General features: G+C 53.2%; 42 protein-coding genes and 1 riboswitch. Of the genes, 18 read left to right on the top strand and 24 right to left on the bottom strand.

Going from position 1 to position 48,470, the window contains the following annotated elements; genetic code table 11:
* The 3 genes from BLW97_RS06355 to BLW97_RS06345 all read left to right on the top strand — a co-directional run.
* On the top strand, positions 1-927 hold a 927-nt coding region (locus BLW97_RS06355; protein ID WP_341465657.1), incomplete at its 5' end, for a putative PEP-binding protein.
* Positions 924-2,447 (top strand): 2,3-bisphosphoglycerate-independent phosphoglycerate mutase, encoded by a 1,524-nt coding sequence (gene gpmI, locus BLW97_RS06350; protein ID WP_075322681.1) that lies wholly within the window; start codon positions 924-926, stop codon positions 2,445-2,447. The genes BLW97_RS06355 and gpmI, both read left to right, overlap by 4 nt.
* Positions 2,444-3,985, top strand: coding sequence for an MFS transporter (locus tag BLW97_RS06345; protein WP_077218269.1), 1,542 nt, complete (start codon positions 2,444-2,446; stop codon positions 3,983-3,985). Before gpmI ends, BLW97_RS06345 begins: the two co-directional genes overlap by 4 nt.
* A 75-nt stretch (positions 3,986-4,060) precedes the next feature.
* Here the strand turns inward: BLW97_RS06345 and BLW97_RS06340 are convergent, their stop codons facing one another.
* Together BLW97_RS06340 and BLW97_RS06335 are read right to left on the bottom strand one after the other, a co-directional pair.
* Positions 4,061-4,450, bottom strand: a complete 390-nt coding sequence (locus tag BLW97_RS06340) for a hypothetical protein (RefSeq protein WP_010639163.1) — start codon at positions 4,448-4,450, stop codon at positions 4,061-4,063.
* A 3-nt stretch (positions 4,451-4,453) separates the two neighbouring features.
* Positions 4,454-4,876 carry a DUF423 domain-containing protein gene (locus BLW97_RS06335; protein ID WP_031569668.1) on the bottom strand — a complete coding sequence of 141 codons (423 nt, stop codon included), beginning with the start codon at positions 4,874-4,876 and terminating at the stop codon, positions 4,454-4,456.
* 182 nt (positions 4,877-5,058) lie between these two features.
* Here BLW97_RS06335 and BLW97_RS06330 point away from each other — a divergent pair, with 182 nt between their 5' ends.
* Positions 5,059-6,102, top strand: a complete 1,044-nt coding sequence (locus BLW97_RS06330; protein WP_075322679.1) for a complex I NDUFA9 subunit family protein — start codon at positions 5,059-5,061, stop codon at positions 6,100-6,102.
* Between the two features lie 126 nt (positions 6,103-6,228).
* Here BLW97_RS06330 and BLW97_RS06325 read toward each other — a convergent pair whose 3' ends face one another.
* From BLW97_RS06325 to BLW97_RS06310, 4 genes are read right to left on the bottom strand one after another with little or no spacing between them, the layout of a single operon-like run.
* The gene (locus BLW97_RS06325; protein WP_075322678.1) at positions 6,229-6,648 is read right to left on the bottom strand and encodes a tetratricopeptide repeat protein; all 420 of its coding nucleotides are present in this window, start codon (positions 6,646-6,648) and stop codon (positions 6,229-6,231) included.
* Positions 6,649-6,652: 4 nt separating this feature from the next.
* The gene (gene mdoH / locus BLW97_RS06320; RefSeq protein WP_075322677.1) at positions 6,653-8,737 is read right to left on the bottom strand and encodes a glucans biosynthesis glucosyltransferase MdoH; all 2,085 of its coding nucleotides are present in this window, start codon (positions 8,735-8,737) and stop codon (positions 6,653-6,655) included.
* 1 nt (position 8,738) lies between these two features.
* On the bottom strand, positions 8,739-9,242 hold the full coding sequence (locus BLW97_RS06315) for a hypothetical protein (protein WP_075322676.1): 504 nt from the start codon (positions 9,240-9,242) through the stop codon (positions 8,739-8,741).
* Between the two features lie 5 nt (positions 9,243-9,247).
* On the bottom strand, positions 9,248-10,675 hold the full coding sequence (locus tag BLW97_RS06310; protein WP_242947717.1) for an OpgD/OpgG family glucan biosynthesis protein: 1,428 nt from the start codon (positions 10,673-10,675) through the stop codon (positions 9,248-9,250).
* A 464-nt stretch (positions 10,676-11,139) separates the two neighbouring features.
* Between BLW97_RS06310 and BLW97_RS06305 the strand changes: the two genes are divergently transcribed.
* On the top strand, positions 11,140-12,567 hold the full coding sequence (locus BLW97_RS06305; RefSeq protein WP_075322674.1) for a dihydrolipoyl dehydrogenase family protein: 1,428 nt from the start codon (positions 11,140-11,142) through the stop codon (positions 12,565-12,567).
* A 20-nt stretch (positions 12,568-12,587) separates the two neighbouring features.
* Here BLW97_RS06305 and BLW97_RS06300 read toward each other — a convergent pair whose 3' ends face one another.
* From BLW97_RS06300 to BLW97_RS06290, 3 genes are read right to left on the bottom strand one after another with little or no spacing between them, the layout of a single operon-like run.
* Positions 12,588-13,064, bottom strand: a complete 477-nt coding sequence (locus BLW97_RS06300) for a CopD family protein (RefSeq protein WP_010639171.1) — start codon at positions 13,062-13,064, stop codon at positions 12,588-12,590.
* A complete protein-coding gene (locus BLW97_RS06295) occupies positions 13,061-13,744 on the bottom strand; it encodes an alpha/beta hydrolase (protein WP_010639173.1) in 684 nt (227 codons plus the stop codon). Before BLW97_RS06295 ends, BLW97_RS06300 begins: the two co-directional genes overlap by 4 nt.
* A complete protein-coding gene (locus BLW97_RS06290) occupies positions 13,731-15,062 on the bottom strand; it encodes a sigma-54 interaction domain-containing protein (RefSeq protein WP_010639175.1) in 1,332 nt (443 codons plus the stop codon). Before BLW97_RS06290 ends, BLW97_RS06295 begins: the two co-directional genes overlap by 14 nt.
* 254 nt (positions 15,063-15,316) lie before the next feature.
* Between BLW97_RS06290 and BLW97_RS19385 the strand changes: the two genes are divergently transcribed.
* Genes BLW97_RS19385 through BLW97_RS06270 form a run of 4 tightly spaced genes read left to right on the top strand, consistent with a single transcriptional unit; the run spans position 15,317 to position 19,052 of the window.
* Complete coding sequence (locus BLW97_RS19385) at positions 15,317-16,042, top strand: MBL fold metallo-hydrolase (RefSeq protein ID WP_031569680.1); 726 nt, start codon at positions 15,317-15,319, stop codon at positions 16,040-16,042.
* Between the two features lie 10 nt (positions 16,043-16,052).
* Positions 16,053-17,687, top strand: a complete 1,635-nt coding sequence (locus tag BLW97_RS06280) for a cytochrome ubiquinol oxidase subunit I (protein WP_010639179.1) — start codon at positions 16,053-16,055, stop codon at positions 17,685-17,687.
* 12 nt (positions 17,688-17,699) lie between these two features.
* Positions 17,700-18,833 carry a cytochrome d ubiquinol oxidase subunit II gene (cydB, locus tag BLW97_RS06275; protein WP_024894271.1) on the top strand — a complete coding sequence of 378 codons (1,134 nt, stop codon included), beginning with the start codon at positions 17,700-17,702 and terminating at the stop codon, positions 18,831-18,833.
* A 15-nt stretch (positions 18,834-18,848) separates the two neighbouring features.
* Positions 18,849-19,052 carry a cytochrome bd oxidase small subunit, CydX/CbdX family gene (locus BLW97_RS06270; protein ID WP_075322673.1) on the top strand — a complete coding sequence of 68 codons (204 nt, stop codon included), beginning with the start codon at positions 18,849-18,851 and terminating at the stop codon, positions 19,050-19,052.
* 386 nt (positions 19,053-19,438) lie between these two features.
* On the opposite strand, the gene thiC is transcribed toward BLW97_RS06270, so the two are convergent.
* Positions 19,439-21,325, bottom strand: coding sequence for a phosphomethylpyrimidine synthase ThiC (gene thiC / locus BLW97_RS06265; RefSeq protein WP_075322672.1), 1,887 nt, complete (start codon positions 21,323-21,325; stop codon positions 19,439-19,441).
* A 67-nt stretch (positions 21,326-21,392) separates the two neighbouring features.
* A riboswitch (TPP riboswitch) is annotated at positions 21,393-21,489 on the bottom strand.
* A gap of 56 nt (positions 21,490-21,545) precedes the next feature.
* Between thiC and BLW97_RS06260 the strand changes: the two genes are divergently transcribed.
* On the top strand, positions 21,546-23,249 hold the full coding sequence (locus BLW97_RS06260; RefSeq protein ID WP_423230361.1) for an ABC-F family ATPase: 1,704 nt from the start codon (positions 21,546-21,548) through the stop codon (positions 23,247-23,249).
* Here the strand turns inward: BLW97_RS06260 and BLW97_RS06255 are convergent.
* Positions 23,212-23,493, bottom strand: a complete 282-nt coding sequence (locus BLW97_RS06255; RefSeq protein WP_235180064.1) for a hypothetical protein — start codon at positions 23,491-23,493, stop codon at positions 23,212-23,214. The two genes, BLW97_RS06260 and BLW97_RS06255, sit on opposite strands and share 38 nt — an antisense overlap.
* A gap of 1 nt (position 23,494) precedes the next feature.
* Positions 23,495-24,946, bottom strand: a complete 1,452-nt coding sequence (locus BLW97_RS06250; protein WP_075322671.1) for a phosphomannomutase — start codon at positions 24,944-24,946, stop codon at positions 23,495-23,497.
* Positions 24,947-25,102: 156 nt separating this feature from the next.
* Here BLW97_RS06250 and BLW97_RS06245 point away from each other — a divergent pair, with 156 nt between their 5' ends.
* The 3 genes from BLW97_RS06245 to BLW97_RS06235 all read left to right on the top strand — a co-directional run bounded on the left by BLW97_RS06245 (position 25,103) and on the right by BLW97_RS06235 (position 30,886).
* Positions 25,103-28,438 (top strand): DEAD/DEAH box helicase, encoded by a 3,336-nt coding sequence (locus tag BLW97_RS06245; RefSeq protein ID WP_075322670.1) that lies wholly within the window; start codon positions 25,103-25,105, stop codon positions 28,436-28,438.
* A 127-nt stretch (positions 28,439-28,565) separates the two neighbouring features.
* Positions 28,566-28,937 (top strand): hypothetical protein, encoded by a 372-nt coding sequence (locus BLW97_RS06240; protein WP_024894265.1) that lies wholly within the window; start codon positions 28,566-28,568, stop codon positions 28,935-28,937.
* Positions 28,934-30,886 carry a lytic transglycosylase domain-containing protein gene (locus BLW97_RS06235; RefSeq protein WP_077218267.1) on the top strand — a complete coding sequence of 651 codons (1,953 nt, stop codon included), beginning with the start codon at positions 28,934-28,936 and terminating at the stop codon, positions 30,884-30,886. The genes BLW97_RS06240 and BLW97_RS06235 overlap by 4 nt, the downstream gene beginning before the upstream one ends.
* 9 nt (positions 30,887-30,895) lie before the next feature.
* Here BLW97_RS06235 and BLW97_RS06230 read toward each other — a convergent pair whose 3' ends face one another.
* The 4 genes from BLW97_RS06230 to BLW97_RS06215 all read right to left on the bottom strand — a co-directional run bounded on the left by BLW97_RS06230 (position 30,896) and on the right by BLW97_RS06215 (position 35,662).
* Complete coding sequence (locus BLW97_RS06230; protein WP_242947715.1) at positions 30,896-33,310, bottom strand: putative bifunctional diguanylate cyclase/phosphodiesterase; 2,415 nt, start codon at positions 33,308-33,310, stop codon at positions 30,896-30,898.
* Positions 33,311-33,713: 403 nt separating this feature from the next.
* On the bottom strand, positions 33,714-34,328 hold the full coding sequence (locus tag BLW97_RS06225) for a ferritin-like domain-containing protein (protein ID WP_143214856.1): 615 nt from the start codon (positions 34,326-34,328) through the stop codon (positions 33,714-33,716).
* Positions 34,329-34,422: 94 nt separating this feature from the next.
* The gene (locus tag BLW97_RS06220; RefSeq protein WP_075322668.1) at positions 34,423-35,124 is read right to left on the bottom strand and encodes an anti-sigma factor; all 702 of its coding nucleotides are present in this window, start codon (positions 35,122-35,124) and stop codon (positions 34,423-34,425) included.
* Positions 35,111-35,662: a sigma-70 family RNA polymerase sigma factor gene (locus BLW97_RS06215; protein WP_024894450.1), complete on the bottom strand. Its 552-nt coding sequence runs from the start codon at positions 35,660-35,662 to the stop codon at positions 35,111-35,113. The genes BLW97_RS06220 and BLW97_RS06215 overlap by 14 nt, the downstream gene beginning before the upstream one ends.
* A 161-nt stretch (positions 35,663-35,823) precedes the next feature.
* On the opposite strand from BLW97_RS06215, the gene BLW97_RS06210 reads away from it, so the two are divergent.
* Positions 35,824-36,480, top strand: a complete 657-nt coding sequence (locus tag BLW97_RS06210; RefSeq protein ID WP_031569702.1) for a hypothetical protein — start codon at positions 35,824-35,826, stop codon at positions 36,478-36,480.
* Here BLW97_RS06210 and alaS read toward each other — a convergent pair.
* From alaS to BLW97_RS06170, 8 genes are all read right to left on the bottom strand, one after another.
* Positions 36,477-39,110, bottom strand: a complete 2,634-nt coding sequence (gene alaS, locus BLW97_RS06205; RefSeq protein WP_075322667.1) for an alanine--tRNA ligase — start codon at positions 39,108-39,110, stop codon at positions 36,477-36,479. The two genes, BLW97_RS06210 and alaS, sit on opposite strands and share 4 nt — an antisense overlap.
* Positions 39,111-39,136: 26 nt before the next feature.
* Positions 39,137-39,583: a regulatory protein RecX gene (locus tag BLW97_RS06200; RefSeq protein WP_075323588.1), complete on the bottom strand. Its 447-nt coding sequence runs from the start codon at positions 39,581-39,583 to the stop codon at positions 39,137-39,139.
* A 27-nt stretch (positions 39,584-39,610) separates the two neighbouring features.
* On the bottom strand, positions 39,611-40,648 hold the full coding sequence (gene recA / locus BLW97_RS06195) for a recombinase RecA (protein ID WP_075323587.1): 1,038 nt from the start codon (positions 40,646-40,648) through the stop codon (positions 39,611-39,613).
* A 168-nt stretch (positions 40,649-40,816) separates the two neighbouring features.
* The gene (locus BLW97_RS06190; protein WP_075322666.1) at positions 40,817-41,662 is read right to left on the bottom strand and encodes a CinA family protein; all 846 of its coding nucleotides are present in this window, start codon (positions 41,660-41,662) and stop codon (positions 40,817-40,819) included.
* Positions 41,659-42,147, bottom strand: coding sequence for a phosphatidylglycerophosphatase A family protein (locus BLW97_RS06185; protein ID WP_075322665.1), 489 nt, complete (start codon positions 42,145-42,147; stop codon positions 41,659-41,661). The genes BLW97_RS06190 and BLW97_RS06185 overlap by 4 nt, the downstream gene beginning before the upstream one ends.
* Positions 42,137-43,159: a thiamine-phosphate kinase gene (gene thiL / locus BLW97_RS06180; protein WP_075322664.1), complete on the bottom strand. Its 1,023-nt coding sequence runs from the start codon at positions 43,157-43,159 to the stop codon at positions 42,137-42,139. The genes BLW97_RS06185 and thiL overlap by 11 nt, the downstream gene beginning before the upstream one ends.
* Before the next feature lie 29 nt (positions 43,160-43,188).
* Positions 43,189-43,443, bottom strand: coding sequence for a DUF2442 domain-containing protein (locus BLW97_RS06175; protein WP_010639885.1), 255 nt, complete (start codon positions 43,441-43,443; stop codon positions 43,189-43,191).
* A complete protein-coding gene (locus BLW97_RS06170) occupies positions 43,427-43,669 on the bottom strand; it encodes a DUF4160 domain-containing protein (RefSeq protein ID WP_010639886.1) in 243 nt (80 codons plus the stop codon). Before BLW97_RS06170 ends, BLW97_RS06175 begins: the two co-directional genes overlap by 17 nt.
* 87 nt (positions 43,670-43,756) lie before the next feature.
* Between BLW97_RS06170 and gluQRS the strand changes: the two genes are divergently transcribed.
* The 4 genes from gluQRS to glnD all read left to right on the top strand — a co-directional run bounded on the left by gluQRS (position 43,757) and on the right by glnD (position 48,347).
* Complete coding sequence (gene gluQRS, locus BLW97_RS06165) at positions 43,757-44,707, top strand: tRNA glutamyl-Q(34) synthetase GluQRS (protein ID WP_242947714.1); 951 nt, start codon at positions 43,757-43,759, stop codon at positions 44,705-44,707.
* Between the two features lie 76 nt (positions 44,708-44,783).
* Positions 44,784-45,482, top strand: a complete 699-nt coding sequence (gene sfsA, locus BLW97_RS06160; RefSeq protein ID WP_010639890.1) for a DNA/RNA nuclease SfsA — start codon at positions 44,784-44,786, stop codon at positions 45,480-45,482.
* A gap of 28 nt (positions 45,483-45,510) precedes the next feature.
* A complete protein-coding gene (map, locus tag BLW97_RS06155; RefSeq protein WP_010639892.1) occupies positions 45,511-46,320 on the top strand; it encodes a type I methionyl aminopeptidase in 810 nt (269 codons plus the stop codon).
* 2 nt (positions 46,321-46,322) lie between these two features.
* Positions 46,323-48,347: a [protein-PII] uridylyltransferase gene (gene glnD, locus BLW97_RS06150; protein WP_242947711.1), complete on the top strand. Its 2,025-nt coding sequence runs from the start codon at positions 46,323-46,325 to the stop codon at positions 48,345-48,347.
* Positions 48,348-48,470 lie beyond the last annotated feature (123 nt).

The raw sequence follows: 48,470 nt of genomic DNA, 5'->3' as shown, positions 1-48,470 counted from the left end.
CTGGGCAACCCGGAAATTGCTTTCCAGACGGCTAATCTCCCCAGCGATGGTATTGGTCTGGCGCGGATGGAATTCATCATCAGCAATACCATCAAGGCGCACCCCATGGCTTTGCTCTACCCGGAAAAGGTCAAAGACCCGCAGGAGCGTGTAGCCTTGGCTAAGCTAACCCAAGGCTACACGCAGCCCCAGGATTTTTTTGTGGAGCGGCTATCAGAGGGCGTCGGCACCCTGGCTGCCGCTTTTTATCCCAAACCGGTAGTGGTACGTATGTCTGATTTCAAAAGCAACGAGTATGCCTCATTGCTTGGGGGTCGCGGCTTCGAACCCGAGGAAGACAACCCCATGCTGGGCTTTCGCGGCGCTTCCCGCTATGCACATCCAGCGTACAAAGAAGGTTTTCATCTGGAATGCCTGGCCATGAAAAGAGTGCGCGAAACCATGGGCCTGGATAATGTCATTTTGATGCTGCCTTTTGTACGCCGCGTGCAGGAAGCCGACGACGTTCTTGCGCAAATGGCAGAATTTGGCCTGAAGCGCGGCGAAAATGGCCTGAAAATTTACGCCATGTGCGAAGTCCCCAACAACGTGCTTTTAATTGATGCGTTTGCCCAGCGCTTTGACGGATTCTCCATTGGTAGTAATGATCTCACCCAACTCACTCTCGGAGTGGATCGGGATTCGGAAATTGTCGCCTTTGACTACGACGAGCGCGACGAAGGCGTGAAAACCATGATCTGCCTCGCCGTGGATGGCTGTAAACGGCATGGCATCCACTCTGGAATTTGTGGTCAGGCGCCTTCAGACTATCCGGAAATGGCTGAGTTTCTGGTCGATATTGGCATTGAATCCATGAGCCTCAACCCGGATTCCGTACTGAAAACCACCTTGCATGTTCTGGAACTGGAAAAGCGAGAAGCCTCTTGAATATTCAACCCGTGCTGTTAGTCATTTTTGATGGTTTCGGCCTGAACCCCAATCGGGCCTACAACGGCTGGGCGCAAGCCCATACGCCACATCTGGATCATTATTTTGCCAGTTATCCCCATACCGCCCTGCAGGCATCCGGGCGGGCTGTGGGTCTGCCCGACGGACAATTTGGAAATTCAGAGGTCGGTCATTTGACTTTGGGTTCAGGGCGCATTCTGCTTCAGGACATGGTCCGCATATCGGACAGTCTGGCTGATGGCAGTTTTTCCAGCATTCAGAATTGGCAAAATATTTTGCAAAATACCCGGCGCCTGCATCTGGTCGGGATGGTCTCCGATGGCGGTGTGCATTCTCATATTGACCATTTGCTGGAGATTCTCCCTCTGGTGGTACAGGCAGGTGTAGAACCGATTATCCACATGATTACGGATGGGCGGGACACCGCCCCGCAATGTGCAGATGTTTTCGTCCAGATTCTGGAAAAGCGCCTGCAAGAACTGGGCAGCGGCAAAATTGCCAGCATCTGTGGCCGCTATACCGCCATGGATCGTGCCAGTCATTGGGATCGCACCCAAAAAGCCTGGGCCGCCTTGCTGAAAGGTGAGGGACTTCAGTCAGCAAACGCCCTATCGGCTGTTCAGGAAGCCTGGCGACGCGGGGAAGGAGATGAATTTATTCAACCCACCGTCATCGGCAAGCCCCAGGAAAACCGGATTGCCGCCGATGAACCCGTATTCTTTTTCAACTTTCGCTCTGACCGCATGCGGCAACTGAGCGCCGCCGTGGCCATGCCCGAATTTGAACATTTTGATCGCGGATCAGAACAGGCCAGAACCGTCCTTTGCATGACTTCCTACAATGACGCCTATCCCTTTCCGGTCCTGTTCCCGCCGGAAATCCCGACAAAAGTTTTGGCGGAAGTCATCAGTGACGCCGGCCTGCAACAATTTCACTGCGCAGAAACGGAAAAATATGCGCATGTCACCTATTTTTTTAACGGTGGCCGCGAAGAACCCTTTGCGGGGGAGGATCGCGAGATCATCCCATCGCCACAGGTAGCCACCTATGATCTCCAGCCCGAAATGAGTGCGGCAAAAGTCGCAGATCGTATCATTGCAGCACTGGAAAGCGACCAATACCACTTTGTTATTGTCAATTTTGCCAATGGTGACATGGTCGGTCATACCGCCAAAATCCCGGCCATTCTCCGTGCGGTAGAAACGCTTGATCTCCAATTTCATCGGATTACCCAGGTAGCTCTTCAGCACGGTTTCAAAATCATCCTCACGGCTGATCACGGCAATTGCGATGAAATGGTGGATCCAGTGACCGGTGAGCCTCATACCCAGCACACGGTCTATCCCGTCCCCATGCTCCTGATTGGCCACGAAGGTGTAAAATTGGGAATTGGCCGGGGCACCGCCGATATTGCGCCAACGATTCTTGATCTCATGGGACTTTCCCAGCCGTCCGAAATGACGGGGAAAAGCCTGATTCTCCGGGACAAGCTGCGTTGAATCCAGATCCAAGCGCCGACATTCACGCAAGTACTGCCAATGCCACTGGATTAAAAAACCCTACTGCGTCACCTGTGGATTCTTCGCACCTTATTCATCCCGATCATGCCGCAATGACCGCCATACTCGACAACAGCCCGATGTTGCTGATCCACTATCGGATTTGGGCCTTGTCCACAGGGGGCACTTTATTGAGTGGGGTTTCCATGTTTTTGCTGGGTGTCACCCTGCCACTGGTAATTCCCCGCCTGCACATGCCTGCCAGCAGTGTCGGCATGGTGGCTGCCATGCTCATGGGGGGAACCGTCATCGGTGCCCTGTTGGGCGGACATATTGCCGATCGTTGGGGGCGCAAACCGGTCATGATCAGCGATATGATTTTGTTGATCATTGCCGCCACATTAGCGGCACTTGCACCCAATGCCACCATTCTGACCCAGGCGGAACTGTTGCTGGGTATCGGTGTCGGCATGGACTTTCCAGTCGCCAGCAGCTATCTGGCAGAATTCATGCCTCAGGGACGCCGGGGCAGAATGATGGCTGCTTCCATCGCTATTCAGTCCGTCGGCATGTTGGCGGGCGTCGCCTTGGCCATTCTCCTGCTGCAAAATGCCCGGACTGGCGATGATACCTGGCGTTGGTTACTGGCCGCAGAAATTCTGGTGGTGCTTCCCTATCTGATCGGCCGCCTGAGCCTGCCGGAAAGCGTACGCTGGTGCATGGGACATGGCCGCAATGCCCAGGCCGCCAAAATTCTCACCCGCTTTGCACCCGACCAGAAAAAACAACTGCTGCAGATTGCCCAACGCCTGGGTAGAAAACATCATCATGTTGCCAAAATTCTGCCAGGTCATCGCCTGGGTATCGCGACGTTATTTGCCCCGGAATATCGTCGGCGGACCCTGCTGGTGACCCTTCCCTGGTTTTTTATGGACATCGCTACTTATGGTATTGGCCTGTTTACCACGATTCTGCTCGGCAGTATGCGTAGCGATCTGCCCACATTAAGCTCTACCTTGGGACGGGATCTCAGCAACGCATTGGATAGTGGCAAGGTGGACCTGTTCCTGCTACTGGGTTCGCTGCTGTCGCTCTGGGCAGTTCCCAAACTGGGACGCATTCATATGCAACTCATTGGGTTTTTCGGCATGATCCTGGGAATGACTCTTCTGCTGATTGCTGCACATCAGCATGCAGAAAATGTCATTCAAAAATATTACATGATCCTCGGCGGCTTTATGCTTTTCAATTTATTCATGACGATGGGTCCCAATGCCACCACCTTCATTTTACCAACCGAAATGTATCCTACCCAGGTACGCGCCTTTGGTGCCGGATTTGCCGCTGCAATTGCCAAAATAGGCGCCACCATCAGTGTGTTTTTATTGCCACTCATTCAGGCAAACTGGGGCCTTTCAGCCGTGTTGCTGCTCATGATTCTGGTGAGCCTGCTTGGCCTGGGAATGACCTGGATCTTCCGGGTCCAGGGCCATGGCAAAACCCTCGAAGAACATCATGGCCCGGAGGTACCACAATAGCCTCTGCACCCAAACCTGAATACGGCAGTTGGTCTGGAAGCTTTGCAGCAACTTTGGTCCGCGCCCTGCTAATGCCTATTCCCGTCGCATTTCCACGCGGCGCTGCCATGCCAGAACGGCGTCAACCACTTCCTGATCAAAGTCACGGCTTTCATGCTCCTTGATCAATCTGCGAACCCATTCTACCTGACTACTGATTTCAAAGGTTTTCTGTATATCTGCAAAATACGGATCATTTTCGAGGTAACAGTTTTCCTGCAAAGTACTCCGCTTTATTTTCATCGGCTTAGCCAATTCTGATTGACAAATAACCAGTTTGGAGCGAATTTCAGTGACTGTATATTTTTGAACCCCTTTAATCGTGCCACTATAAGGTACATGTTCGACGACCCAGAATACGTCACCGATTTCAGCGTCCGCAAAATCCAGTTGTTTATGATAAGCGTCATTTTTGGCAATAAGCATACATTATTCCTTCACTTGCATGGATGCCCGCCAGAGGCCGACAGCGAGGAGCAACCATGCGACAATCCACGCTGTGCCACCCAAAGGGGCAAAAATTGCCCAGAATGACTGGCCGGTAATGACCAGCAAATAAAGTCCCCCGCTGAAAAAAAGCACACCAAGAGCCATCAACAATGCCGAAGCACAAAGTAGCCTTCCTTTACCCCATAATCGAATCAAAATACCCAGCAGAACCAGGCCTAATGCATTATAAATCTGAAAACGCACGGCAATATCGTACACATGCAAACTTTGCCTGCTCACCTGCCCAGCAACCAGATGGTCACCAGCCGCACCGGCAATAATAGCCAGCCCCACCAGCAAAGCACCTAACGCAGAAATTTGTCCTCCCCTGCGGGCACCGTTTTGAATACCACATTCCGCCATTCCTTTCTCCTGGTTCTGTACCTCGCAGTTTCCGGGCATATCCCGCCCATCAGCCATGTGCAGCCAAATCTATTCTCTTATAGCCTACCTTCATGCCCTGATTCAAACTTTCTGCAGCATCGGGGCAGGCTAGCTGTGCTATGCTATGCTCTGGCTGATAATTTGCGGAAGAGTATAAGCTCATGGCAACACATAAAATCTGTATTCTTGGTGGCACGGGTTTTGTCGGCCGACATCTGGCGGAGCACCTCAGTCAGGATGGGCACCAGATTCGCATTCTGACCCGCAATCGGGAGCGTAACCGCGAAAACCTGCTGGTTCTGCCACAGGTCGAGGTTGTTGAATGTAATGTGCATAACCCTATTGCGCTGGAGCAACAACTGAAAGGACGGGATGTAGTCATCAATCTGGTGGGCATCCTTAACGAAAACCGTCCGGGGCGCACCGATTATCCGCCCGAACGCCATGGTGATTTTGAAAAAAACCATATTGAGCTTCCCCGTCTGGTCGCTAATCTTTGTGGACATCTGGGCATTCCCCGGCTCCTGCATATGAGCGCCCTCGGTGCCAACCCCATTGCCCCCAGTGCCTACCTGCGCTCCAAAGGTATCGGTGAAGAAATCATCCGTCAGTCTGGCGAAAACAGCGCCAAAAACGGCTATTTCAATTATCTGAATGGTCCGAAATTACTCTGGGGACGCGGTCTTAAAGTGACTTCATTTCGTCCTTCGATCATATTTGGTGAAGGGGACAGCTTCTTCAATCGCTTTGCTCAACTGCTGCGCAATATTCCTTTCTTTTTACCCATGGCCGGCACTGAGGCCAAAATGCAGCCGGTGTGGATTGAAGATGTAGTGAGTGCATTTGTGCAGTCCATAGACGACGAAAAAACGTATGGCAAGGCTTTTGATCTCTGCGGTCCCAAGGTCTATACCCTGGGTGAGTTGATTGCTTATACCCAAAGCCTGATTGGCACGCATCGCAAGGTGATTGCGCTCTGTCCTTTATTGGGCAACCTGCAAGCGGGACTGATGGAAAAACTGCCGGGCAAGGTGCTGACGCGTGACAATTTGAAGTCATTGTCCGTAGATAACATTTCCAGCAAAAAGGATTTGCAGGAAGTGTTTGGTATTCAGGCTACAGCCATTGAAAGTATCGTACCGACTTATCTGGGCGGCAAAGGTCAGCATACCGAACGCTTATCAGCAATCCGTAACCGCCGCTAAAACTGCAGCAAACAACCCTTGCCTGGCGGGCTCGGATACTTCCTGATGGGTAATAGGCCTTGTCAGGGGCAATCAGGCTGCCCGCTTAAGCCACTAAAAGCTCTTGGTAGATTTGCCATTTTCAGCTTAGTGGGTAGCGGCACCCTGGTCGCCCTGCCCAAAGTTTTTAATGAGCTCCTCAGCGAGTTCAGTGGGGACCTCGCCGAGAATCGCCGTCATCCCGGCCTGGGCACGCGTATCACCCTGCGCTGCGGCGAGACTGAATAACTCGTAAGCGCAGAATAAATCCTTGCGCAGCCCCTGGCCTTGATAAAACAGCAAGCCCAGATTGAATTGCGCGGGTGCATCATTCTGGTCTGCCGCTGCACTATACCAGCGCGCAGCTTCCTGATAATCCTGAGGGACCTCAGACCCTTCGGCGTATTTCACGCCCATATTGAACTGGGCTACGGGATCTCCTGCCTGGGCACGGGCGCGGAGATCATCCAGATCATTGCGGATGCCAGCCAAAGCCATGAGATCAAGGGTTTCACCATTTTTTGCCATAGGGTTATTGTCCTGCCTGATTGATCAGATCCTGATCGTCACTCTCCACGCCCCAGGCCGTCAAGCGTTCCCGGTCATTCATGGACCAGACAGCCCGGTGTAGAGACAGCATGGAGTTGCGATCACTCAAGAGGATATTACGCTCGCGATTACTGAGTTGCTGGGGGCCTTCTTCCAGAGCCTTGTGGCAAAGACTGGCAGCACGCGGCCATAATCCGGTGCGATTGCGCTGCAAGGCGCTGTGAATGGCATTAAAGCGAGGATCAACTACGACCTGCACAAAAGCATCTCCCTCAATGTGCGGAAGATAGGCCACACTGTCACTATCCAATGACTGCAATTCTTCGGGGACGATGACCTCCTCGGGAATCACAAACAGGCGATGCTGGCGTGCCCAGCGTCCCAGCCCAGGGCGACTGGTCCATGCGCCCAAAGGCACGGCGGCGACCAGACCACCCAAAATTGGAACCAACCAGACAAAATGCCAGAAACCCAAAAAGGGGTACAGAGCAACTGCCAGCACCAGCCCCAGTGCCGAACACCAACCAAAAAAACGCAGGGCTACTGACCAGCTGGTTTCCTGGTCACCACGCACCTGAGCCCCCCAACGTACGCCCTTCCCCATGAGGGTTTGAATGACAAACTGACTATGAAAAGCCATCCGGATAGGGGCCATCAAAACCGAAAACAAACTCTCGACCAGCATGCTCAGAATAAGATGAGACAATCCCCCAAACTGCTGGCGGCGACCAGGCTGACGGGCCACCCAAAGAACGGCCATCCACTTGGGTGAAAGCAGTAAAACAGCCGTCACCCCAAACAACCAGAACGGTAAGGGATCAATGCCACTTCCCCAATGAAAAGGGGTGACCGTATCATCATTCCCTCCACCAGCCCAATGCAGGGAACCCAACGCGCCAAGAATCAAAAACAGTCCCCAGAGCGGTGCCGCCAGAAAAGACATGGCCCCGTTGATGAAAAGGAAGCGGTGGGCAGAACGCAAGCCCTCCCCGGCCAATAAACGCAGATGTTGCAGATTGCCCTGCGCCCAGCGTCTATCCCGTTTCAAATCATCAATCAGGGTGGGAGGAACTTCCTCATAACTACCTGACAGACTGGGTACAAACCACACTTCCCAGCCATTTCTGGCCATCAGTGCCGCTTCGACAAAATCATGACTGAGCAAGGGTCCACCCAGAGGAGGCCGACCGGGTAATACGGGCAAGGCGCAAAATTCGGTGAACGGGGCAGTTCGCAAAATGGCATTATGACCAATGTAATGCCCGTCACCCAACTGCCAGAAACGCAATCCGGCGCTGAAAATCGGGCCATACAGATGCTGCGCAAATTGTTGCAGACGGGCATATAAGGTTTCCCGATTGACGGCCACCGGCTGGGTCTGAATGATACCGACCTGCGGATTTCCTTCCATCATTTCCAGCATGCGATAGAGGGTTTCACCGTTCATGACACTATCAGCGTCCAGCACTACCATATATTCGTAAGCGCGGCCCCAGCGTCTGCAAAAATCAGCGACATTGCCACTTTTGGCTTTATTATTAACTGGTCGCCTTCGATAATGAATTTTGCCAAAAGCATCCAGCGACTCACAAAGCGCCGACCAGACCAGTTCTTCACGTAACCAAATATCAGGATTGCGGGTATCACTGAGCAGAAAAAATTCAAAATGGGCCAAGGCCCCAGCCCGCTGCAAAGATTTGAAAGTGGCCTGTAGCCCGGCAGCCACCCGCTCCACTTCTTCATTATAAATGGGCATGAGAATCGCCACTTTATTCTGTGGGAGGGGCTCAGCCAGGCGGAGTTCGGGGCTACCGGGGGCGGTATCAGTGCGCCCGCTCATCAGCAGAATAAAGCCAACCAGTGCTGTCCAGAAGCCTGCAGAAATCCAGGCAAACAGCATGGAAAATATGATGAGAGTAGGTATTTCCAACCAGAGCGGCAAGCGATCGGCAAGAACCTGATCCAGCATCAGGCCTGCACTACAGGCCGGCAAAATAATAAAAGCACTTAACCAATAACGTCGGTACCGGCTGATGGTTTCCCACTGCCGGGCCATAGCCCGTGCCAATTCAGACTTCTCCGGTCAGAATACGGCGGCTCGTCAATACCTTGCTGCGGCTAAACAATGTCTGCCACAGGCGCGATGCGGCAGCCAGCCAGGAACGATTCATGGGAAGAGAGGCCATATTGCTGCGCTGAATGGCAGGCGCTACCTGCTGCTGTAGCCAACGGCATGATCGGGCATCCTGGGCCGCATTTGCAGTCATGCGCAGGGAAAGATCGAGGCGGGCATCCAGCTCATCCCCATTTCCCAGAGTCGCCAGTGCCTGATGCAGACTGGCAAAAGCCCGGGCATAAAGCGCATCCTGATGGGTTTCCACGCCTTGCAATTGGCTGATCACCTGACCACGTATCCATAAACGCTGGGCATCGGTTAACGCCAGATACGCCATATACCGCTCCATACGAGCAAGAACGGGTGCGCTATTTGCGACGACCAGGGCCTCTGCTGTACAACCTGCCAGCCACTCACCCGCAGGATTGACGCTGTAGCTTGATTCATCTTTAAACATTACACCTACTCCTTTGCCGCATGAAGAAGATAAGTCCAGGTATTGGTCATAACCTGCTTATCGAGGGTTAAATAACAACGCACATTACTGGGTGAAGCCGTTTGCGGCTGTATGACTGCAATCACCCGCCAAAAATGATCCTTAGCATCCCATTCCAGCTTTTGGCTCAAAATCTGAGCCCCGTTTTCAGCCGTGAGATGGGCTTTAACAGGCATATTCCCGGGTAATTTCGTCAGAGCACCACCGCCAAAATCAATAACGACCGTACGCGCTCCGGCGGTTTTCGGGTCATCGCCAAGATAGGTTCCGACGGGATGGGCCAAAGGAATCAGGCCATGGTTATCCAGAAAGAAACGCAAGTTGTAGGCAAAATGCAGGGGCGTTTTCGGAGCGGGTTCCTGATCCGGAACCCAGAAAACATCAATGTTGTCCATGTCCCGGTTATTGGTAGGCAGCTCAACGAGACGTACCTGACCCTTTCCCCAGTCTCCTACCGGTTGTACCCAAACACTGGGACGGCGCTGGTATTGGGTTTCAATACCCTGATAGGCGGAAAAATCACGATCTTCCTGAATCAGACCGAAGCCTACCGGGTGATCCATGCTGTAGGTCGTAGTCTGAATTTGCAGGGGATTATCAATAGGACGGGTCAACCACTCGCCATTACCATTGGCCATGACCAGATCGCTGGAATCATGCTGTGCAGGATGCCAGTCGCCGGCGGTAATCCCACGACCATGACCGTGCCAGTACATGCTGGTCAAAGGCGCCAGTTCAAGCACCTGTACGGGTTTACGCAAATATATGGTGGCCTGCACCTGTACCTTCGTACTGTCACCGGTCTGGATGGTGAAGCGGTAAGCACCTGTGGCTACTGGACTATCCATAAGCGCATAAACCACCATATCCTGCGCACCGGCTTGCGGCTTTTCCAGCCAGATCTCTTTGAAGTAAGGGAATATTTCTCCAGACGGTTGGGCCGTATCAATACCCAGACCGCGTGCTGAAGTGCCATAAACGGCATGTTTACCCACCGCACGAAAGTAGGTTGCGCCCAAAAAGGAAATAAATTCGTTATAGTTCGGCGGCGTATTCAGAGGCGCTAACAAGCGGAATCCGGCGTAACCCAGGTCACTCGGCAGATCAGCGGGAACCTTTAAATTACCAAAACTGAAGTCTCCGAGATTAAAAGGGATGGGTCGCACCTTGCCATTGACCACTTCGCGGATGACTTCAGGCTGATGAAACCAGGAACCGGGCAGGTAAAATTGTGCCTGAAAAGGCGTATTCTCGTTCTGCCACAAAGGTCTCGTGTCCTGAATCTGACTGTACTGTTCAGGGCTTAGATTTTTGAGAAAAGCAGGAATCGGCAAAGGCTTGGGATTATAATGCGTGTCTACCAGTGCCTGGGCCTTGGACTCTACGTTCTGCATGTTAAAATCATTCGCCGACGCCGCAATGCTGAAGGCCCAGCCTGACAGGCTGAGCGCAATAGCAGAAGCAAGCTTCAAGGAGGAATAATTATGAGATAAATAGTTCATGGTGATGGTTAAGCAATTCTTGTACCAAAATATTAACTATATGTTTATAATTTACTTTTTTTGAATGCCCTGATATTTTTGTCGCCTCTGCCCGACGCAGAATGCCGAAATCAGCCATAAAAAATGCTATGGATAATGCCGTCATTCATCAATAATTTTGCGGACAAGATCTAACCCGCTGAAAGTATTAATTTATCTAAATTTCCTGTTAAACTGATGCAACTTTGCGCGACACCAAACCGTAACCGTAACAAAAACCTTCTCGTCGCCGAAAAACAACAGGAAATTTAATTACCGCAAAATACTTCATAAACTACTTTTGAAATATTTTTCAACCGAATGATAAGGATGGACTTATGAGCAATTATCAAGTAGATATCACCATTATTGGTAGTGGACCAGGTGGATATCGTGCTGCAGTTTTGGCGGCTTTACGTGGCCAAAAAGTGGCCATTATTGAAAGTGCTACCTGGGGCGGAACCTGCCTCAACCGTGGTTGTGTTCCCAAAAAAGATTGGCACGAAACGGCCAAATGGATTGAACAAAGCCGGCATTTTGCCAAACGCGGTGTCATCGGCACTGATCTGAAAGGGGACATGGCTCAAGCCTGGGAACATCAGCACCAGGTAGTCGAGTCCGTTCGCAACAGTTATGTGGATTACCTCAAACGTCTGGGGGTGCAACTGTTGGAAGGAACCGGCAGCTTTGTAGATGCCCGGCATATTAGCGTTGACGGCCCAACTGGCAGCAGCCAGATACAAACGCGGTACACAATTATTGCAACGGGATCCACCCCTGCCCTTCCCGAGGGCATCCAGACCATTCCTGGAAAAGTGCTCACCAGCGACATGCTTTATGACGACGGAGCTCCGGCGGGCAAGCGCGTTATACTGATTGGCGGCGGCGTAATCGGCACAGAGTTTGCATATATTTTTGATCAGCTGGATAAAGACGTGCAATGGCTGGTGAACTCCGCCTCACTGGCCCATACCCAATTTTCACCACAAGCCAAGGATACCCTGAAAGCCGCCCTCAACGCCTTGGATATTAAGGCCGTAGAGCATTTTCGCGTAGCACGCATTGCCGAGGATGATCAGGGCGTGACGGTTTTTGCAGAAGACGGGCAATCCGTACAGGGCGACTGGGTACTATTGGCAACCGGGCGTAAGGCTTTCACCCAGGGCCTGGGTCTGGAAAATACGGCTGTGGAACTTGATGAAAAAGGCTTTGTACAAGCAGATGAACACCTGGAAACCGCAGAACCGGGTATTTTTGCCCTTGGGGATGTAGTGGGCCCGATCATGAATGCCAATCAGGCTCTGAGCGACGCCCAAATCATCATTCACAACCTGCTCAGTGAAGAAAAACTGGAGCGGAATCCAGCCTGGGTACCGGAACTGGTTTATTCAGCGTTAGAGCTGGCGCGCATTGGCCTGGATGATGACACAGCAGAAGACCAAGGTTATGAACCAGCCGTAGGCTTCGCGGCGTTTGAAACCTCGCCAAGGGCATTGGGTCAGGATGACACAGCAGGTTTCGTGCGACTGCTCGCTGATATGGATAGTGGTGAGTTATTGGGCGGCGAAATTATTGGCCGGGATGCCGGAGAACTGATTCATCTGCTCGCCAACAGTGGCGATCGCCAAGAAGCGCTGCGCCGTATTGCCGAAATACGTGTCAACCATCCATCCCGCGCCGAAGAACTGGTCAATGCCACCGAAACACTGGCAGCCCGCTGGGGACTGGAAGAACAGATTTTTGGATCTGCGGAATCATCTGATTAGGCATCGAAACTCAGCCACTATCACCAGGGCGTGCCAAACACGCCCCATATCCCCACCAGAATGACAATAAAAGACAGCACAAGATTGGTGCTGGCCAGCATTCGCACCTGACCCAGGGCTTTGGAACCCGCCTGCCAGTCCTCATCACGTACCGCCCGGCGCAGCCGTTTGAGTGGTGCAAAATAAGTGTGCAGAACAATCATCACCATGATCGTGCCTAATACCACCATGATCCATTCGGGGATGGTCAGAGCGGCAAATCCCCCGTAGAAAACGAACACCATGCTATAACCCGTGAGCAATAACAGGAAAGCCGCGAGCAACATCCAGAAAAAGAAACGGCGCAGCAACACATGCATCAAGGCAATACGCGTACTGTTCTGCGTGATTTCTTTTTTCAGGGTCGGGGCCAGCACCATCGTCACAAAAAACAGGCCGCCAATCCAGACAATCACCGCGAGTATATGTACAAACTGCTCAATCCAGAGGGTATTCATGATTTTTTCAAATTTCCTTGCATGACTATGCTGTCCAAAAATTTCCGTGCGTCCACAAGCTCTACCGCACAAATACTATGATCCATGGGATAAATATGGGTACTGAGAGCGTACCCCAGGGATTCCATGATGTCGCGGGCAATTTCCATATATTCCAAAGGCAGAACGGTATCGGAACGACCATGCCCCCAGAAAATCGGAGTCACCTGAGCGGACTGAGGAAGCGTCTGGCGAAGCGGTAAATAGGCGCTGAAAGCCAGCACAGCTGCCGCCGGACAAGCATGATGAAAAGCCAAATAAAGCGCCATCGCCCCGCCCTGGGAAAACCCGCCCAGTATCAAGGGTTGAGTACCTGCCTGCTGCTGTTCATGCTCCATCAGCGCAGCGAGGCGAGTCGCCATGTGTTCCATTCCCGCTGCATCTTCGCCAGAATCCCGACCCAGCCCATAAATATCATACCAGGCCCGCATTGGCCGCCCGCCATTGAGAGTGACCGGACGTACTGGAGCATCGGGGAGAACCCATCGAAACTGTTTTTCCGGATCGACAAAGTCTGCGAGGGGAGCAAGGTCTTCTTTGGATGCGCCCAGGCCATGCATCAACATAATGCAGGGGGCCTCTTGCTGCGCTGCGGCTCGGATCCACAAGCCTTCGGGCCAGATATTTTCATTCAAGACCATGTGCTTCCTTCAAGGCATCCAGCTTACGATAAAGGGTGCGCTCACTGACACCCAGCCGGGCGGCCAGACTGCGTCGATCCCCGCCAAAAGCACTCCGCGCCCATCGTAAATACTGGGCCTCCAGATCAGCCAAGGGAACAATGGCATCCAAGCCGGAAATTTTGGCATGATTATCCTGTTTGGGCGGCGTGCCTTGCTCTTGCAGGGCCAGGGGCAGATGCTGGGGGAGTATCCAATGTTCATCGGCCATCAGCGCCGCGCGTTCAAGAATGTTGCGCAACTCGCGGATGTTGCCCGGAAAAGTGTATTGACCCAGCAACTGTAGAGTATCAGCGTGCAGTTGCAGCCCCTTGGCTGCCGGGATGCGCTGCAAAATGGCTGCGGCCAGCAAGGGAATATCATCCAGACGATCCCGCAACGCCGGTAAAGCAATGGGGAACGTGTTGATACGATAATAAAGATCCTGACGGAAACGCTCCTCTGCGACCATTTTTTCCAGATGACGGTGCGTTGCTGAAATCAGTCGAAACCGGGAACGAATCGGTTCAACCCCCCCTACCCTGCGAAACGTGCCGGTTTCCAGAAGCCGCAACAATTTCACCTGAAGGTTAAGAGGAATGTCACCCACTTCGTCCAGAAACAAGGTTCCCCCATTGGCGGCTTCAACCAAACCGGTTTTTCGGGAATGGGCACCCGTAAATGCGCCTTTTTCATGACCAAACAATTCGCTTTCAAAAAGTGTTTCCGGCAAACCGGAGCAATCGACGGTGATGAAGGGTCCGTGACTGAGATGACTGGCCTGATGTACCGCCGCTGCAGCCAGTTCCTTGCCGGTTCCGGATTCCCCAAGAAGGAGCACTGCCGCATCACCGGGAGCTACCCGTCGAATGAGGCGCACTACCTCCCGCCAGGCCTCCGATTGGCCGACCATAGCCGGTGTCCCATGCGTTGCGTCTGCGGGGGTCACATTCAGCAATTCAAGAAAATAAACGACTTCGGCGCGTTCATTACGAATAGGGTACAAATCAATTTGGGTATTTCCCGAGGTATGGGAATGGACTACATGCTGATCCACGCCCGTCTGCTGACAGTTGTCCAGAGGACAGTGATTACCACTTTGCTGACAGGCAAACCCCGCCTCGGCCATAATTTCCGCACAACGTCGACCCTGCAGGGGTTTGCCATCGCCAAAAGCGCGCCGGTAGGCCTGATTGGCGGCCAATACTGTATAGTCGGCGCACAAAAGTACTGCCGGAGTACTAAAACAATCCAGTAATGAAGTCATTTCCGGTCGCAATTGTTTCAGTAAATCAGTCATAAACCTCCCGCCGCAGCACCTGCGCACTGACAATTGTAGCAGTCTCTGCCAAATCGTCTATGTCATTTTTGACAGTTTACGGGTGTGAGGCTGCAGGGGCACTAGGCCTTCAGAAAAATATACCGCCCAAATTTCAAATATTACATTGAAATAATGATGTTTTTTCATAAAAAGGATATCCGCATACAAACTCCTGAAAATGGCACAGAGTTTGCTGATGCTCTGACGTCCGGTGGCAACTGACGGTGGAGCAGATGATTTTTAGACAACTATGTGATTCCCAAAAAGGCGCACTCAGTTATTTGCTGGGTGATCCCGTCACTCGGGAAGCCGTCATTATTGATCCGGTGCCTGCGCTTTTGGAAAGTTTCGCACTATTTATTCAGGAGCGGGGCCTCATCCTGACGTACATATTGCAGACCCACCATGAGGTCGAACAGATGAGTGCGGCAGAAGAGCTGAAGACGGCCACTGGGGCGCGGGTGCTGGCTCATGAAAGTAATACAAACAGTCAGATTGATCTGCGTTTGCGCCATGGCGATCGCCTTTATTTTGGCGAAGAAAGCCTGCAGGTTTTGCATACTCCCGGACAAAGTCCCTGCGCCCTCACTTACCATTGGGAGGATCGCCTGTTTACTGGAAAAACCTTATTGGTCAACAGCACCCTACCCTGCCCCAGCACAGATGATACGCGAGTACTTTATCAAAGTATTACTCAACAATTAATGACATTTCCAGGGGAAACCCTGGTATACCCCGGTCTCGAAACCAAGGAAAGACGCCTGACCAGCATTGAAGAAGTCCGCCGCAAAGACAACTGGTTCCATAACCAAAATGGACATCGGGAAATTTTTCAAAAGTATTCCCGCCTGTTCACTAATAGCACCAGCAAAAGCAGTAACGCAGTAAAAAAACCCGGATCACCTGATGAAGAGGTGCACCGTTACACGCCGGACCGGAACAACCCGGTTTCTTTGTAGGAGGATGTTCATGGATATGTTAATTAATCCCACGGTGGTCGAGCTGTCGCGTCTGCAGTTTGCGCTGACAGCCCTGTATCACTTTCTGTTTGTACCCCTGACTCTGGGCCTGTCATTTCTGCTGGCCACCATGGAGTCGGTTTATGTCATCACGGGGAAACCCATTTACAAGGAAATGACCCAGTTCTGGGGCAAGCTTTTCGCCATTAATTTTGCATTGGGTGTGGCCACGGGCCTGACCATGGAATTTGAGTTTGGTACCAACTGGTCCATGTACTCCCATTTCGTCGGAGATATTTTTGGTACGCCTCTGGCTATTGAAGGCCTGATGGCGTTTTTCATGGAATCCACCTTTGTGGGCATCATGTTTTTTGGCTGGGACCGGATCAGTGCCAAGGCCCATCTGGTCGTTACCTATCTGGTAGCGCTGGGCTCCAACCTTTCCGCATTGTGGATTCTGATCGCCAATGGCTTCATGCAGGACCCCAGAGGCGGAACCTTTGATCCCAATACCATGCGCCTGGAATTCAGCAGCTTTGTCCAGTTGATTTTTAATGAAGACGCTCAGGCAAAATTTGTCCATACCTCCATCGCCGGTTTTGTGACCGGATCCATGTTTGTCATGGGGATCAGTGCCTTCTATCTGCTCACCAACAAGCGCAAGGATATTGCCCTGCGTTCATTTCGTATTGCTGCCGTTTTCGGAGTGATTTCCACCATTGGTGTGGTGACTCTGGGCGATGCACTGGGCTTCATTGACGCCAAGGCTCAACCCATGAAAGTGGCGGCCATGGAAGCCATCTGGAATACAGACTACAACACGGCATCTGCACCCTGGAATCTGATTGCTTTCCCGGATAAGGCTGCAGGTAAAAACCTTTTTGAAATTGGTGTTCCCTATGTGCTGACGCCTCTGCTTACCCACTCGGAGGACACCGTCATCCCCGGTATTCATCAATTGGTGGATGAAGCCAAGCCCAAAGTAGTTAATGGCATCAAGGCCATGGTTGCCCTGAAAGAATATAATCATGACCACAGTAACGTGCAGGCTTTGGCGACCTTCAAACAGTATCAGACAGACATGGGCTATGGCTTTCTGGCCATGCAGTACGCCCCTGATCAGGACCTGAAAAAGGTGGATGCCAGCAATCTCGCCAGCGTCGTGGACAAAACGGCTCACGAAACGGTTCCCAATGTCTGGGTAGAATTTTGGGCATTCCGTATCATGGTGGCTTTCGGCTTTATCATGCTCGCCATTTTTGCATTTGCCGCCTATTTCAGCCTCAAAAATGAGGTGGAAAAGCATCCCCTGCTCCTGAAAGTCGCCTTATGGAGTATTCCATTACCCTGGTTTGCCTGTGAATTTGGATGGATTACGGCAGAAAATGGTCGGCAACCCTGGACGGTTTACAATATGTTGCCCACCTTTGTGTCAGCTTCCAGTCACAGCGTCGGCTACATGATTTTTTCCCTGATCGGTTTTGTACTGCTTTACAGCTCGTTCATCGCTGCAGAAATGTACCTGATGTTCAAATACGCGCGTCTTGGCCCACAAGCCAGCCATCATGGTCATGACAAGGCTCCTGCCGGGGGCGGTATGGCCGGTCAGCCCGTTTTTGCCAAGCCCAGTCTGGCCAAGAAATAAGGAGGCAACACAATGGATCTCTATATTGGACTTAAACTATTGTGGTGGGTGCTGCTGGGCGTCCTGCTCATGGGCCTTGCCATCATGGTGGGCATGGACATGGGTGTTGGTACCCTGCTGCGCTTCGTCGGCAAAAATGACGGCGAGCGCCGTCAGGCCCTGAATGTGGTGGGTCCCCATTGGGACGGTAATCAGGTCTGGTTTATTCTGGGCGGCGGGGCCATTTTTGCGGCCTGGCCAACCCTTTACGCCACTTCTTTTTCAGTTTTTTACATTGTCATGATCCTGCTGCTGTTCAGTATGATTTTACGTCCGGTGGCTTTTGAATATCGCTCCAAAGTGGCGGCCAGCAAGTGGCGGGATTCCTGGGACTGGGTTTTCCTGGTCTCCGGCTTTTTGCCCATGTTTGTTTATGGAGCAGCCATCGGTAATATTCTCGAAGGCGTCGGCTTTCATTTTGGTTGGGATGGTCAGTATTATCAGACGGAGTCCTTCATCTGGTATTTGTTGAACCCCTTTGCCATTCTAAGCGGCTTATTGGCGGTCAGCATGTCGGTATATCAGGGCGGGGCCATGTTGATGCTGCGCGGTACCGACCCCATTGCTTCCCGCGCCCGAAATTACGCCAGCACTGCAGGGATCATTGCCATTGTGCTGTTTATCATTGGTGGCTTCATGATTTCCGGCATGACGGGGTATAGCCTCATCAGCGGTGATCCGGGAATGCCCGCCAACGCCGTCAGTGGTCAGGTGGTGCATGCGGTTTCTGGTGCATGGCTGGATAATTATGCAGCACAACCCATTTTGTGGATTATCCCGTTGCTGGCCATTGCCGGGATGCTGTTCGGTGCATTGATGTTGCGTGCCAACAAACCCATCCTCGGCTGGTGGTTGGGAGCCATTGCCTGGATTGGCATTTTAGGCACGGTAGCAGCTTCCATGTTCCCTTTCCTGATGCCTTCGTCTGAGAATCTCAACCAGAGTCTGACTATCTGGAATGCTTCGGGAAGTCGTTACAACCTGATCTGGATGACCATTTTCACCGCCATTTTCGTACCCACGATTTTGGCTTATACCACCTGGTGTTTTCGGGTCATGCGCGGCAAGGTCAACCCGCCCAACCCCGCCGATGACCATGCTTATTAAGGGAGCAACCCAGTCATGAAAAATCTTTTCACTTTTGTCGGGATGGCTCTCATCATGGCGTTATCCCTGTTTCTGGCAGTCATCACTGGTGACTATGGCCCCTGGTATTTCGCCTGGTTGGTGGGTACGACCATGATTGTGCTGATCGCCGTCGCCGGTGCGGTCATGTATGAAAAACAGGATGCGGAAAGTCAGGGCAAAACCGGACGCTTACATTAAAGGAGTAAGACCATGCATCTGGAAGACTATATTTTCTTTTTACCCATTGTGTATTTTTTCATTACCGTTATCGCGTATTTTTATACACGCAAGCGGTTCTGAGTCGAGTCAGTGATCGGGACTTTGTCCCGGTCAAAAAAGCCCGGTTTATCCGGGCTTTTTTATTGTAGAAAATCAGATCACCACCTAAAAAGGGCAGTTGCCATAGGTACTTTTTGCTCCGTTGTCCCTCGCCTGTTGTTCTAAGGCTCATCCTGCTGTCAGGAGAGAACTCGCCCTGCGGGCTCAAACAGCTCTCCTGACGGGCGCAGGATTTCGCCAAGAACAACAACGGCGCAGGCCAAAAGTCGCTGCAAAGTACCTATGGCAACTGCCCTTTTTAGAACTCAACGCAAATAAATGTTTTTACCTAAACGCCGGAAGTCCTCGGCTTTTTCCTGCAAGCCCCGGGCGCGCGCTGCCTCCAGATCTTCTGCGCCTTGATTCTGGGCGTATTCCTGCAAATCCTGGGAAATTTTCATGGAGCAGAAATGCGGTCCACACATGGAACAGAAATGCGCGGCCTTGGCCCCTTCCTGGGGAAGGGTTTCATCGTGATATTCCCGGGCTTTTTCCGGGTCCAGACCCAGGTGAAACTGATCTTCCCAGCGAAATTCAAAGCGCGCCTTGGACAAGGCATTATCCCGCACCTGGGCACCCGGATGGCCCTTGGCCAGATCCGCAGCATGGGCAGCAATCTTGTAGGTAATAGCCCCTTCCCGAACATCATTTTTATCGGGTAAGCCCAGATGTTCCTTGGGGGTCACATAGCAGAGCATGGCAGTACCATACCAGCCGATCTGTGCTGCACCGATGGCACTGGTGATATGGTCATAGCCTGGAGCAATATCTGTGGTCAAGGGTCCCAAAGTATAAAACGGGGCTTCAAAACAGTGCTGCAACTCTTCGTCCATATTGGCGCGAATCATCTGCATGGGCACATGGCCGGGACCTTCAATCATCACCTGCACGTCATGCTTCCAGGCAATCTGGGTGAGCGCACCCAAAGTATGCAACTCGGCAAACTGCGCTTCATCGTTGGCATCTGCCAGACAACCTGGACGCAGGCCATCGCCCAGTGAAAAGCTGACATCATAGGTTTTCATGATTTCACAGATTTCCTCAAAATGAGTGTAGAGGAAACTTTCCTGATGATGCGCCAGACACCATTTGGCCATGATGGAACCACCCCGGGAAACAATACCCGTAAGCCGCCGGGCAGTAAGAGGCACATAACGCAGCAATACTCCGGCATGAATGGTGAAGTAATCCACGCCCTGTTCAGCTTGCTCAATCAGCGTATCGCGGTATAAGTCCCAGGTCAGATCTTCAGCTTTGCCATCGACTTTTTCGAGGGCCTGATAAATGGGTACGGTACCAATGGGAACGGGGCTGTTGCGAATAATCCATTCGCGGGTTTCATGAATATGCTTGCCGGTGGATAAATCCATCACGGTGTCGGCACCCCAACGGATGGACCAGACCATTTTTTCGACTTCTTCGGCAATGGAAGAAGTGACCGCTGAATTACCGATGTTCGCATTGATCTTTACCAGAAAATTGCGGCCGATGATCATCGGTTCCAGTTCGGGATGGTTGATATTGGCAGGGATGATGGCACGACCACGGGCAATCTCTTCACGGACGAATTCCGGGGTGACCACATCCGGAATCTGCGCTCCGAAGGATTCGCCACGATGCGCGCGAAACAGTTCGGGATGGGTGGCGCGCAATTTTTCCAGGCCCTGATTTTCACGAATAGCCACATATTCCATTTCCGGGGTGATGATTCCACGTCGTGCATAATGCATTTGGGAGACATTTGCGCCTTCTGCGGCCCGCCGGATTTCGCGGCGCTGTTGAAAACGCAAATCAGCCGTCCTGACATCAGCGAGGCGGGCCCGACCATAAGCCGAACTCGGTTCAGGACGATGCTCCAGCGGCGTCTCCATGGCAGTCCACTGCCAACGGGTAGCAGGAAGTCCCGCATGAATATCAATCTGGGTATCAGGATCAGTGAAGGGACCACTACAGTCATACACGGGAATATTCGGATTATGCTCCACCGAACCATCGCGGTTGCGGGAGTCGGTCTGCTGGATTTCACGAAGGGGAATACGTAATTCAGGATACATTTCACCGCTGAGGTAGGCCTTGCGGGAACCCGGTATGGATCCTGTGGTGACCGTGGCTTCCTGCATGTTATGGGTAATATCGGTGGGACGTGTCGCCATTGTGCTTCCTCCAAATTCCAGTGCATTGCGAAAAACATGATCGGGACACGGAAGAAGGACGCAGACAGTTGATCCTGTAGCGCTTCCCTACGCCGGCATGACCCGGATCAGGTTCCAAGGGTTCCTCTCAGCCTGCCCCCTGGCAGACGCCCCCAGCGTTGTTCAACTCATAAAGCTAAGGTATAGGCTTGATTGCTGTCAAGCGGATCATTTGTTCAGCATGCCCACAAGCAAGGACACTTATATCCCGATCAGTGCTATTATCGCGCCCATTCATTATTGCGTATTGGAGTATGCCGTGCTCAGTACCCATCAACTGACCATGCAGTTTGGTTCAAAACCATTGTTCGAGAACGTGTCCGTGGACTTCGGGGACGGCAACCGCTACGGTCTGATTGGTGCCAATGGCAGTGGCAAGACCACTCTCATGAAAATCCTGGGTGGCGACCTCGAACCCAGCGCCGGAAATGTCAGCTTGAGTAGTGGCGAACGGCTGGGCAAATTGCGCCAGGATCAGTTTGCCTTTGAAGAATATACGGTACTGGATACGGTCATGATGGGTCATGGCGAATTCTGGAAGGTGAAAATGGAGCGCGATCGCCTCTATTCCCTGACGGAAATGAATGAAGAAGATGGCATGGCGGTAGCCCACATTGAAAGTGATTTTGCCGAACTGGGCGGTTATTCGGCTGAAGCCCGAGCCGGGGAACTCCTTATTGGCGTGGGCATTCCTCTGGAGCAGCACGACGGCCTGATGTCGGGGGTGGCGCCGGGCTGGAAACTGCGCGTGCTTTTGGCCCAGGCTTTATTTGCCGATCCTGATATCCTCCTCCTGGATGAACCTACCAACAATCTGGATATTCATACTATTCAGTGGCTGGAAGAATTGCTGAGCACCATCAAAAGTACCATCATCATCATTTCCCATGACCGGCATTTTTTAAATAGTGTTTGCACCCACATGGCCGACCTGGATTACGGCGAACTGCGTGTTTATCCCGGTAATTATGATGACTACATGCGCGCATCCACGCTGGTCAAGGATCAATTACTGGCCGATAACGACAAGAAAAAGGAAAAAATGGCAGAACTGCAAAGTTTTGTCAGCCGTTTTTCGGCGAATGCCTCCAAAGCCAAACAGGCCACTTCCCGCGCCCGTCAGCTTGAAAAAATCCAGTTGGAAGAGGTCAAACCTTCCAGCCGCCAGAATCCCTATCTGGTTTTTCAGCAGGAGCGCAAGTTGTATCGTTATGCCCTGGATGCCAAAGATTTATCAAAGTCTTTCGGTGAGTTGCGCCTTTTTCAGAAGCTGCGGCTGCATATTGAAGCAGGTGAACATATTGCGATTATTGGTGCCAATGGTCTGGGGAAAACGACTTTATTGCGCTGCCTGATAGGTGAAACGGAACCGGATGCCGGGGTGATCAAATGGGCGGAAAATGTCAAAATCGGTTATTTCGCCCAGGATTATGCGCCGGAATTTGCGGAGGACATGACTCTTTTCGACTGGATGTGCCAATGGCGCAGCGAAAAAGACGATGATCAGGCTATTCGTGGGGTTCTCGGCCGTCTGCTCTTCGGTCAGGATCAGGTCGGGCGCTCCGTCAAGGTGCTGTCGGGTGGCGAAAAAGGCCGGATGTTATTTGGCAAGCTTACCCTGCAAAAACCGAATGTCCTGATTCTGGATGAACCCACCAACCATCTGGATATGGAATCCATCGAATCATTGAACAACGGGCTGGAAAAGTTCGATGGAACCCTGATTTTTGTCAGCCATGATCGCGAGTTTGTCTCTTCCCTGGCGACCCGCATTATTGAATTCACCGCTCAGGGCATTGAAGATTTCAAAGGCAGTTATGAGGATTATCTACTCAGCCAGATCAGCGTCAGCGACGCCGGGAAAAAGAGCGCCAAAAACCGATAAGCAGGAAGAGGAAACCCAGTACCAAAATTCCTCCGATCCATTTCCAGCGCACCATGTTCAGAATATTGGCCAGATGCAGGAGGCTCCCGGCTTGCGCATCCACCCCATGATGGACCGCCAGCACCGCTACGGCATTGGTTTTGAAAACCACCCCCAGATATCGCAGCACCATCAGGAGCAGGTCGAGAATGATCAGTCCGGTTCCTGCATAGATCCACCATGCCCGGGAAAGACGTGGCAACAAGTTAATGCCGCCAGCCATGCATAATTTGCAAAGCAGCACGCAACATGCGCTCGGCTTCTTCAGGCGAATCCGCTTCGCTGTAACATCGCAATTCCGGCGCATTTCCCGAAGGACGCAAGTGAATGATGGTGCCATTTTCCAGAATCACACGCACCCCGTCGGTGTAATCCAGACTGCCTGCCGGGCCTGCCACTTTTCCAAAAGTCTGGCTGAATGCTGCCAGATTCAGGACATTGTCGGTTCCCCTGAAAGCATCCAGATGCTGCTGACTCAACCGGGTAGGAAAATCCTGCAGCCGGTCACTGGCGGTAAAACGCGGGGGTAAATGGTCCAACAGTGTCGCAAGAGCAATACCTTGCTGTTTTGCCGCTGTCAGAACAGTGAGCATGGGGAGAATGGCATCACGGGTTGGGAGCGGCTGCAAGGTCTGTCCATGCTGCTGCAGGGGACTGCCCAGCAGGAATCCGCCGTTGGCTTCATAACCCACTACGGGCCCCTCACCGGCAGCGAGAGCAGCCTGCATGGCTTCAATGACATAAGGCGAACCAATGCGGGTACGGTGGACCCGCGTAAACAATCCCGATAACTCCAGCGCAGTATTACTGCTGACCGGGGTCACCACAGTTTGTGCGCCCAGGGCCCGGGCTGTAAGCACACCCAGCACATCGCCGCGCCACCAGCGCCCCGTAGTGTCCGCAATCATGGGGCGATCAGCGTCTCCATCTGTCGTCAGTAAGGCATCCAGCTGATGCTCGGCCACGGCCTGTTGGGCAAACACGGTATCTTCAGGGCGCAACGCTTCCGTATCCAATGAAACAAATTCTGCAGAACGGCCCAGTGGCAATACTTCCGCACCCATAGCGACCAAAATATCGACCAGCAGATCCCGGGCCACTCCAGAATGCTGATACACACCGAGCCGCAAGCCTGCCAGACTTTCCTTGCCAAAAAAATCCAGATATCTATTCTGGTAGTTTTGCAGATAATGCAGGTCGGCATCCGGCACCAGCGGCGGGTGCAACAAGGCACCCTGTTCGGTAAATAAATCCGCTGCAACTTGCATGTCCTGGGCGAGAATACCAGCTTCGTCGGCCTTCATCAGTTCGCCGTGCGGACGATTAAATTTGATGCCGTTACGATCGAAGGGAATATGACTGCCGGTTACCATCAACGAAGGGATTCCTGCCGAGATTCCGGCAAAAGCCAGTGCCGGCGAGGGCAGATAACCGGCAAATTGGGGTTTGCCCTCCTCTGCCAGCACCGCAGCCCAACTGGCAGTCAATATGCGTGGGGTACTGGGTCTTAAATCGCCGCCGAGAATCACTTTCTCACCGCTCTGATATTCGCCGATGTCGCGGAGATAACGAAGAAATGCCCGCACATGGATAAAAACCAGCTGATCGGTTAAATCGCTGACCAGGCCTCTTAACCCACTGGTTCCAAATGCTGCCATCTTCCTACTCCTTCGATCCTGTTCAGTGTTTACGTCATGATAACCAGATAAATGCCAAAAAGGCAGTTAGCATGGATAATTTGCACACTTTCCCAGAGGGCTACAGGCTGTGTATCATGGTCCATTAGTATTCGCAACGGATATCCAAGCAAGGCAATGCCCAATAATGACGACTGGATGAACTGGCATCGCGGCAACCAAACGCTACCCAGTCTGGACACCTATGACTACGACATCCTCCGCCAGTGGCTGGGTGACCTGGAAATCCGCAAGGCCCAGCCTTATCGACAGGCGGTCAGTCATCTCGAACGACCAACCGACACGGAGCTCAGTGCATGGGTACAAGGTAGCATCCGCAATCCTTATCATGTGGATATTCATCTTAGTCAGGGACATCTTATCAGTTTGTGCACCTGCCCCGTTGGCAGTCGCTGCAAACATGTCGCCGCCGTGTTACTGGCTTATCTGGCCCAACGTGGTAGCCCACAGCCGGTCAACAGCCCCAGGCCGCATGTGATGCAATGGCTGGGTGAACTGCGCTCACATCTGAATCCGCCACCACGCAGAATCCCCACTACCACCTATCGACTCCACTGGATTCTGGAAATTCGTGGTCATCAGCAACGTGTGCCCACCCTGCATTGTCTCAAAGCACGCCTGAACAAGCAGGGTATTTGCAGCGAACTCACGCCCTGGAGCAATTTTGAAGCGGCCCTGCGCCGTCCACCCGGTTTTCTGGATGCAGCGGATCAGATGGTCATCCGCCGTTTGCTCATTGAAGATGTTTACGCCCCCCGAAGCGGATATTTTACGCTGGGCCCACGCCATGGTAGTGCCGCTCTGGGCATGCTGGCTGCCAGTGAACGCCTGTTTATGAACAAACCCGGTTCCTCCCCATTGCGGATGGGCGATATTCGTGCGGGTAAATTACTCTGGAAAACCCTCAAGGGTACGGAACAACATCCCATTCTGGAAACCGAACCGCCCACCCAAACCTTGCTGACCCTGGACGTGCCCTGGTATCTGGATGCGGAAAATCTCGAAATCGGTCCGATTGACATCCCTATCAAACCTTCGCTGTTGAAGGACCTTCTCCAGGCACCACCTCTCAACATTCAGGAGGCCGCACTGTTAAGAAATATTCTGGAAGAATCGGCCCCCGACCTGCCTGCGCCGGTGGCCGATCCGGTGAAGGATCTTCGGGTCATTGCCGAGCCACTCCAGCCTTCTCTTTGGTGCGACACCCTGGCATTGATGGGGATGCAGGCCTACCGGGATTATCCCGGCCAATGGAGTCCCAATTGCCGGTTTGATTACGGGCAGCCGAGTTTTATCTATGGGCCCGCGCATATTGCCATTGATGATGACAGCGAAACACAGACTCTCGCCAATGGCGAAACTGTGCAGGTCCAACGCGATCGCAAGGCAGAAAAAAAAGCGCTGAAAATTTTGGCGGATACCGGCATGAAAGTCGCCAAAGCCAGTCTTTTTCATAGCCTCTCCTTGCTGCCACAGCCCATTTATGGACTGGCCAGTGAAAAAGACTGGAATACCTTCATGAATGAAGGTGTGGAGGATTTGCGCGCCGCAGGTTGGGAAGTCCACTGGCCGGATGGCTTCCGCCATCATTTTTTGCATATTGATGCCTGGGATATGCAGGTGGACGGTGAGGAAGAAGGCTGGCTCGGCCTGGATGTAGGCATCGTCGTCGAAGGCGAAAGGCTGGCGCTGGCTCCACTTTTGGGTGCGCTATTTGCCCGTGACCCACGCTGGCTGAGTCCCGGAGGCTTAACTGGCATTCCCGATGAAGAAGCTATCCATTTGCACACCCCGTCGGGAATTCCCATTCAAACCGCTGCACACCGACTCAAACCACTGGTAGGTACACTTATTGACTTGTTCAGTCTTGGCGCTTCGGGACCCATGCGTGTTTCTGCCTATGACGTCACGCGACTGGCCGAAATTACCGATAGTCAGCAATGGCGGAGTGAGGGGATGGAAGCCATTCGCAGGCTCAGTAAACGCCTCCCACAAAGTGGCGAAATACCCCCTGTAGAACCTCCCCGGGGTTTTGCCTTGCCGCTGCGCCCCTATCAGCTGGAAGGTTTAGCCTGGCTGCAGTTTCTGCGGGAGCATGATTTGGGTGGCATTTTGGCTGATGACATGGGGCTCGGCAAAACCGCCCAGACCCTCGCGCACCTATTGCTGGAAAAAGAAAACGGACGCCTGCAGAACCCCGCTCTGATTATTATGCCGACGTCGCTGATTCATAACTGGCGGGAGGAAGCGGAACGCTTTGCGCCCGATTTACGGGTGTTGTCACTGCACGGTAAGGAGCGACTGGACCTGTTTTCGGAAATACCCCGTCATGACCTGGTGCTGACCACTTACCCGCTGGTCTGGAGAGACATTGAACTACTCAAAATCCAGCAGTTTCATTTGCTGATTCTGGATGAAGCGCAGATGGTTAAAAACGCTCAAAGTCGCGCTGCCGAGGCGATTCGGGAAATACCTACCACCCATCGTCTGGCACTGACCGGAACGCCTCTGGAAAACCATCTGGGCGAGCTCTGGGCGCAGTTTGATTTTCTCCTGCCCGGTTTTATGGGTGATTTGCGCACGTTTCAAAAAATCTGGCGGGGCCCTATCGAACGCCATGGTGATGTGGAGCGTCTGGACCTGCTGGCCAAACGCGTCCGCCCCTTCATTCTGCGGCGCAAAAAAGAAGAAGTAGCACAAGAGCTTCCGGAAAAAACCATCATTATTCGTTCGGTGGATATTGAAGGGGCGCAACGTGATCTGTATGAAACCGTACGTAGTGCCATGGACGAAAGAATTCGCCAGGAAATTGCCGCAAAGGGCTTTCAGCGCAGTCAGATTGTGATTCTTGACGCCATGCTCAAATTACGTCAGGTTTGCTGCGATCCACGCCTGTTGAAAAGTGAAAAGGCCCGCAAGGTTCAGGAAAGCGCCAAACTCGCCATGCTGATGGAGATGATCCCCGAACTCCTTGCCGAAGGTCGCCAGATTCTGCTGTTCTCCCAGTTCACGGAAATGCTGGCCTTGATCAGTACACGCCTGGATAAAATGCATATTCCCTACGTACAGCTCACCGGAAATACCCAGGACCGCAAAACGCCGATTGATCGTTTTCAAAGGGGTGAGGTTTCATTATTTCTGATCAGCCTCAAGGCTGGCGGTGTTGGCCTGAACCTCACAGCAGCCGATACAGTCATTCATTACGACCCGTGGTGGAATCCCGCTGCCGAGAATCAGGCCACGGACCGTGCCCATCGCATTGGTCAGCAGCGGCGCGTATTTGTCTACAAAATGATTGTAGCGGGCAGTATTGAAGAAAAAATCCTGGCGCTGCAGGAGAGAAAAGCCATATTAGCTTCCGGGGTGCTCGATAAGGCGCGTAAGGACAAGCTGCAATTTGGCCCGGATGATCTGGCTTCCCTGCTCGCCCCGCTTCCAGAGATTCGGCGCTGAGGCTATGCTGCCGGATCCCGGTTAAAAGCTTTCCGACAAAACCGCCAGATGGCACTATAATGGGGTGCATGTAGATTATTTCCGGGACATTCATGCTGAATGGTCTCTAACATAGCAGGAAAAAAGCATGAAACAGCAAGAAGAACAGCGTCGCGACCGCTTCATCATCAGTGGGGCCCTGCATGGGGTGACCGACTCGGCATTGGCAGAACTTAAAGTCTTTGAAGAAATGGGCGGGCATGTAGAAGTACTACCGGAGAAACACCTCGTCCTGATCCAGTATGATGGTCGCTGTGGAGCAGAAGCAGAGGCTAAAATGGTGCAGATTTTGAAAAAAGCCGGTGAAAACTGTGATTCCCATGGGGTTATCTGCCACGGCAAGGATCACTGCGAACCACTGAATTTGCATGTTGGTCCGCTGGCGAAAGATCATCCGCAACGTTCACACTCTCTTGCAAAACACCTCGGCCGATGGCTTCACCTCAAAAAACAATCGTGAAGAAAAAATTATTGCTGTGGGCGGCCTGCATTTTTGCCGTAGCAGGCAGTGCTTATGCAGACAATATTCCCCTTAATTCGGCGCAGGAATCCCTGTTGCAAACGGCCGCAACGGCTTTTTCACAAGGTAATTACAGGCCAGCTGCAGAGGCCCTTCCCGCACTGGAAAATACGTATATAGGTTCCTGGGTAGGCTACTGGTCTTTACAACCCCGCCTTAAAACCTTGACCCAGGAGCAGTATCTCCAATATTCCGCGCGTTTTCCCGATGGTGTTGCCCACCATCTGCTGCGTCGGCAATGGTTGATCCACCTGGCGCATCGACAGGACTGGAATAACTTCACCCGCGTTTACCAATCCGGGCAAAAGCCGGATCTCATCCAGTTACGCTGTGACGCCCTGCGTGATCCCGCCTTACAAAATGAAAATGTGGTTTCTCCCTTTTTTCTGTGGAGCAGCGCGCCGGCCAGTAATCATTCCTGTAATGCCATGGCCCGCGACGGCCTGCAGCAAGGTCTGATTACCCAGGATCAACTCTGGCAGCGACTGCAGCAGATGTTTGAAGCATCGGCTTTTTCTGAAGCGCGCCATTTTGCGCCTTACCTGAATGGTCAGGCTGGAACAGAGCTGACTGCCACCATTGATCATCCCGATATCTGGATACAAACGCATATCCAGCAAAACGGCACGGGATCATGGTCCGGGACGCAAACCCGTCTTCTTGAACTTGCCCTGTTGCGCCTGGCAACCATTCACCCCCTGCAGACTGTAAAATTTGTGCAGCAAATCCATACCCTCAATGCGGCACAAAAAGCACGGGTACTGTATAACTGCGCTTTTCAAGCTACCCAGACTTTTCGTCCCGAATCCGGAAGCTGGTATCAGTTGGCCTATAACACCGACCCACAGTTTCATCCTCAGCCGGAAATGCTGGCCTGGATGGTACGGACTGCTATTCGGGTGGGACGCTGGACCATGGTGAACGATGCCGTCACCCTCATGAATCCTCCGCAAAGCCAGCAACGGCAGTGGCAGTTCTGGAAGGCCGTAGCCATGCTGCAACTGGGGCATACGGTGCAGGCGAAAGCAGAACTCGGCCCCCTCGCTTCCCCCTGGACTTATTATGGGCAGTTAGCCATGGCAGCGTTGGGACAGTCCCTGGATCTCAATACGAATACCGCCGCTGAACCAGAAGATGTTGCCCTACCCGTGTTGCAAGAAACTGCGTCTGAGCGGGCGGCCATCAAGCTCTATCAACTGGGCTTGTATTATGATGCCTTGAGTGAGTGGGATCATGACCTGAGTACCCTCTCCACTCCCGGCCAGATCAAGGCAACAGCCCGTATGGCTTTTCAGCAACAGGCCTGGTTACTGGGCATTCACGCCAGCAGCCTGATCCCCCATGGCGGTGACTGGCGTCAGGGCTATGTCCTCCCTTATGCTGATGAAATCAGCGGTGCCGCCAACCAGACAGGATTGCGCCGGGCCTTTCTGGCGGGTCTCATCCGCCAGGAATCGGGCTTTGCTTTTGGAATCCGTTCGGATGTTGGCGCGCAAGGGCTGATGCAGGTCATGCCTGCCACTGCTGAATGGTTGCAATCACACATTCCCGCCGCCGCCGATGCCGATCTGCACAGCATCCGGGGAAATCTGGTGCTGGGTTCCAATTATCTCAGCCTGCAACAGCAAAGTTTTGGCGGATCAGAGTTACTCGCGGCAGCCGCTTACAACGCCGGCCCGGGAGCACCCAAGCGCTGGCTGGGTCGTTGGGATGGTCCCACGCAAGGACCCTGGGCGGGTCCCATTTTTACTGCCAATATTCCTTACCGCCAAACACGCCATTATGTCCAGAGCGTACTGACCAATACCATTATTTATGCAGCCATACTGGATCGCCAGGCTCAGACCATCTGGCCGCAATGGCAGTTAAAAGCGACGACGCCCGGCTAACACGGATAATCAATCCTCACGAAGAATGGGTTTATAATGCGCTACCCAATTCAGAATATCCTCAGCCGGCATAGGCTGTGCTACGGCAAAACCCTGTAATACATTTACGCCCAGATCTGCGAGCTTGCGCGCATGTCCCAGGCTTTCTACACCTTCGGCCACAATTTCCAGGCCCAATGCCTGCGCAGTGGAAGCAACTCCGGCAACAATGGCCAAATCTTTGTTATCAACAAGGATATCGCGCACAAAACTCTGATCGATTTTAATGGTTTGTGCTGGCAATCGCTGAAGATAGGTTAGTGACGCATTCCCGGTGCCAAAATCATCCAGGGCAATGTGAATTCCCAACGCATTAATCGCCTGCAAAGTAGTAATGGCTGAGGGAAAATCAAGCATCGGCGCACTTTCTGTTACTTCCAGTTCAATCAAGTCCCGAGGAAAATCGGGATACCGGGCTAAAATAGCATGAATATCCTGCATAAAATCCGAGTCCAGAAGATGCCGGGCACTAATATTGATACCGACCCGCAGGAAAAAGCCTTGCTTACGCCAAAGCATTCCTTGATGCACTGCCGCATCCAGCACAAAACGCCCGATTTTTCGCGCCAGCAAGGGATGATCCAATGCGCTGGAAAAATGACTGGGATTGAGCAGACCTTCTCCTCTACCCGTGTCCAAACGTAACAGGGCCTCCACACCAAGTACATGCCCATGTAAGGCAACCAGCGGTTGATACCAAAGAACAAAACGATTTTCCGCTAGCGCCTGCTCAGCCATATGTATTCCTTCGGCGATAAGCTGCTGTTTCGCTTCTAATGCTTCATTGTAAAACACATAACCATTTCGTCCTGCGGTCTTGGCGGCGTACATCGCTAGGTCTGCCAAGCGTAATAACTGTCCTGGATCATCAGCATCCGAAGGGAAAGAAGAGATACCAATAGTTGCCGAAACCGTCACAAGACTGCCCAGCACTTCAACCGGCTCACTAATTTTCCCCAAGGCTTGCGTGAGCAAAACATCAATTTCTTTGATTTTCTGAGGCTTATACAGGATCAGACCAAATTCATCGCCACCCAAACGCGCGATAATATTTTGCTTGCCAAAAATGAGCTCCATACGTTTCGCCAGAGCGCAAAGCAGCACATCACCACTATCATGACCAAACAGATCATTGATTTGTTTAAACCCATCCAGATCCAAAATAGCCACAAAAAAGGAATTTACTCCCTGACCCACTTGACAGGCAGCTTCCAGATGTTGCTGAAACAGGCGTCTATTCGGCAATTGTGTGAGAGCATCATGCCCGGCCTGATGGGCAAGCTGATCGGCTAACTGCCGCCGTTGAGAAACGTCATGAAAAACCAGAACCACACCCAGTATTTGCCCGGTACGAGAACGAATAGGGGCTGCCGAATCTTCAATGGCATATTCATGACCATCTGCGCTGATCAGCGTGGTATGATTGGCAAGTCCCATGATTCGCCCTTCATCAAGCACCCGATGAACGGGGTTGGCAACGGTTTCTCGGGTCGTTTCATTGATGATTTTAAATACATTATCTAGCGGTTCGCCGCGAATATCGGAAATCTTCTTCCCCAGTAAATTTTCAGCCACTGAATTGGCACCCGTCACACGGGCCTGAGTATCCGTGGTAATCACTGCATCACCAATAGAAGATAAAGTAACCTCAGCACGCTCCTTGGCCTCCCAGATGGCCATTTCAGCATCACTGCGAAGCTTTTCCTGGAGTTCCGTGTAATACCTTAGGTAACGATAAACCAGCAATCCCAATAAAGCCAAGAAGGCAATTACCAATGAAGGACCAATCATACTGCGCGCCCACATACCCCATAATGTGCTGCGCAAGATACTGGCTCCGGCTATTAACGGATAATCAGGTACGTCTTCAACCGCCCCGAGGCGCCATTGGCCTACTGCTGTTGAATAACCCATATAAACGCCACCCGCCGAATGCGTATGAGCAGCTACGTAGCGAGCAGCAATTCCGGTTTGGCGTATAGTAAAAGAAGTCTTGTCCGGTGGCGGATTACGCGCCTCCAGATAACCATCTCGCCTGAGTAAAAACAGCCCGGTATGTGCCTGCAAAGGGTAGCCCATCCAGCACTTGAAGGCTCCATCAACCAAGGGCAACAATACAACTACAGTTACCACCTGATGATTTTTTAATTGTACGAGACGTTTGAATGGAATATACCAGAGCCTTTTCTGGATATCCGGAAACAAAGACCCGATATAAAAATCGCTTTTTAGAAAAAAATAATGGACATTTTGCATGGCCAACGAGTTCGTACCGGGATAATCTTTGCGGAACACTTCCGAAAGAACCCGTCCCTTGTCATCCATCACGGTAATATTCTGGATTGCAGGCTGTGCCTGCAGATAATTTTTTAACCGGTGAGACAAATTCAAATCTCGACCAGCCGACATATTGCGAAGACTGTCCGCAAGCAAATCCAGGGAGGACTGAACATTAAAAACACTTTGCGATGTACTATGGGCAAGAGCAACTGACAATATTCGTAGGTTAGCAATTTCCTGAGCCCTGACTTTCTCCCAAGTATAAAAACCAACCAACACCCAGGAAAGAGCCATCAGCAAGAAAAAAACCCAAACAGAGAATCCTAATAATCTTCTGCTGTAATTTTTCGATACATCAACTATTTTTCCGTGATGCGGCATAGGATGATTGTGAACCGTTAGAATGGTTCAATACTTTTAGCCAACTTTCAGCTTAATTTCAAGGCGCGTAAAAAAACCTGCATCACTAGGCAAGGGATGCAGGCTGCTGCGATAAAGTTATGAAACGTTAACTGGGCATGGCGGAGATGAAAGCTGCTGGCACCGGGAATTCTCCCAGGGCACTACGCAATACCGCAAAATGCATGGCTTCATCTCCTTCAATATTGGCTGCTGCATGGGCCAGTTCCGGATTACTGAACTCAGGCACCGTTCCCAGATAGGCCTTGGCAGCACCAACCTCCAGACCGGCCGCAAAATGCAGAACATCATTCTGATTTTTCAGCTTATCCAGAGGAAATCCCCACTTACTGGCCAATTCGGTCATCGGCGCTTTCAGAGAGACTTTCGGAGTAACCGGAGTCCCACCCAGCTTTTTGATGGTTTCGGCAAGAATAGCCGCATGGGCTTCATGATCTGCCTGAAATGACAGAGCTACTTTAAGCAATGCCGGGTCCAGCAGCTTGCTTTCGGCCCCGACCTGATAAGCAGCAATGGCCTGATGTTCCGCATTCAGGGCAAAGTTCAGCAAATATAAATCATGCTTCGGGCCTTTGGGCATGGCTGCCGCTTCTGCCAGAGCGGGCATGGTTAAACTACCGACCGCAGCCAGTCCCAACCCGAACAATACACTTTTTTTGAAAAAATCCCGACGATCCAAACCTTGATTTTCCATTTCTTTCATGACGTTCTCCTGAGTACGTGACAGCAATATTGCCATCCTCAACTAAATACGCATTCGCTCCATGCTTGGATGCAACAAGATGATTATTGCAGACTCAACTACTTAAATGCGTCGATAAAATATCTGCCTTGTATAATATGGCCGTGGTCGGCTGGCCCGTTGGCGAACCGCCTTCTGGCTCCATGGTCACCGCAATCAGGGCAACCGAGCGCATATCCAGATGGTCTGGAGTAATCAATATCGGTGTGCGTCCTGGATGGGTCGGCAATAACCCCATGGATATGGGCTTTTTACCCGGAACAATGGCCCAGAGCTGCAAGGATTTATCGGCAGGCAAAGACATGCTGCGCATGGTCACCAAGGCCATGTGATGATCATTGGCCCGCAGCATCCACACCGCCTGACCTGATGTATTGTTCAACACCGCCATATAAGGCATTCGCGGCGGTGCTGGCCAGAGCAGCAGAAGAACCAGTGCCAGCGCCAGGCCAGCCGACATGGTGCGCCACAGCCCAAGTTTCTGCCACCAGGAAACATGGCTGGCTATATCTGCGTTAACGGCACGCGCTGGCAATTCTGCTACAACCCCTTGCCAGACCGAATGCGGGGGCGCGATGGGTGGCTCCTGCAGACTGTAAGGCATCAGGGTGTCCTCCCACTCTGCCACCCGAGCAGCCAACCAGGGACGAGAGCGCAGCATGTGGGCAAAACGCAGCCTTGCCCGCCCGCGCAAGGTTCCCAGTACGTAGGAACCCGCGAGCAGGTCCGCAAGCTTTGGCCACTTATTCAGATTCATGATGCAAACAGTCTCTCAAACTTAAAAGTCCCCGACGAATCCAGCTTTTGACCGTACCCAAAGCTTCACCAGCAAAGCGCGCCACTTCGTCGTAACTGGCTGCGCGATAAAAAGCCTGGGAAATAGCCTGCCTTTGATCGCTGGGAAGTTGTTCAAGGCAATCCAATAAAAGTTGCTTTTCCGAAGCCATCCGGGGGTCAGCAGGAAATTCCCGTTCCCCCCACTGCTCCCAGTTTTCGTCTTCCCAACCTGGCTGGTCTTTCGGAAGCCGTCTTAATTCATCAATAGCCTGATAGCGGACAATTGCCGCTGCCCAAGCCATGGGAGCGCCCCGACCTGCTTGATATTCTCCCGCTTTTAACCAGATTTTCACAAACGCATCCTGTAAACAATCGGCCGCACGGCCCTGCTCTCTTAAAATACGCAAAGCAACGGGAAACAGATGCGCAGCCGTAGCATCGTAAAAATCACGAAAGGCTTGCTGATCAGCAAGCGCTACTTTCTGCAGGAGTTTTTCCAGTTCGGCGACTTCAGGCACCGGTTATCACCGTAACCTGATAAACAAAAATTTACATTTTACATCTCGATTCATGGGACAACACACCTTAATCTGTATTTCACAGGCAAAAGCATAGCGCAAAAATCTTGTCCTGTACCATGTAGTCGCATTTTGAAGATTTTTCGGAGAGGATGATAATCATGAAAAAATTGTGGATAAAAAGTCTTTTGACCAGCGCCGTGCTGGCGGGACTGGGATTGAGTAGTGCGGCCTTTGCTGGCCCCGTAGATATACAACTCAATGTAGGAACCCAGCCAGTGTATGCGGCACCTGGATACCCCCCAGCCATTCTTACGGCACCGCCCTTGATGGTCTGGCTGAGCAACCTGGGTGTTTATGCGGCCTATGGCGCTTCGCAACCCATTTTTTATCAGGGTTCCAACTACTATTATTATTACGGCAACCGCTGGTGGTCGGGTCCGGGCTATCGTGGTCCGTGGCGCCCCATAGCGGCTCCGCCGCCCGCATTGCGGCGCTGGAATCATCGCGATTGGCAGCGCGTCCAAAGAGATGCTGGCCGCTATTCCCGAGACCCACATTGGCGGCATTTCCGTCCGGCAGAAAGGCCCATGCCAGGGCCGCAGCAGCGGCCGCAACCAGGGCGTCCCGGTGGTCCACAGTTTCAGCATCCCCATCGTCCGCAGATGCAACAGCGCCCGCAACCCATTCAGCGTCCAGCCCCCGGACATGGTCGTCCCGATAATGGTCCGGGGCGGGGTCGCGGGCAGCCAGGTTCAAAACCGGACCGTGGACATCAGAATCAGGGCAACGGCCAGCCCTGGCAGGGCAACCACTAGGCCAGCTTGTTTCTGACCCAATCGCGGGCGGCCTGGAGCGCATCATCCAGTGCCGCCGGATTACCGGCACCAGCCTGGGCCATGTCGGGTCGGCCGCCACCTTTACCACCCAGCGGCAAAGCTACCACATTCACCAGATCACCCGCGTGAATCCGGCCAGCCAGGGTTTTCGCAACAGCAGCAATCAAGGCTACTTTTTCCCCTTCAACTCCAGCCAGGACAATCACGGCTTCGGGAAGCTGACTGCGCAGACGATCCAGCGCATCACGCAAGGCCTTACCATCCATACCCTCCAGACGGCTGATGAGAACCGGCACACCAGCCACCTCTTCACTTCGGGCAGCGAGATCTGCGCCAGCCCGTGCTGCTTCATCCCGCTTGATTTTTTCCAGTTCTTTTTCGAGTTGACGCAGACGCTCAAGGGTCTGAGCCAGACGCTGATCCAGATCTGCTGGTGCCACTTTGAGCAAGCTGGCTGCGGCCTGCAGACGTTGTTCATCGCGCTGGATAAGCTCCAGAGCCGCCGCTCCGGCTACGGCTTCAATACGACGAATACCCGCCGCTACGCCACTTTCGCTGAGAATCTTGAAAACCCCCATATCCCCGAGCGCCTGCACATGCGTGCCACCACAAAGCTCCAGTGAAAAGTCGCCCATGCGCACGACGCGGACTTCATCACCGTACTTTTCACCGAACAGCGCCATGGCGCCCAGAGCCTGGGCTTCGGCAATGGGCAGAACTTGCGTATCAGCAGCGTAATTTTCACGAATCACCGCATTAACGCTGCGCTCTATCTCCTGCAACTGCGCCGAAGTCAGGGGTTCAGGATGGCTGAAATCAAAGCGCAGCCGCTCCGGATTGACCAGCGAACCTTTCTGCTGGACATGAGAACCGAGAATGTTGCGCAAAGCGGCATGCAGCAGATGGGTGGCAGAATGATGGGCAGCGGTCGCCCGCCGGGCCAGCTCATCCACGCTGGCCAGCAAGGTGTCTCCGGTCTGGAGGCGACCCGACTGCAGCACACCCACATGCACATGCAAACTGCCCATGGGCTTTTGGGTATCATTCACCAGAAATACGGCATTTTCGGACTGTAATTCGCCGCGATCACCCGACTGCCCGCCCGATTCTCCATAAAAAGGGGTCTGATCGAGAATCACGATGCCCTTGTCCCCGGCGTCAAGAAAAGCTACTTCTTCGCCATCACGCAACAGCGCCAGCACTTTTCCCTCACCCACACATTGGGAATAACCCGTAAATTGGGTAGCGGCAAGTCGCATGGTGAGGTCGTGATAAATCCGCTCGGTTTTGACTTCGCCACTGCCGCTCCAGGCGGCGCGGGAACGATTACGCTGCTCACTCATGGCTACTTCATAGCCTTCCATGTCCATACGCAGGTTTCTTTCGCGGGCGATGTCGGCGGTTAAATCCACCGGGAAACCATAGGTATCGGCCAATCGGAAGATAATCTCACCAGGAATGGCCGCATCAGCGGGCAATCCGGAAATGGCGTCTTCCAGCAGACTCAGGCCACGTTCCAAAGTTTCCCGGAAACGGGTCTCCTCACGCTCCAGAGCGCGTTCTACATCAAGCTGTGCCTGAGCCAGTTCAGGAAAGGCCGTCCCCATTTCGCGTACCAGTGGTGCAACCAGTTTATGAAAAAACACGCTTTCCATGCCCAGCTTGCGGCCATGCCGGACCGCGCGCCTAATGATGCGGCGCAACACATAGCCGCGCCCTTCATTGGCCGGCAGTACGCCGTCCGTAATCAGAAAACTGCAGGCACGAATATGGTCGGCAAGTACCCGCAGACTGGTATCTGTTGCGGCATCCTGACCATAGGCTTTGTCGGAAATTTCGGCCGCTGCCGCAATCAAGGGCTTGAATAAATCCGTGTCGTAATTATTGTGGACACCCTGCAGAACGGCCGCGAGACGTTCCAGACCCATGCCGGTATCCACGGAAGGTTTGGGGAGCGGGGTCAGTTTCCCACTGCTGTCGCGGTCGTACTGCATGAAAACCAGATTCCAGATTTCAATATAACGATCCCCGTCTTCTTCAGGGCTACCGGGAGGGCCTCCCGGAACATCCGGGCCGTGGTCATAAAAAATTTCCGAGCAAGGACCGCAAGGACCGGTATCTCCCATACTCCAGAAATTGTCTTTCGCGCCACAACGGGAAATGCGCGCTGGATCAATACCCATTTCATTGATCCAGATCTGAGCGGCTTCGTCGTCTTCTTCATAAACCGTAATCCAGAGCTTAGCCGCCGGAAGCCCCAGTTTTTCTATCAGAAATCGCCAAGCGAAGCCAATGACTTCGCGCTTGAAATAATCCCCGAAGGAAAAATTGCCGAGCATTTCGAAAAAGGTGTGATGGCGGGCCGTATAACCCACGTTTTCCAGGTCATTATGTTTTCCGCCCGCCCGCATGCAGCGCTGGGAAGAAACAGCGCGCTGGTAGGGACGTTGCTCCAGACCCAGGAACACGTCCTTGAAAGGAACCATACCGGCATTGGTAAATAGTAAGGTCGGATCATTGCGGGGAATCAGCGAACTGGAGGGCACAATCTGATGACCCTGTTCCACAAAATAATCCAGAAAAGCTTGGCGAATGGCTTGCGCTTGCATAGGTCTTCCGTCATCCATAAAAAAATCTAGTCGTTAAAATCATCCGCATTGTTGCCCGGATCCGCCAGTACGCGTCGTATCTGTTCGGGCAAAAATCCCCGTCCCGCCAAAAAACGTGCACGCCGCGCATATTCCCGGGCATTTTCGGGGGCTGTGTTACCAAAACGTTTTCGGTAAGCGGCCTGCGCCTGTAGCTGCCAATTGACACTTTGCATTGCCATGCCATCTTGCTCTTTAACATCAACCCCTGCCCGCTGTAAATCCTGACGCAGGCGTAAGGGGCCATGCCCCTGGCGCAGCCGGGTTCGGGTCAACATTTCCAAGTAACGCTGGTCATCCTGATAACCGGATGCTTTCAGGCTGTCGAGGACCATCTGTAACTGCAAGTTATCAAAACCCGCGTGCAGCAGTTTGTCCTGCAACTCCTTGCGACTGTACTCCCTGCGCGCCAGCAGGCGCAGGGCAATGGTCATGGGATCGGCAGGAGAATGGCTGGACAATTATTCGGCTGCCGCAGGCTCCACAACATCATCCGTAAATGCCAGCGGATTACCGGCCGCAGCAGCACGAACCTGTTGCTCGATTCTGGTCGCCAGTTCCTTGTGCTCCTTGAGATACTGACGGGCATTATCCTTACCCTGACCAATACGTTCACTCTGATAGGAGTACCAGGCTCCACTTTTTTCAACAATTTCAAACTTGACACCCAGGTCCACCAACTCCGAAAGGCGGGAAATACCCTCGCCGTAATAAATGGCAAACTCGGCTTCGCGAAAAGGCGGAGCCACCTTGTTTTTGACGACTTTGACCCGGGTATCATTGCCCATGACCTCGTCACCTTTTTTGATGGCACCAATCCGGCGAATATCGAGGCGTACGGAAGCATAGAACTTCAGGGCATTCCCACCGGTCGTGGTTTCCGGACTGCCATACATGACCCCGATTTTCATGCGGATCTGATTGATGAAAATCACCAGAGTATTGGTTCGGGAAATATTGGCGGTGAGCTTGCGCAGGGCCTGACTCATCAAACGCGCCTGGAGGCCAACGTGCGAGTCGCCCATATCGCCTTCAATTTCCGCCTTGGGCGTCAGGGCAGCTACCGAGTCCACCACAATCAGGTCCACGGCGCCGGAACGCACCAGCATGTCGGCGATTTCCAGGGCCTGTTCGCCGGTATCCGGCTGGGAAACCAGCAGATTTTCGAGATCAACCCCAAGCTTGTGGGCATAGCCGGGATCCAGAGCATGTTCGGCATCAATAAAAGCGGCAGTGCCTCCGGCTTGCTGACAACTGGCAATGGCATGCAGGGTCAGTGTGGTTTTACCGGAAGATTCGGGTCCATAAATTTCGACCACCCGACCTCTTGGCAGACCGCCAACCCCCAAAGCCAAATCCAGACCCAAGGAGCCGGTAGAGTAAACCGCAATATCCTTGATGGCGTTGTGGTCACCCAGGCGCATCACTGCACCTTTTCCAAACTGCTTGTCAATCTGGGACAAAGCGGCCGAGAGGGCCTTGCTGCGTTGATCATCCATCATGTTGTCCTTTTCTGAATTGAGAAGAGTATTCCACTCGGGCATAACCCGTTTTTGCAGCGGCCTGCTCCGGGCATCCAGGCATCGACCGACCCGGTTGTCCAATCTATATTTCCGCGCATTCTACCTGAGCAACCGGAATGGGCAAAGACGCCCGGGATAAAACTTTCATCCACACAGCAAACCCAGCAGACCACCCAATGCCACCGATCCGGATGCATACTGTACGTTCCAGCGATCACCGCGAAAATGGCAGGTACGAACCTGTTGTTGACCATTGCGCTGTCCCCAGGCAATACAGACCGTGCCAACCGGCTTGCCCGGCACCGCCCCGCCCGGACCGGCGATACCCGTAATCGCCACGCCCAGATCGGCTTCGCGCAGGAGACCATTGAGCATTTCCAGAGCCGTCTCTTCGGATACCGCCCCATAGCGCATCAGGGTTTTTGCCTGTACCCCAAGAAAGTGGCGCTTGGCAGTATTGCTATATGTCACTATACCGTGCTGCAAAAGCGCCGATGATCCCGATAAAGCGGTAATCCGGGCTGCGAGGCCGCCACCGGTGCAGGATTCGGCCAGGGCCAAACGCGGCCCACCTGCTTTGGAGCAATGTTGCAACAGTGCCCATTCTGGTGGCGCCATGGACAAATCAAAAGCGTTCGATGTTTTTTCCTGAAGCCAGAATTCACCGGGTAAAATTTCTGTGCCCTGACTCTGATCGCTAAAGTGACTGAAACTTTGTGGACAAGGTGGTAAATAATGCTCCGCCCAATCGCGCAGACCCTGCCAGTCGCCAGCCGGGACCAAGGCACGCTGCGGAATGACTTTCCAGGCAGCGGCGTTGGCAAAAGCGCCGATGCCCAGTGCCGCACCCTCTATATCGGGCAGGACAGCGGTCAGCTCGATGCGCGCACGCACTCCACTCCTTAAGGCCCAGGCTTCCAGGCGCTGAGCATCGGGCAACACCGCTGGCCGCATGGGCAAAAAAATATGCAGTAATTCGCCGCTGTTCATAACCAACCCATCGCTTGCAGCCCCTGTAAAATCAGCCAAGCTGGAATCGCTGCCGCCATGTCATCCAACATAATGCCCGTTCCACCATGAATATGTCGATCCAACCAGGAAATAGGCCAGGGTTTGAGCATATCGAAAAAACGGAACAGCAAAAAACCGATGCCCAAGGCTGCCCAACTGAACGGTATCCAGTACAGGGTCATCAACAGACCCACCCATTCATCCCAGACAATGGCGGGTGGGTCAAGGGCACGCTTGCCGGCTGCACCGTGACGCAGGTCTTCGGCAGTCTGACCACAAAGCCGGGGACCCACAGCGATCATGAGCAAAAGGACAGCAGCATATATCCACAGATTGTGCAGCAGTAAAACCAGCAGCAAGTAAAGCGGAACAGCCGCAATGGTACCCATGGTTCCCGGAAGAATGGGCGATAGGCCACTGCCTCCACCAAAAGCCAGCCAGTGATACCAGGGCCTAGAAAACATGTTGGTGACCCCGTATGCCCGGCAGTGCCAAAGGCCGCTCCTGCCAGTAAATATCTACAGACTCAGTGGGTTGCGAGTCTGCTGGCAAAATCTGCCCCACTGCCGTTATTGGCAGAGCACAGCTATGCGCGATATTCAGCAATGCCGGGGTCAGCGACGGTGGCGCACAAAAAATCAGTTCATAATCATCTCCGCCGGTCAGAGGCCAGCGTTGCCAGCGTGCCAAGTCCTGATCAATGCAATCACGCAAAGCCGGACTGAGGGGCAGATGCTCAAGATCAACCCGGGCCCGCAGCCCGGAGGCCTTGAGGATATGATCGAGATCAGCCAGAAAACCATCAGAACAGTCCAGAGCGCAGGCCACTCCGGCAGCCTGTGCCGCCCGGCCGAAGTCCAGGCGCGGGAGCGGACGCAAGCGCCGGGCTTCCAGTGCTTGGGCCTGCGTCGCCGGACCGGCAAAATCATAGCCCGGCAGGCCACGTGCCACAAAAGCCAGATCCAGGGCGGCTGCCGCATCTCCCAGTGTCCCGGTCACCCAGATCAGATCACCGGGACGGGCGGCATCGCGCCGCATGATACCCTGCTCCGCTACGCCCAATACGGTAACAGTCAAAGTCAGCGGACCATCTGTTGCGACCGTGTCTCCACCGACCAGCGCCACGCCAGTGCTCTCAGCCAGAGTATGCCAACCCTCGGCAAATGCTTCCAACCAGGGCGAATAGCCTTCCGCACGCATCGGCAAAGCCAGACTGAGCAGGCACCAACGCGGCTGCGCCCCCATGGCGGCCAGATCGCTGAGATTCACGGCCAGGGCTTTCCAGCCCAGATCGGCAGGATCCACATCGGCGAAAAAATGGCGGCCAGCAACCAGTGTATCCATGCTGGTCACCAGCGACTGTCCCGCCGGATCCAGCCAAGCTGCATCATCTCCCATTCCCAGGAGCACCCCCTTCCCGCCGCCACCCAGCCTGCCTTGCAACTGCTCAATGAGTGCAAATTCTCCAACCGCCATGAATGCTCCGTTTTTAAACTGGTCCGCGCTTAAGCAGCGCTTTCGTGATGCCGGGACTGATCACCAATGCCCGCAAGTAATCCCTCCACTAAAATATCTTCATCCAGTTCCGGCCAGTGCAACCCGCTACCACCACCACTAATTTCGTAGATCATCCGCTGTTCAGGGCTGGCCCTTAACAAACGTGGGAAATAGGCCAACGGCACACCCAAAGTACGCCCATCCAACAAATCTACCCAGAGCATTTCACTCTTGAAATATACAGATTTAGCTAAAGAATTCATGCCATGCCTCCTCAATTTCCTGCCGGTGACTGGCTACAATTGTGGCAAGCCAGCCCTGCTCCTGACTATTCAAACCATAACTCTCCGCAAGACACAGCTCGGGATCAAGCCAGAATTTGGCAACCGCTGCACCTTTACGTACATGAATGTGTAGAGGCTCCCTTGGGTTTCCCTCATTGGAATAGAAAAAGAAGGCATATCCTTCTACGCGGAAAATTACCGGCATACCTGACCATTCATTCCTGTGTTAGATTTGCTTGAATTGTACAGCAAACCGAAATAAACCATAGTCAACGGAAATGCTTTACACCTTTTGGAATCAGCGCGCATTCATCAAGCCATGTCCAGTCTTTCGCCACCAACAATGCCCCAAGCACAGGCCCGGAAAAAGCCGGTCGTGGGGCGCTTTGCGCCCTCCCCCAGTGGTCCCCTGCATGCCGGTTCGCTGATTGCAGCCATTGGCAGCTATCTCAGCGCGCGCAGTCAGAGTGGGCTTTGGCTGCTGCGTATGGAAGATGTGGACGGGGACCGGGTGCGGCCCGGAGCTGCGGACACGATTTTGCGTCAGCTGGAAGCACTCGGCCTTGATTGGGATGGCCCAATCTGCTGGCAGTCTCAACGTCATGATTATTATCAACAAGCCTTGGACCATTTGATAAAGGAAGGTGATGCCTACCCCTGCGCCTGTACGCGACAGGAAATCCGCCAGCACGGCGGCAATTATCCCGGCACCTGCCGCCATGGACTGGCAGCAGGTCGAACAGCACGCTCCTGGCGACTGCGCGTTCCCGAACAGTTTCCCGTCTGGAAAGATCGTTTTCACGGCCTTCAGAACACGCCTCCCGAACAGGGAGATCCAGTTCTGCTCCGCGCCGATAATTATTTTGCTTATCTACTGGCTTGCGTGGTCGATGACGGCGCACAGGGCGTGAGCGAGGTCATCCGTGGAGGCGACTTACGCACGTTTACTGGAGTCCAGCGCTATTTGCAAAGCCTCCTGCACCTGCCCCGGACAGAATATGGGCACCTGCCACTCCTCTGCAATGCCGATGGCAGCAAGCTTTCCAAAAGCAGTCAGAGCCCGGCCTGGACAGGAAGCCCCGGACAAGGCTGGGAAACAACCCTGGGCCTGCTGGGTTGGGACACCCCCGCCGAACTCCACGGCGCATCCGCTGAACAGTGGCGCAACTGGGCGCTGGCGGAGGCACGGGGCAAGACACCATTCTGGCATCCACCGGCTACAAGCGTTACGCTGCCCCTATGAATATTGACCCGATAGTTGTTCTGGAGGCTTTTCTGCGACTTTGGCCTGCGCCGTCAGGACGGCTGTCGGCACAACGATGAATTTACCGGAACTGGTCCCCGCCACCCTGATTCGTCGCTACAAACGTTTCCTGGCGGACTGCGAACTCGAAACCGGCGAGCAAATCACCATACATTGCCCCAACTCGGGAAGCATGCGCAGTTGCGCAGAACCCGGGCAAGCCATTCTCATTTCCCACAGTGACAACATCAAACGCAAACTGGCCTGGACCTGGGAGCTTTACTGGAGTGGCAGCAGCTGGGTATGCATCAATACCCAGCGCCCCAATCACATTGTGGCCGAAGCCATTGTCACCGGGCAGATTCCCGCCCTGCAGAATTATGACGAACTGCGGCGCGAAGTGCCCTATGGCAGCCATGAACGGGTAGATATCCTCTTGCAGAATCCCCAGCGTCCACCCTGCTATGTCGAAGTCAAATCCTGCACCCTGCTCGATCCTGATGGCGTCATCCGTTTTCCCGATGCGGTCAGCACCCGCGCCCTGCGCCACCTGCATGCACTCCGCGAGGTCGTAGCCAACGGTGGGCGCGCCGTCATGTTTTTTTTGATTGGCCGCGAAGATGGTCAGGGTTTTGCCCCGGCCGACCAAGTGGACCCGGCTTATGGACAGGCGCTCCGGGAAGCGCGCAGGGCGGGTGTGGAAGTACTGGCCTACCGAACCCGGGTCAGTCCTGATAAAATAGTCATTGATGCGGCAGAGCAGCTACTTTTTTAGCCGCTTTGAGTCGCCCCAGGAGAATCTCATGTTACAACGTCGAAAAAATCCCCCTCAGGGCAACATCAAAACCCCTGAAGAAGTCGTAAAAATGCGTACTGCCGGGCATTTGACCGCCATGGTGCTCAACATGATTCGGCCTCATGTCAAAGCCGGAATCACTACCGGAGAATTGGACCGGATTTGTCACGATTATATTGTCAACGATTTACAGGGAATTCCTGCCCCGCTGAATTATCAGCCCAGTCCGGAATATCCACCCTTCCCCAAATCGGTCTGTATTTCCCTCAACCACGTCATCTGCCACGGTATTCCCGGCGACCGGGTTTTAAAAGATGGAGATATGCTGAACATTGATGTGACGGTCATCAAGGATGGCTACCACGGCGATAGCAGTAAAATGTTTACGGTTGGCGAAGTCCCCTTGCGTTCCAGAAGGGTGATGGAAGTTGCCCACGAGGCCATGGTGCGCGGCATTGAGCAAGTCCGACCGGGCGCCACCCTGGGCGATGTCGGCCATGCAATTCAGATCTATGCTGAAGCCCAGCACTGCTCGGTGGTGCGGGAATTCTGCGGGCATGGCATCGGCCGGGTATTTCACGATGAACCACAGGTGCTGCATTACGGCAACCCCGGCGAAGGCGTGGAGTTGGTGGCAGGGATGACGTTTACCATTGAACCCATGATCAATGCCGGCAAACGTCACATCAAGGCGTTACCCGACGGCTGGACCATTGTCACCAAGGATCACAGTGCCTCGGCGCAATGGGAGCATACCATTCTGGTCACCGACGACAGCTACGAGGTATTGACCCAACTCCCCGGCGATCCCATCTGAACATGCCCGAATTCATGGCAGGCGAGAACCTGTCAGGCGTACCGGAAACCCTGCGTCAGGAACGGTCTGTTTTACAGAGCCGTTTCTCTCCACGGCAGAGTAGTCGCTCGCTCTTGCGCCAGCACTGTGCTCTACTGGACAAATCCTTGCGCAAAATCTGGCGTCAGACTGCAGCAGAGCATGAACAGAGCGTAACCAGACTCAGCCTGATTGCCGTAGGAGGTTATGGGCGCGGGGCCCTATTTCCCGGCTCGGACCTTGACCTGCTGATTCTCACACCACCCGCACTTTCGGAAGACGAAGAGCAGTTCATTCATTTTTTTCTGACGGCGCTGTGGAATTTGCAAATGGAAGTAGGCTCCAGTGTGCGGTCGGTTCAGGAATGCCTGGAAAAGGCGCGAGAAGATCTCAGCATTGCCAGCACGTTTCTGGAGGCCCGTTATCTTTACGGATCGCGGGAATTATTGGCGCAACTGAAAGAAGCCCTCCGCGCCAATCCGCCCTGGAAACCCGAAGTTTTTTTTGCTGCCAAACTCGCCGAACAGGAAAACCGCCACGCCCGCTGTAGCGATACGGCTTTTCATCTGGAACCCAACCTGAAAGAGGGTCCCGGCGGGCTTCGCGATATTCATCAGCTGCAATGGCTGACTGGTAGCATTTTCGGAGACAGCAGCCTGCTGTGCCTGCGCCAGAAAAACCTGGTCACCCCGGAAGAATATCGGCAACTTCTCCGGGCTCAGTCTTTTCTGACGCGCCTGCGCATCACCCTGCACTATGCCAGCGGCCGCCATGAAGACCGCTTGCGTCTGGAGCAGCAACGCCAACTCGCCGAGGTACTGGGTTACCAGGAGCGTCCCGGCCGCAGTCCAGTTGAACAGCTCATGCAAAAGCTTTATCGCGCTTTTGCCGACATTATGCGCATTGCTGCCATTGCTCAGGAAAATATTGCCCTATACCTGGCTGATCAGGGCAGCCTGGGCGAAGATTCAGCACAACCTGTGCGGAATACAGTGCCCCTTCCCCAGGCAGACGATCCGCAATTATTGCAGAAAATATTACGCCTGTTTCGCGAGCTGGCCGAAAACCCGCAGAGCATTTCTCTGGACGCATTGACCCAACGCGCGCTTTATAAGTTGCGCAGTAAAATCCAGCCCCGCAATCTTGAACAGGATCCCATCGCCAGAAATGAATTCCTGGCGCTGCTGGCGCAAGCAGATGGCGCTTATGACAGCCTGAAAATCATGCACCAATGTGGCATCCTCGGGCGGCTGATTCCCGCTTTTGAACGCATTACCGGCCGTATTCAGCATGATCTGTTTCACGTCTATACCGTCGATCAGCACACTCTGTTTCTGCTGCGGAATATTGGACTGCTTCATAAGCAGGAAGAAACCCGGATGTCCGTACTCAAACAGGCCTGGGCACAAGTGGATAAGCCGGAACTGCTGGTTCTGGCCGGGTTATTTCATGATATCGGCAAGGGCCGGGGCGGCGATCATTCCCAAATTGGTGCACAGGAAGTACGGCGTTTTGCCCGACGCCTGCAGCTGTCCGCCAGAGACACGGAACTGATGATCTGGCTGGTGGAGCAGCACCTGCAGATGAGTACGGTCTCCCAACGCCGTGACCTGGAAGATCCTCAGGTCATCCAGGATTTTGCCAGAATGGTCGGCGATGAACGGCATCTGGCCTACTTGCTGTTACTGACCGTAGCAGACATGCGTGCCACCAACCCGGACCTCTGGAACGACTGGAAAGGCTTGTTGCTCAGCACCTTGTATCGCGCTACGGCTACCGAATTGCAGCAGGAAGATCGCAGCCGTCAAGACCTGCCGCACATTGTCCGGGATCGTCAGGAAAACGCGTTGCAATGCCTGACGCAGGAAGAACAAACCCGCGCCAGAATATTCTGGCAGCATTTATCAGGGGCCTATTTTTCACGTTACAGCGAAAATGAACTGTTATGGCACATTCAACAGATTCTCGCCCATAAAAGTCGTAGGCTCTTCGTCAGATTGAGTGGGTAGGGGGTAGAATGCTGTGGAGCGGTCGTGCCCTGAATAGGAGTTAGCTGATGGTCCCTGAAGAGCTGTTTTCTCTCGCGTTAGGATTGGTTCCGCCGTGGTTGGTGGATCATGTGACTTTCACGG

The organism is Acidithiobacillus albertensis, assembly GCF_001931655.1.
GTDB lineage: Bacteria > Pseudomonadota > Gammaproteobacteria > Acidithiobacillales > Acidithiobacillaceae > Acidithiobacillus > Acidithiobacillus thiooxidans.
The sequence above is the reverse complement of the archived record's forward strand: the minus strand, read 5'-3'. Positions and strand labels throughout refer to the sequence as shown.

Excerpts from the sequence above, each read along its gene's own strand:
- BLW97_RS06260 (WP_423230361.1), top strand. The coding sequence starts at position 21,546 with ATGCCCACAAGCAAGGACACTTATATCCCGATCAGTGCTATTATCGCG.
- BLW97_RS06340 (WP_010639163.1), bottom strand. The coding sequence starts at position 4,450 with ATGCTTATTGCCAAAAATGACGCTTATCATAAACAACTGGATTTTGCG.
- BLW97_RS06175 (WP_010639885.1), bottom strand. The coding sequence starts at position 43,443 with ATGAATTCTTTAGCTAAATCTGTATATTTCAAGAGTGAAATGCTCTGG.
- BLW97_RS06310 (WP_242947717.1), bottom strand. The coding sequence starts at position 10,675 with ATGCAGAACGTAGAGTCCAAGGCCCAGGCACTGGTAGACACGCATTAT.
- cydB (WP_024894271.1), top strand. The coding sequence starts at position 17,700 with ATGGATCTCTATATTGGACTTAAACTATTGTGGTGGGTGCTGCTGGGC.
- BLW97_RS06325 (WP_075322678.1), bottom strand. The coding sequence starts at position 6,648 with ATGGCAAAAAATGGTGAAACCCTTGATCTCATGGCTTTGGCTGGCATC.
- BLW97_RS06330 (WP_075322679.1), top strand. The coding sequence starts at position 5,059 with ATGGCAACACATAAAATCTGTATTCTTGGTGGCACGGGTTTTGTCGGC.
- glnD (WP_242947711.1), top strand. The coding sequence starts at position 46,323 with ATGCCCGAATTCATGGCAGGCGAGAACCTGTCAGGCGTACCGGAAACC.
- BLW97_RS06210 (WP_031569702.1), top strand. The coding sequence starts at position 35,824 with ATGAAAAAATTGTGGATAAAAAGTCTTTTGACCAGCGCCGTGCTGGCG.
- BLW97_RS06190 (WP_075322666.1), bottom strand. The coding sequence starts at position 41,662 with ATGAACAGCGGCGAATTACTGCATATTTTTTTGCCCATGCGGCCAGCG.
- thiC (WP_075322672.1), bottom strand. The coding sequence starts at position 21,325 with ATGGCGACACGTCCCACCGATATTACCCATAACATGCAGGAAGCCACG.
- BLW97_RS06240 (WP_024894265.1), top strand. The coding sequence starts at position 28,566 with ATGAAACAGCAAGAAGAACAGCGTCGCGACCGCTTCATCATCAGTGGG.
- map (WP_010639892.1), top strand. The coding sequence starts at position 45,511 with ATGTTACAACGTCGAAAAAATCCCCCTCAGGGCAACATCAAAACCCCT.
- BLW97_RS06245 (WP_075322670.1), top strand. The coding sequence starts at position 25,103 with ATGCCCAATAATGACGACTGGATGAACTGGCATCGCGGCAACCAAACG.
- alaS (WP_075322667.1), bottom strand. The coding sequence starts at position 39,110 with ATGCAAGCGCAAGCCATTCGCCAAGCTTTTCTGGATTATTTTGTGGAA.
- BLW97_RS19385 (WP_031569680.1), top strand. The coding sequence starts at position 15,317 with ATGATTTTTAGACAACTATGTGATTCCCAAAAAGGCGCACTCAGTTAT.
- BLW97_RS06185 (WP_075322665.1), bottom strand. The coding sequence starts at position 42,147 with ATGTTTTCTAGGCCCTGGTATCACTGGCTGGCTTTTGGTGGAGGCAGT.
- BLW97_RS06315 (WP_075322676.1), bottom strand. The coding sequence starts at position 9,242 with ATGTTTAAAGATGAATCAAGCTACAGCGTCAATCCTGCGGGTGAGTGG.
- sfsA (WP_010639890.1), top strand. The coding sequence starts at position 44,784 with ATGAATTTACCGGAACTGGTCCCCGCCACCCTGATTCGTCGCTACAAA.
- BLW97_RS06270 (WP_075322673.1), top strand. The coding sequence starts at position 18,849 with ATGAAAAATCTTTTCACTTTTGTCGGGATGGCTCTCATCATGGCGTTA.
- BLW97_RS06200 (WP_075323588.1), bottom strand. The coding sequence starts at position 39,583 with ATGACCATTGCCCTGCGCCTGCTGGCGCGCAGGGAGTACAGTCGCAAG.
- BLW97_RS06305 (WP_075322674.1), top strand. The coding sequence starts at position 11,140 with ATGAGCAATTATCAAGTAGATATCACCATTATTGGTAGTGGACCAGGT.
- BLW97_RS06225 (WP_143214856.1), bottom strand. The coding sequence starts at position 34,328 with ATGAAAGAAATGGAAAATCAAGGTTTGGATCGTCGGGATTTTTTCAAA.
- BLW97_RS06290 (WP_010639175.1), bottom strand. The coding sequence starts at position 15,062 with ATGACTGATTTACTGAAACAATTGCGACCGGAAATGACTTCATTACTG.
- thiL (WP_075322664.1), bottom strand. The coding sequence starts at position 43,159 with ATGGCGGTTGGAGAATTTGCACTCATTGAGCAGTTGCAAGGCAGGCTG.
- BLW97_RS06280 (WP_010639179.1), top strand. The coding sequence starts at position 16,053 with ATGGATATGTTAATTAATCCCACGGTGGTCGAGCTGTCGCGTCTGCAG.
- BLW97_RS06335 (WP_031569668.1), bottom strand. The coding sequence starts at position 4,876 with ATGGCGGAATGTGGTATTCAAAACGGTGCCCGCAGGGGAGGACAAATT.
- recA (WP_075323587.1), bottom strand. The coding sequence starts at position 40,648 with ATGGATGATCAACGCAGCAAGGCCCTCTCGGCCGCTTTGTCCCAGATT.
- BLW97_RS06295 (WP_010639173.1), bottom strand. The coding sequence starts at position 13,744 with ATGGTCTTGAATGAAAATATCTGGCCCGAAGGCTTGTGGATCCGAGCC.
- BLW97_RS06300 (WP_010639171.1), bottom strand. The coding sequence starts at position 13,064 with ATGAATACCCTCTGGATTGAGCAGTTTGTACATATACTCGCGGTGATT.
- BLW97_RS06220 (WP_075322668.1), bottom strand. The coding sequence starts at position 35,124 with ATGAATCTGAATAAGTGGCCAAAGCTTGCGGACCTGCTCGCGGGTTCC.
- BLW97_RS06250 (WP_075322671.1), bottom strand. The coding sequence starts at position 24,946 with ATGGCAGCATTTGGAACCAGTGGGTTAAGAGGCCTGGTCAGCGATTTA.
- BLW97_RS06170 (WP_010639886.1), bottom strand. The coding sequence starts at position 43,669 with ATGCCGGTAATTTTCCGCGTAGAAGGATATGCCTTCTTTTTCTATTCC.